Raw genomic sequence first — 57,671 nt, forward strand, 5'->3', positions numbered from 1 at the left:
AAGAGAAGACGAAAATCATCGAGTTTGGCCGGTATGCGGAGGAGCGAAGCAGAAGAGAAGGGAAAGGGAAGCCGAGAACCTTTGATTTTCTGGGATTCACGCATTACTGCTCGAAAAGCCAAAAAGGAGCTTACCGAGTGAAACGGGAAACGAGCGGGAAGAAATTCAGACAGAAGGTCAAGAAGATGAAGCAATGGATCCGGACGAATCGGCATCTAAGGCAAGAGGAGTTTCTGAAGGCGATCCGGTCAAAACTGTTGGGACATTACCGGTACTACGGAATAACGGACAACTACGACAGGATGAAGGCCTATCAAACGGAGACGACGAAGCTGATGGAGAAATGGCTGAATCGAAGAAGTCAGCGCAAGAGTTTTACGCGGGAGCGGTTCAGCGAAGTGATAAAGAAATGGCAGCTCCCGAAGCCAAGAATCTACGTCGATATCTACAAATAACCATTCTGTGAAAGATGCGTCGAAGAGCCGTATGCGGGAATTCCGCACGTACGGATCTGTGAGGGGGACGGGCACAATCCTCGAAAGGAGAGGCCCTACCTACTCGACCATTGGCGGTGCTCGATAACGGGTGTTCTGCCCGATTTTATGCGAAAAATGGCATTCATGAAGAAAATTCCGGCCCGAGTTGCCGCATATATGCGAAAAACCGTATAAAACGCCGAAATTGCCACCCGTCCAAGCCGACGAATGTGAAAAATCACATAAAATCGCCAAAGCCATCGGATCAGACGGGACGAATCGTGCGGGAGTTTGGATAAGCGCACATTTATTCCGTTCATCCAATCTCCTCATGGACACCTCTCATACGCTGATATCAGCCTTGCGAGCGCAAGCGGAGGGAGGTTGAGAATCGAATGGATATGTACAACTTCTGCGTGAGCAATGTGAATCGCAGGGTCCGCGTCCATACGCACCAAGGGGTGTACGAAGGAACGATTGTGAACGTGGACCGCGAGAACCTGTACCTGAAGCCTGCCAAGGGCGAGCTGACGCTGTCCGCCTGGGGACCGGGCTATGGCGGCTATGGCTATGGCTGGGGAGGCGGCATTCTCGCGCTGTCGTTATTCACATTGCTTGCGATTGCGCTGATCTGATCGTAGCAGGCAGGGCTGCGGGCGGGGGTTATTTGAAAAGTCCGACTTTTCCCCTCGCCCTTTACTTTTGCTCCGGAACCACCTATACTACATAAGTGTCCTTCGGAGGAACGGCGGCTGCGGCAGTCAGTTACTCGGATCGACAATATGCGGTCGTGGCGGAATGGCAGACGCACCAGCTTGAGGGGCTGGCGGGAGCAATCTCGTGGAGGTTCGAGTCCTCTCGACCGCACCATAACTTATGAAGCCGAAATCCCTTGGTATGTCAGGGGATTTTATTTTTTTCTACAGCGCTGAAGAAAGCGGCAATCCACACAGGAACGCCTAAACGGAGTGTGTGCGAGAGCTAGTGACATTTATGAAGAACCGCCAGGACACCTTCCCTGACGGTTCTTCTTTATTCGGTGGCTAGCTCTTAAGAAGCCGATTCAACATAACATGATGCCTTCGGACTTGCTCGATCTCGTCTTCTTCATAAGGACAATTCTGACCGTGATAAGCGCGTTGACCTTCAAACTCCGATGAGATATAGCCGTCCCAACCGGCTTCTTTAAGAATGCGGATCGGGTCTTTGTAGTTAATGGTCAATTCCTCGCTGCAATCTTCCTTCATATAAGTAAATTTTCCATGAAAATGCATAATGACATCAAGCAAATCCTTTAGCAGATCGGGGTTGTTGTACCGGTTCATAAAGGCGGATCTCTCCACGGCAATAACCGTAGCTTCCTTCGCCCCCATCTGCCTGAGCTGTGCCGCTATCTCCTTGTGGGAGAAGTCGGCCTTGAAGGAGACTTCAATAAAGTCAACGATGTCTGGATTCTCCCCCATGATCTTCATAAGGTTCAGCTGTGAGCCGGGCAACCCCTTAGAGAATATCCCGAAGTCCGGGATCAAGCCGACATACTTCGAATTTCTCCTCCGTGAGATCTCCGCCACATTAAGCATCCATTCGTCATTGAGTGCGAATCGGGGGTGAACCTCCTGCCCCATGCGGACGCCATAGTATTCGGCAGCGGGAAGGGCACCTTCGAGCACCTCGGGCGGCACAAGAGCGAGCACGCGAATGCAAGGGAAGCCGAGCTGGGAAGCCAGCTTGAGGTCTTGCTCCATCATCTGAATCTGTTCTTGCACGGTGGAGATCCGGCCTCTGTACAGCTTGGAATCGATAAAGGAGTCCATGCAGGTAGGTGTTGTCCCATATTTGTCCATCAACTCCTTCCAACGGGAGATGCCCTTGTCGGTGATATTCGGGTAGACGGCATCCGGATAGCGTTCCAGCGGCATCTGCTCGTAGATGAGCTCGATTCCCGTAGCTCCGGTCGTTTCGACAACCGTTCGAATGCAGCCTTCCAAGTCAAGCTGGCCGGTCAGGTAAGTCTGTTGATAGCTGTACAGCGAGACGCCAAGGCGAATGGTCATGAATCGATGCTCCTCTCTTATTGATATCGAATGGCCTTCAGTTTGCACGGATCGACGGCCACCTTCACGACAACGGGGGCAGGGAAGCGGCCGCCGTAGCTCCTTCGAATCGAACAGCCCACCTCGATGTGTTGAATGGGGGACACGTCGAGTCCACCCTGTTGAGGGACGAAGACGGTTGCTTTGGTTCCATATTCCCAACGGAAGGTGGTCACGGTCTCGATCTGCGGCCAGGTGTAGCTGAACCCGTCCACGGTGAACGTCAGTTGTTCCTTGGGATACAAGATGGCTCCGACTTTGACATAGAGCTCGTCAATCATGCTGAGGGCTGCACCTCTGTAGTAAGGAATGATCAGCTGAAGCTCAAAGCCGATTCGGTTGCCGTCCCGAGACACCACGTTGCGGATGTCCTTGGGATCGATCATGTATTTTTGATTAATGTCCATCGGGTTGCTCCTTTCGCTCGAATTATTTTCATCATAAGGAACGGCCGGGGGATGAGCTTTTGAAATACAGACTTTTCCCTATTGGATAGTCGACTACTTGGCAGAAACGGGGGATTCTCGTTCATTTATCTTCTATAGTAAAGGCAAAAGTTGGAGCAAAATGAGGGGGAAATGGGATGAGGCACGTTAAAGCGGCGATTCTGGGTGCGGGCTTTATTGGAAGAGCACATGTTGAGGCTTTGCGAAGGCTCGGCTATGTGGACGTTGTCGCCATCGGGCAAAGCAATCAAGCGAAGGCGGAACGGTACGCCAACGAATTGGGAGTGCCGAAGGCGTACGGCAACTACATGGAACTGTTGCAGGATAACGAGATCGAGGTGATCCATAACTGTACACCCAATCATCTGCATTACGAAATCAACAGACAAGCCTTGCTCCACGGCAAGCACCTGCTTTCGGAGAAGCCGTTAACCTTGACCAGCGCAGAGGCTAAGGAGCTTTATGAGCTGGCAGCATCCGCCAGCCTGATTACGGGCTTGAATTATAATTACAGGCAGTTCCCGATGGTGCAGCATCTTAAAGGCATGGTCAAGGACGAGGACCTGGGACGGGTGAATCTGATCCGAGGCAGTTACCTTCAAGATTGGCTGCTGCATGAGACCGATTACAACTGGAGAATGGAACCGAGATACGGCGGAACGACCCGGGCGATCAGCGACATCGGGTCTCACTTGTTCGATCTTGTGCAATACATAACCGGGCTCCGGTTCTCCGAGGTGCTGGCGGATTCCTCGATTGTGTGGCCGACAAGATACCGATCATCCGTCGCGAAGGAGTCCTTCCAGAGGAGAGCGGAGGGCGAACTGGAGCCGGTCGACATCGTAACCGAAGATTATTGTTCGGTTCTCGTTAAATTCGCAGGCGGAGCGAGGGGCGTATTTACGGTGTCGCAAGTGTCCCCCGGCAACAAGAACGCGCTCGAAGTTCATATTGACGGAGGCAAGGCATCCGGCTCGTGGAAGCAGGAGGAACCGTTCCTCCTGCATCTGGGGTATCGCGACCGCGCTTCGGAACGGCTTGTTCGAGATCCCGGCCTGTTGAAGAAGGACGCCCTTCCGTTCCTGCATTACCCTGGAGGCCATGAAGAGGGCTGGACGGACAGCTTGAAGAACATGATGCATAACTTCTATCGCGCCATCGGAAGCGGGGCTCCCTTGTCCGACTCCGTGGCCACGTTCAAAGACGGTTATCAGACCATGCTCATAAACGACGCTATCGTCAGAAGCATTCAATCGGGCAGTTGGGAGAAGATCGACAACGTCTAAACGTCGACGATAAGTCGACAAATCAATAGCAAACTAGTCTGATATCGCAAAGAAGGACGCCACATTCGCTTGTAAGATTAGTAGCAGATAAGAAGGCAAGGGGGAATCGACATAAGAGCTGCCTGTGAGGTTGTCGAGATTAGGATGAGAAATCGATCGATCTAAAGGAGAGTTGCTGAATGGAGAACGCGCCGCATGTGGATGGGGCAAGACGAATCGGCATGGAGAGTGTTCTGACAAAAAGGTTGAAGAAGCTGCAACGTTATTTGCCGCTGTACATCTTGATGGTTCCCGGAATGCTTTACTTGCTCATCAACAATTACATTCCGATGGCGGGGCTGATCATCGCTTTTAAGAAGGTTAACTTTACGAAGGGAATCCTCGGAAGCGACTGGGTCGGATTCAAGAACTTCGAGTTTCTCTTCCAGACCAAAGACGCTTTTATCATCACCCGGAACACGATTCTTTATAACGGCGGTTTTATTCTGCTGGACACGCTGGTGGCGGTCGCGATTGCGATTCTGCTAAGCGAGATCAGGGGCAAGCTGAAGTTCCGGTTCTACCAGGGAACGATTCTGCTGCCGAACCTGATCTCCATGGTTGTCGTGAGCTACTTGGGGCTGGCGTTCCTGAAGATGGACACGGGGATGCTGAACAAGACCATTCTGCCACTGTTCGGCATGGATGAGGTCATGTGGTACAACGAGGCGAAGTATTGGCCGCTGATTCTCACGATCACGCACGTCTGGAAGTCTGCGGGCTTCTACAGCGTCATCTTCTTCGCGGCGGTATTGGGAATTAATCCGGCCTATTACGAAGCCGCCACCATCGATGGGGCGAACAAGTGGCGACAGGTCGTCTCCATTACGATTCCGTTGATTCGGCCGGTCATTATTCTGATGACGATGCTTGGCATCGGCCGGATTTTCTATTCGGACTTCGGCTTGTTCTATAACGTGCCTCTGAACTCCGGTCTGATCTACAGGACGACCGACGTTATCGATACGTATGTGTTCCGAGGGTTAATGCAGCTTGGCGATATCGGAATGGCATCGGCCGCCGGGTTGTATCAATCGCTGGTCGGCTTCACTCTGGTTATCGTCTCGAACTATCTGGTTCGCAAATTCAGCAGAGACGATGCCTTATTCTAGGAGGGGAACATGATGGACAATAAGCTTTGGCGTTGGGGAGCGAATGTGTTTCTTTCCTTGTTTGCGGCATCGGTGATCTTCCCGTTCCTCGTGTTGTTCATGTCATCGATCTCAAGCGATTCCAGCATTTATCAGCATGGCTACTCCATCATCCCGCGTGACTTGAGCATCGAAGCCTACAAGTATTTGACACACAACTCTGCGAAAATCATGCATGCATTTGGGGTAACGGTACTGGTGACGGTGGCGGGAACGTTAATGAGCCTGATGATCACCTCGATGCTGGCCTATCCGTTGTCGCGTGCCGATCTGCCGTATCGGAACACCTTCGGGTTCGCCGTCTTCTTCACCATGCTGTTCAACGGAGGTCTGGTTCCGACTTACTTGATGTACACGCAATACTTCAGCATCAAGAACTCGATCTGGGCGCTGATCATTCCGATGCTGCTGATGAACGGCTACAGCATTCTTATTATGAGAACGTTCTTCGCCCAGACGATTCCTCCCGAGGTGTACGAGTCCGCACGGATCGACGGCGGCGGAGAGTTCCGGATCTTCCGTTCGATCGTGCTTCCGCTGTCGATGCCAATCTTGGCGACAATCGGGCTGTTCCAGACGATCGCTTACTGGAACGACTGGATGAACGGGCTTATTTATTTGACGGATGAGAAGCTGTACAACATGCAGAACCTGCTGAATCAGATTCTTCTCAACATCGACGCGATCGCCAGCCTCGATTCGACGATCTCGGCAACCGCAGCCGACATTCCCGGGCTGACGATCCGGATGGCCATCGCGTTCGTAAGCGTTGTTCCGATTATGCTGTCGTACCCTTTTTTCCAACGTTACTTCGTAAGAGGCATTACCATTGGATCGGTTAAAGGGTGAACGTGCGGTTCCCGAACCGGATCAGGTCGGCTTTGCAATAATTTTAAGTCGATTATCACAAAGTCGCCGCCCGGCGCGAGTCCTATAATTTAAGTAGCAAGGCAAGCATGACAAGCAGCAAGGCACATTATGACTGGGAGGGACTGCAATGTACGATAATCACATTCTGACCGATGTAGGATGCAGGAATGTCTGGGAGAACGGGAAGAAGGTCGGCTACGGCGTCAATCTGAAAATCAATTATTATAGAGGGCTCCCTCTGTGCTGTGTGGATGAGATTGCACTCGAAGTCGATGGCGAGAAGGTAGATCCGGCCGACATGGTCGTTCAGCACCGCGGCCGCGAATACCCGTATCTGGAGATTCTCAAGGATGACTTCCCGACCGACTTCTACTGGGTATTCGGCGAGATGCTGCGGGTTGTGATCAAGAAGGAGAACGGCATCGCGCAAGGCCGTCACCAGGTGAAGCTGAAGCTGGCCACGCGCCGTTCCTACACACCGACGATGAGCGCGACTTGCGAGAAGACATTAACTTTTGCCTAAGAGAGGTGGAGCATACGATGAAGACCAATCGCGATATTAAACTCGGAGTTTCTCTGTACAGCTACCAGGATAATTATTACTTCCACAAGCACGATCTGGAAGGCTGCATCGCGGCGGCCGCCGGCTCCGGCGCCGAAGGCATCGAGGTGTTCGCCGATTCGATGATCGCGGAATGGCCGTATATTACGGATGCATTCGTCGACAAGTGGAACGGCCTGATGGCCAGGTACGGCGTGGAGCAAGTGTGTCTGGATCACTTCGCCGATCGGGCGATGTGGAAGAACAAGCAATTGTCGGACGATCAACTGTTCGAGAGGAGCTCCATGTACATCAAGGCGGCCAGGAAGCTTGGCTGCTCGACGGTACGAATTCTTCATAATGAGCATATCGGCACGGGCTTCAGCCCGGTTCGCCTGACCGATGTGAAGGAAGTCGAGCGGCTGCTGCCGCTGTGCGCTGAACTGGGCGTGATGATGGCGCTCGAGTGCCACGCGCCGACGACGATCGATGATTCGATCCACGAGCCCTATCTGGAAGTGGCGGAGAAGCTCGGCATGCCGTTCGTGGGGCTGCAAGCGGACTTCAGCAGCTACGAGTACTGCTTCAGCAAGGCCGGCATCGGGATGATGGTTCGCCAGGGCGCAACGGAGGAGATTCTGCACTTCGTCCGCAACAGCCAGCGCGAAGCGTACTTTAACGGCGTGCCGTTCGTGTACGACGAGATCAAGCATCTGGTCGAGAAGATGAACCCGAATGAAGTGGACCGGAAGATTCTCCCCCGGATCGCGAAGAAGTCGCCGGCGTCCTACGAAACGCTGAAGAAGTATGCTTCCAAGCTCGTCTACGTACATGGGAAGTTCTTCGACTTCGACGAGAACGGCCAGGTCGACAACATCGACTATCCGAAGGTGCTTCAAGCGCTGCAAGAAGGCGGATACAAGGGCTACATCAGCAGTGAGTTCGAAGGCAACCGCAGCATGAACGACATCGGCTGGGTGGACGAGATCGAATACGTTCGCAAACATCAGGCTCTGATGAGAGATTGCCTGGGGTACAACGGCTAAACGAATCGGAATATTCCGAATTCTATTATTCCAATTATATGAGGTGGAGAGCAATGGCGAAATTAAGAGCGGGCATTATCGGTTGCGGAGGAATCGCGCAGCAGAAGCACATGGGAGCATTGGCGACGGTAGCCGACAAGGTGGAGATCGTGGCGTTCTGCGATATTATCGAGGAACGGGCGGCAGCGCTGGCGTCCAAGCACGGAGCGGAAGGCGCGAAGGTATACGTCGACTATCGGAACCTGCTGGAAGACCAGTCGATCGACGTCGTCTACGTTCTGACGCCGAACGTCTCGCACGCGCAGATTACGATCGATGCGCTAGAAGCCGGCAAGCATGTCATGTGCGAGAAGCCGATGGCGATTAATTCGGCGGAAGCCCGGCAGATGGTCGAAGCGGCCGAGCGCACGGGCAAGAAGCTGACGATCGGGTATCAGAACCGATTCCGGAAGGATTCCCAGACGCTGTTCGCCGCTTGCCATAACGGCGACCTGGGCGATATCTACTTCGCCAAGGCGCATGCGGTTCGTCGTCGCGCCGTGCCGACATGGGGCGTGTTCCAGGACAAGGAGAAGCAAGGCGGCGGGCCGCTGATCGACATCGGCACGCACGCGCTGGATCTGGCGCTCTGGACCATGAACAACTACAAGCCGAAGCAAGTGAGCGGAACCGTATTCCATAAGCTGAAGGACAAGTTCGAAGGCAATCAGTTCGGGCCGTGGGACCCGGCTACGTTCAACGTAGAAGATTCCGCCTTCGGGTTCATCAAGATGGAGAACGGGGCGACGATTTACCTGGAAGCGGCCTGGGCCCTGAACATGATCAACACCAAGGAAGCCCAACTGACGCTGTGCGGCACGGAGGCGGGGGCGGAGATGCTCGGCAACGCCTACACCGGAAGCGGTTATGTCGCGTTCAACTCCGTGCAGCTCGGCCAGCAGGTGCAGACCGAGCCGTCCAAGGCCGGCGAGATCGCCTACTTTCAACGCGCCGGAACGGACCCGGGCGCTCTGGAAGCGAAGCAATGGATCGAGGCGATTCTGGAGGACAAGGAGCCGCTGGTCAAGCCGGAGCAGGCGCTTGTCGTTACGCAGATTCTCGAAGCGATATACCTCTCTGCGGAGACGGGGAAGACAATCGAACTGTAAGATGAAGGGAACGGCCCACAAGCCGTTTCCTTTTGGTATATTGATAGTAACGGCGAATATTGTCGAATGATTTGGGAGACGGAGAGAGGGTTCATACGACATGTTGCGAACAGAGAGATTCGGTACTCTCCGAGTAAAATTATTTCTCGTATTGCTGTTATTGGTGCTCCCCTTGATTGTTCTGTTGATCTATATAAGCAATTACTCGATTACGGTCGTACGCGACCAAGTGGCCAATTCGAACCATAATCTGCTGCAGATGTATATGAAGCAAGTCGATCAATCGCTGCGATCGATCGACAACTATATTCTCGAGAGCAGCTCTTCCGATAACGATTACTTCCTGCTCCAATCCGACAACGACAATACGTATATTCCTGCAGAGGTTCGCATCTCGAACAAGCTGACGGATGATTTCCGCTTGTATAACCAAACGATTGACGCCCTCTTCGTTTATACGGAGCACAGGGACAGCCTGATTGAAGCGTTCGCGTTGAAGGAAGACTACCGCGTGAGAACACAGATCCGCCAATACCTTCGCTCGATTCTGACGGCTGCCGATCACACCAACGGCTTCACAAGCGAGGGCTGGTATGCCGCCGAGATCGGCGGGAGGTATTACTTCTTCCACATCTTCAAGAGCGGGGATGTGTACTTCGGGGCCTGGGCCAGCGTCGACAGCTTAACGACCCCGTTCGAAGCCATCGACCTGGGCGAGAAGGGAAGGCTGCTGTTTACCGACGAGAAGGGAATACCGCTTACCTCGGAGCAAGGCTCGGCTGCGACGGTTCAAGCCTCGGACAACTACTCGATTAAACAGATCGGCCACAGCGATTATTTGATCGTAGGCAGCGAGTCCTCGGTCGGCAACTTCAAGCTGGCCGCGCTGATTCCCGAATCCAATATTCTGGACCAGTTGCCTTCCTTCCGGATTCTGGTCGCGATCATTGCTCTAAGCATTCTGCCGCTCATTCCGCTCTCGATCTATCTGCTGAGGAGGACGGTTCTGAAGCCGCTGGACCGCATCTTGTTCGCGTTGAAGCGCACGGGCGACGGGAACCTGGGCTACCGGATTCCGCCGTTTAAATCCTCCATCGAATTCCAGATTCTCAATACGGCGTACAACAAGATGATGACGCAAATTCAGGAGCTTAAAATAAACGTCTACGAGGAGAAGCTGAGCCTGCAGAAAGCGCATTTTACGCATCTGCAATTGCAGCTAAACCCGCATTTTCTCATGAATTCGTTAAACGTTATTCACGGCTTGGCCTTCACGAAGAAGAATGAGATCATCCAGGAGATGTCGATCTGCCTGGTTGAATACTTCCGCTACATTCTCCGGAGCGACAGCATGATCGTCCCGTTAAAGGAAGAGATCAAGCATGTGCGCAATTACCTGAGAATCCAGCAGCTCAGATATCGCAACCGCTTCACCTATGAGATCGACGTTCCCGATGAATTGTGGGAGACATCCGTTCTCCCGTTAATGTTGCAAACGTTTACTGAGAACACGCTAAAGCACGGCATCTCGTTCGAGGAGCAATTGTCCGTTCTGATCCGAGTGGAACGGCTTGAAGAGGACCCGGCGAAGCTGAAGATCGCGATCGTCGACTCGGGAAGCGGCTTCGATGCCGAAGTGCTGCCCAAGCTGAACCTCGGCGAGCGCATTACGACCTCCCTCGAAGGCGGAATCGGGATCTGGAACCTGCATCAGAGGCTTCGGTTTGTGTACCGGGATCAATTCCGGCTGCTCTTCTCCAACCGCGAAGCAGGAGGAGCCGTCGTGGAGATCGTCGTTCCGCTGCAGCATGAGATCAATCTGGGTGAGGATGGTGGGAAGGATGGCGTACCGGATATTAATCGTGGATGACGAAGAGCATGCCGTGGAAGCGATCCAATGCGCACTCGATTGGGAGGCGCTGGGCATCGGAGAGGTGTATACGGCATTCAACGGCAAGCTGGCGAAGGATATCTTCTTGACGCATTCGATCGATATGATGCTGTGCGATATTGAGATGCCCGGCGGCAACGGAATCGAGCTGATGGAATGGGTAAGCGTTCATTCCCCGCACACGGTGTCCATCTGCCTGACTTGTCATGCCGAATTCTTCTATGCGCAGAAGATTCTCCAGCTTGGCGGAGCCGCTTATATCTTGAAGCCGATCCCGTACGACGAACTGACCCTCGCGATCAGGAAGGGCATGGATAAGCTGAAGAGAGAGTCCGAGAGCCGGGAGAATTCGCATTACCGCAGCCTGTGGGATCAACACCATGACGCCATTATCGAGAAATTCTGGGTGGATCTTCTCGATCAGGCCATCCCCTCCAACCCGGACGCGATTGCGGAAGAGGCGAAGAGCCGGGGAATGCCCTTCTCTCCCGGCCTGGAGTTTATGCCGATTCTGGTCGAGGTCCAACGCTGGAAGAAGAAGCTCAGCTCCCGGGAACTGAAGATCATGGAGTATGCGCTGAGGAATGCCATCGAGGAGATGATCTTGTCGAAGGCGGGAAGATCAAGCCATCTGGTCAAGCGGCCGGAGGGCTTGATCGCCATGCTGGTTCTGGACGACGAGACGGACATTGCGCAGATCAAAGCCGACTGCGAGTCGTACATCGCGTCGGTCAGCCATTATTTCTTCTGCGATCTCTCCTGTTATATCGGAATTAAGGGGAAGGCGCACGAGCTTGTCCATGTAATTTGCACCTTGCAGGAGACAAGCCGGAATAATGTATCAAGCGTCAACAAGGTGTTCTCTCCTGCGTTTAACTCCGCTGCCGCTCAACGGGGCCATATCTCCTTCCCGGACATGAAGTCGATGTCCATTCTGCTGCAGAACGGGGACAAGCCAAGGCTTCTCCATGAGCTGGTCAAGTTCCTCGACGGTCTCGTCAAATCCATTCTGGTCGGAACGAACGAGCTGAGGCAGTTCCAGTATGACTTCTTGCAGATGATTCATGCCTACCTGCAGACGCAGGGCATTCAAGCCCATCGTCTGTTTATGGACGAGATGTCGACCGAGCTGATCGGGCGTTCGACCAAGTCGATCGCGGACATGAAGGAGTGGGTCGAGCACGTCATCGACAAGTCGGTGAACCACAGCGACCTGATCAAAGAGAAGACGGATATCGTGAAGAGAGTGAAGGAGTATGTTGCGAGGAACATCGACGGAGATCTGTCGCGCAAGTCGATCTCCAATCAAATCTTTCTCAATTCGGATTATATGAATCGGATATTCAAAGTTGAATCCGGCATGACCATTACGGAGTATATCACGCAAGAGAGAATCAAGCTGGCCAAGGAGTTGCTGCTCAAGTCGGCGATGCCGATCAGCCTGATCGCATCGTCGGTCGGGTATAACAACTTCTCCAATTTTACGCAAATGTTCAAAAAAAACGTCGGAATCAGTCCGCTGGATTACCGGAAAGAAGCAGGGCGATAAGGTCGATTATTCAATAGAAAATAGTCCAGTATTCAAAAGCTCCCCGGCGGTATTTCTTTTAAGATGAAGTTGTCATCAAAGATGATGCATGCGTTGCAATCTAATACGGGGGGGACAAAAATGAAAAGCTGGAAAAGTTTCGCTTGCTTAAGTTTGACGTTGCTTTTGATTGTTTTGTCGGCATGCAGCAACGGAAACAAGGAAGAGGAATCGCATGGTTCGCAGGAAACGCAATCAGGAAGCAGCAGTCAAGAGCCGGCTACCGAGTTGAACATGGCTTATTACATTTTTACAGGCACACCCAAAGATCTCGATCTGGTTCAAGATGCCGTGAACGAGCATCTGAAGGAGAAGCTGAACGTGAAGCTTAAGCTTATCCCGATCGCGTTCGGCGAATACGAGCAGAAGATGAATCTGATGCTCACCAGCAACGAGAAGCTCGATCTCGTCGTCAGTTCCTCGCACTTCGGCTTCGATTCCAAGGTGGCCAAGGGGCAGTTCCAGCCGCTGGACGAGTTGATCGAGAAGTATGGCCAGCACATTACGGAAGTGGTCGATCCGGACGTGTTGGACGCCTCCAAGGTGAACGGCGAACGATACGGCGTTCCGACGATGCGGGACCAGGCCTCGTGGCTGACGGGTCTGCTGAGAACCGACCTGATCGAGAAGTACAGCCTGGACACAAGCAACATCAAGCAACTTGCCGATCTGGAGCCGCTGCTCAAGACGGTCAAGGACAACGAAGGCTATGCACCGTTCATCGGCTCCGCCCGCGGCGCCCTGATGTTCGATGCGCTCGGCGACGTGAACTTCATCGGCGTTCTTCCGAACTACGACAACGACCTTAAGGTCGTCAACGCCTATGATCTGCCGGAATACGAAGCTGTCCTCAAGATGATGAGAAAGTGGTACCAGGACGGCCTGATTCCGAAGGATGCCGCAACGTCCAAGGATACGGCGCAGGACCTGGCCAAGGCGAACCGGGCCTTCGCGTGGACGTGGCCCGGCAAGCCGGGGATTGCCCAGCAGGAATCGCTTAAGGCAAGCAGAGAGGTCGTCTCGTTCCCGCTTAATGAGTATCCGGCGATCACGACCGCATCCGCCCAATCCGTCATGTGGTCGATTCCACAGCAATCCGAGCATCCCGACAAGGCGATGCAGGTTCTCGATCTGCTGTACACGGACAAGGAACTGATCGACCTGCTCAACTGGGGCATTGAGGGGAAGCACTACGTCAAGGCAACGGATCTGGGGGATAACATGATCCGGTTCCCGGACGGCGTCGACGCGACGAACAGCGGCTACAATATCAACGTCGGCTACTTCTGGGGCAATCAATTTATCTCGTATGTGTTCGAAGGCGACGATCCGAAGCTATGGGAAGAGATGGACAACTTCAACAAGAGCGCGCTGAAGTCGAAGGCGCTCGGGTTCGTCTTCGATGTGACGCCGGTCACGACCGAATATGCAGCCGTATCGAGCGTTGTCGGCCAGTATCGCAATGCGTTGGAGGTAGGCGCCGTCGATCCGGAGGTTGTGCTCCCGGAGTTCCGTTCTCGGCTTAAGGAAGCGGGTGTTGACAAGATCATCGCAGAGAAGCAGAAGCAGCTCGATGCCTGGGCTCAAGCGAATAAATAAACGGGTGGAATCGCAACGAGGGACGTAACAAGGAACGCAACGAGGAACGTAACAAGGAGCCATTCCCGGAAGGAAGCTGCGGCTGTCGTATCCTTCCGGGAATGACAAGCGAGGGTGAGAGACAATGGAGAGAGCCATATATGTCGGCATCGATCTCGGCGGCACCGCGATTAAAGCCGGGATATGCGATGCGGATGGAAGATTGATTCATACTGCCGAATGCCCCACGCCTGTTAAAGAAGGTGCGGAAGCGGTCGTTCAGCGTATTGCGGAGCTCGCCCGGCAGCTTGTCGAGGCAAGCCCGTACCATTGGGACCAAGTTGCGGGTGTCGGAGCCGGCATTCCCGGGTTCTTGGATATGGAAGAGGGGCATGTGAAGCATTCCGTCAATCTCGGGTGGGAAGATGTTCCCGTGAAGCAGTGGCTGGAGGCCAATCTTGGCAAGAGCGTCAAGATCGATAACGATGCCAATGCAGCCGCACTCGGGGAAGCTTGGGGCGGAGCCGGAGCGGGAATTCCCAATGTGGTCTGTTATACGTTGGGAACGGGAGTCGGCGGAGGCATTATTGTGAAGCGGAGGCTGATTCAGGGCTTCAGCGGAATGGCGGGCGAGATTGGCCATATTCCCGTTGTGCCCGACGATCATGCGATCCGCTGCGGTTGCGGCAAGTACGGTTGCCTGGAGACGGTATCCTCCGCGACGGGCATGGTGCACATGGCGGAAGCCGCGCTTAAGGTCGGGTTGTCGTCGTCTCTATCGGTATTAGCGAATATAACGGCTAAGGATGTCGTCGAGCACGCGGTTGCCGGCGATCCGATTGCCTTGAATATCGTCTCCATCGCGGCCGGTTATATCGGGAAATCCATGGCGATTCTGTCCGTTGTTGTCAACCCGCAGCGATTCATCATCGGGGGTGGGGTCGCCCAGGCAGGTGAGTTCCTGCTCAACCTGATCGATCGGCATTACCGGGAGAACGCATTGCACACGGCTCAGGACGGAGTGGAGATTGTGCCGGCGAGCTTGGGCAACAATGCCGGCGTTGTCGGGGCGGCAGGTCTGCATTTATTCGGATAAACGGAAGCTACAATGCCAACGGAGAGGAACCTGCAGCGATGAGACTGGGTATGATCGCGAAGGCGGAGGAGACCAGCTTCCGCATGGCGCAGAAGTACGGACTTGATTTTGTGGAATTCTGCGTTAATGAAGGCGACGATGTGGAGGAATTCTGCCGACAGGCGTCCCGGTACGGCGAATGGAGTCGGGAGTACGGCATCTCCATCGGGTCTATCGGACGGTGGAAGAGTCTGCGGCTCCATGAAGACGGGAGCATCATTCAGGAAGAATTGGAGCGTTGTCGTCACTTGATCGATGCGGCTTCCATGCTCGGTTGTCCGAACATGGTCGTCGGCTGCAATTATGTCGAGAAGCTGTCGCTGTACGCGAACTGCACATCGGCGATCGCCTTCTTCGAGAAGCTGCTGGATTATGCCGCCAATCGTAACGTGAGCCTGTCCTCGTACAATTGTCGGAAGGTTAATTATGTGAATAATCCGACAATGTGGAGCATCATTCATGAGCACCTCCCGGAATTGGGCATCAAATACGATCCATCCCATGCCCGCTTCTTCGAAGGGGATTACTTGCAAGAGACGCTTAATTGGGGCCATCGGTTTAAGCATGTTCATCTCAAAGGCTCCTTGGTCGTCGGCGGACGCAAGATCGACGAGCCTCCGGCCGGGCTTGACCAGACGGATTGGCGGAGCTTCCTCGGGCTTCTGCGCGCTTGCGGATACGAAGGGGGCTTAAGCATCGAGCCGCGCAAGTCCGCGCTGCCGGATGAGCTGGCGGCCAGAGGAATCGAATATTCGGCAGCTTATTTCAGAAGGCTGCTGCTTCAACAGGAGGATCATCGAAGTTGACCAAGAGGTTAAGGTACGGAATTATCGGAGCGGGGAGCAACGCGGAGAAGAAGCATGTTCAGGGGTACAAGAATTTGCCGGAAGTCGAATTCGCGGCAGTCTGCGACTCCAATGCCGAGCGGGCGGCCGAGATGGCGAAGCGGCACTGCATTCCGGGTATATATACCAACTACAAAGAAATGATCGAGCGGGAGAAGCTGGACCTCGTGAGCGTTGTCACCCCGAACTTCCTGCATGCCGAGATCGTCGAATACGCACTCCTGCATGGCGTCCACGTGCACTGCGAGAAGCCGCTGTGTACGACTGTCGAAGAAGCCGAGAGGATTCTCTCCGCGAAGGAGAGATCGGGCAAGAGAGTGATGATCGGATTAAACAATCGCTTTACGAATGAAGCCGTTTACCTTAAACAATGGATCGATGCGGGCCATCTCGGGACGATTTACAGCGCCAAGGCAGGCTGGGTTCGGCGAAGCGGCATTCCCGGGCGGGGGACGTGGTTCACCAATCGGAAGCTCTCGGGCGGCGGTGTGATGATCGACCTGGGCACTCATTATCTGGATTTATGTCTGTACATGATGGGGATGCCGGAGCCGAGTTACATGGCCGGAGCCGCTTACCGCAATTTTGTCGATTCGACCTCCCGCAACCGCAATGGCTACAAGGGAGACGAGCAAGGCGTCTTCGACGTGGAGGATACGGCGGAAGGCTATCTTCGTCTGGCGAATGGAGCCTCGGTAATGTTCGAATTCAGTTGGGCCTCGAATATCGAGCAGGATCAGCATTATATCGAATTGCGCGGAACCAAGGGAGGCGCAAGCCTCAAGAACGGGGAACTGCGAATCTTCGGGGAACACGAGGGCGTCTGCGTGGATCTGCAGCCGAAGCTTTATGCAGACGTTAAACGGCAAGACGAGTTCCGGCACTTTATCGATTGTCTTCTTGACGAGGGACGCGAGCTCATGGCTCCGCCCGAAGACGGCCTGATCTTGGCGAAGCTGGCCGAAGCGTTCTATGCGAGCGCGGAGACCAAGCAGCCCGTCGTGCTCCGGACATAGAAGGATATAGAAGGCCATAGAAGAAGGGAGGGACTTCCATGAAGCTGGGCGTATTTACGGTTCTTCTGGCGGATAAGCCGTTGGAAGAGGCATTGGACTATATTGCGGCTCAAGGTCTTGAAGCCGTCGAGATCGGGACGGGAGGTTATCCCGGGAAGTCGCACTGTCGCCCTGAGGAACTGCTTGCCGACAAGGGCAAGCTGAATGCCTTCAAGAAGGCTGTCGAGGCCAGAGGATTGACCATTAGCGCGTTAAGCTGCCATGGCAATCCCCTGCATCCTCGGCAAGAGGTCGCGAAGTCGTACCATGAGGATTTTATGCATACGCTCGATCTGGCCGAGCGGCTGGAAGTGCCGGTTGTGAACGGCTTCTCCGGATGCCCGGGCGACTCCGACGATGCCAAGTACCCGAATTGGCCGGTGGTGCCTTGGCCGAACGAATATCGGGAATTGCTCGATTGGCAATGGAGCGAGAAGGTTATTCCCTATTGGCAAGAGATAGGCCGAATCGCCTCGCAGAAGGGCATTTTGATCGGATTGGAGCTGCACGGGGGCTTCTCCGTTCATTCCCCGGGCACGCTGCTGCGATTGCGCGAAGCCGCAGGGGAAGCGATCGGGGCGAATGTGGACCCGAGCCACCTATGGTGGCAAGGCATCGATCCCGTTCAGGCAATCCGTCTGCTGGGACAATCGAGCGCCATCCATCATTTTCACGCCAAGGATATCGCCATTGACCCTGTGAATGTGAATAAACACGGCGTCACGGATATGCAGCCGTATACGGAGATATTGGGCCGGGCCTGGCAGTTCCGTTCTGTCGGCTGCGGCCATGACGGCAAGGTGTGGGGCGATATCGTCAGCGCCTTGCGGATGGCGGGCTACGACCATGCGATAAGCATCGAACACGAGGATGCGATCATGTCCGTGAACGAAGGCTTCACCAAGGCCGTTCACCAGCTTAAGCAAGTCATCATGAGAGAGCCGATGGGGACCATGTGGTGGGTCTGAAAGGGTCTGAATCCGAAGGAGGGATTGGCATGAACGGAGAAACGATCAGAAGGCACGAGGCGTTGGACTGGACCGCAACGGTCTTGTCGGTTAAACGGCTCATGCCGAATTTGAACGGGGAGCACGCGTACGACATTATCGCCAAGATTCAAGGCACGGCATCGTTCTCGACGGACGATGTCAAGCCGCTCATGCTGGAGTGGGGACAGTACCTGCTGGCCCGGACGGCGGAGCACTTGAACACCGGCATTAAAGAGAGCTACCACGACTTTATGGCCGCAGCGAACTTCAACCTCGGGCTGCGTCTGGTCGCGGTGTTCGAGGACGGGGCGAAGGTGGTGCTCGAGAGCCATAATTGCAGGTCCACACACGTCAACCCGTATTATCTCGGGGGCATCCAGGCGCTAGGCTACAACTGGGAGATCAGAGGCGTTCTGTTCAGCGCGAAGCCATACCAATACGAATAAGAGCATAACTCGAGAAGGTGATTCCAACTATATGACAACTGCAGTAGACAATGCTAATCCCGATATCAAGAAGACGCCGATTCTGGTTGTACTGCTGATCGGCTCGTTCGTTGCCATTCTGAATCAAACGCTGCTTGCTACCGCACTCCCTCCCATCATGAACGACTTCAAGATCGGCTTGAGCACGGCGCAATGGCTGACCACCGCATTCATGCTCGTTAACGGCATTATGGTTCCGATAACGGCGTTCCTGATCGGGAGATTCTCGACCCGGCAGCTCTTTATCTCCGCGATGACGCTCTTCGCCATAGGGACGTTGACTGCGACGTTATCGCCCAACTTCACCGTATTGCTGATCGGCCGAATTGTGCAGGCGCTGGGCGCCGGCGTCATGATGCCGCTTAATCAGGTCGTGACGCTCTCTCTGTTCCCGGTGAGAAAAAGAGGTGCGGCGATGGGGCTCGTCGGTCTCGTTATCGGATTGGGACCGGCGATTGGACCGACGCTTGCGGGCGTTATGATCGAACACTTCCACTGGCGCTCGTTATTCCTGATCGTCCTTCCGATCGTCATTGCCGATATTGCTCTGGCTTTCTTTATCATGAAGAACGTGACGCGCAGGACGTCGCCGAAGATGGACACAACGTCGATCCTGCTCTCTACGATCGGATTCGGCTGTTTGTTGTACGGCTTCAGCTCGGCGGGGACCAGCGGCTGGTCCAGTGCGGAAGTGCTTGCCACGTTGGGGATCGGGCTTGTCGGGCTGCTATTCTTTATCGTCCGGCAATTCAAGCTGGAGCAGCCGATTCTGGAGTTTCGCGTCTTTAAGGACCCGATCTTCACGATTACGACCGTGCTGGGGATTGTCACCTTCACGTCGATGATCGGCGCGGAGATTCTTATTCCTACTTTCATGCAGAACATGTTAGGCTATACGGCGCTCGAATCCGGGCTGGCGCTGCTGCCCGGTGCGATCCTGATGGGGGTCATGATGCCGATCACGGGCAAGCTGTTCGACAAGTTCGGCGTTCGGTGGTTGGCCATCGTCGGCTTCGCGCTAATTACCGCAACCGGACTGTTGTTTACACGCTTTGAGACAACGACGACGCTCAGCTACGTCCTCGCCGTCTATATGGCGAGAATGGTCGGCGTATCTCTTGTCATGATGCCGCTGATGACCGCGGGCATCAACCGGCTTCAGCATCACTTGATCCCGCATGGCACGGCCATGGTCAACACGATGCGGCAGGTGGGCGGATCGATCGGAACGGCGGCGCTCGTTACGGTCATGTCCATCACGATCGCGAATGCTAACGCTCCCGGCTTGGCCACGATGATCGACGGCATCAATGCCGCCTTCCTGGCCGCTACGTTGATCTCGCTGGTCGGCGTTGTGTTGTCGTTCTTTGTCAAGGGTACGCGGGCGAGAATGGGCGAGGCTGCCGCGATTCGCGGGCAAGGGACAAGCGTTGGCGAATAGAGCTTGCTCAGGTGCAAGCTCAGGTTCAGGAAGAATCTCATCCAATATAACAAAGGTGGAATGGAGCATGGCGGAACGAACCTCGACGACGGCGACCGAATATCCGGTCGCGAACGCGATCCGCGAGCGTCGAACCATTAAGAAATTCAAAGCGGAGCCGATTGCGGCCGCGCTTCTGACAGAACTGCTGGACATTGCGGTCTGGGCGCCGAACCATCGCTTGCGGGAGCCGTGGCGCTTCATCGCCTTCCTGGAAGCGGGCAAGGTTCGCTTGGCGGAGGCGATAACGAATATGCCGACCCGCGGCCGCAAGCCGAGGGTGGAACCGGAAGCGATGCGCGACTACTTGACGTCGATTCCGTGCCACCTGCTCGTCGTGATGCCGGAGGACCCGCGAGCGAGGGAACGGGAGGAGGATTATGCTGCCGTTAGCGCACTCATCCAGAATCTGCAGCTTGCTGCCTGGGAGAGAGGAATCGGCGTGATCTGGAAGACGGACGATTACATCGCGGCGCCGGAATTCCGCACGGCGGTCGGCGTGGCCGCCGGAGAGAAGGTCGTCGGACTGCTGCATCTCGGCTACCCGGACTTCGTGCCCGAAGCGGCTCCGCGAACGTCTGCGGCGAACAAGCTGACGCTGGTGGATCGTTCGGATGTCGCTATGTAATTGTCTTGAGTGGATGGCGGTTGCCATTGATTTAATTTTGCTGCCGCCAGGGAGATATTCCCTGACGGTATTTTTTTGTTGTTCCAGCCCTGGCCAAAAAAACAGCTTAGGTCAGTTAATACCCGTATAGTCGATTGTGGTTGCGGCAGCAAGAGACTACAATGGTCATGAGATGCGGAGCGGCAAGGATCGGGGAGAATCGGCAAGGACCGGCCGACATTGTTCATGGAACCGCTTTCTTGAGCAGAGGGGGAAGAGATGATGGCAAGCCGGATGCTTCAGCCCAGCCTGATGAGGCAAATCGTGTTCCTGATCTCGCTGATGCTCGTGACGCTGCTGGCCGCGTTCGTCGTCACGGACCGGGTCGCCAAACAGATCATCGAGCGCAAGGTGACGGATACCGTCGACAAAATTTTTCTCCAGGTGCAGGAGAAGATGAGCAGCTTCCATTCGGATATGCAGGGAATTTCGACGTTTCTCTTCTATAGCCCGACCGTGCAGAACTACATCAATTCGGAGGACAGCCTCTCCAGAGTGCTGATGAACGGGGAATTGCTCTCCATGTTCGCCAATACAAGCTCGATGAAAGCGAACATTCGCGGGATCGAATTGTTCGACCAGTCGGGCAAGCTGCTCGCCCGCGTGGGAGAAGGGGAGGACGAGTGGACGGATTCGGTTCCGAAGCTTGCGTATTCGGGACGGATCGATCTCAAGAATCGGCCGACCGAACGCTTCTACAAGATCGCGACCCCCGTCTATGGATTGGACAGCAACCACATCGCGACCGAATTCAAAGGCACGGGCGTTTATGTGATGGACGCGAACAATTTTATCCCGATTTTGCGCAGTGCCAAGATAACCTCGGGCTCGCGGGTTATGCTGCTGGACGGCGAGGACCGGACGATTGCCAGCGAGGGCGTGGTCTCCGACGAGGATGTCATCCGGGTCGAGACGTGGAAGAACGATCCGAGGTACATCGTGCAATCCGTTACGCTTCCCGATTCCGGCTGGAAGCTGATCAGCGTTATCCCCAAGGGGGAATTGCTGGCGGAGCTGGATTCCATGCAGCGCATCAATGTCGCCACCTACGTCACGATGTTCGTGCTTCTGTGTCTGTTCCTGCTCATCTTCTTCACCCGAATTCTGCGCCCCATACGGTCGCTGATGGAATTTATCCGGTCCTATCCGAAGAACGGCGAAGACAGCCGCTACGAGGTTATCCATCGCAACGAGATTGGCGTTCTGGGCGCCAAGCTGAACAAGATGCTGGATGACATCGGGGCGCTCAGCTCCGAGGTGCAGTCGACGCAGACGAGAATGTACGAGATGGAGCTGGCCAAGAAGCAGATGGAGATCTCCGCGTTCCGCAACCAGATCAACCCGCACTTCCTCTACAACACGCTCGAGAGCATCCGGGCGATGGCCCTTTATTACAACGTGCAAGACATCGCGGATTTATCCGAATCGCTGTCCCGGATGTTCCGCTACGCGGTCAAGGGGAGCAACTTCGTCGCGGTAGCGGACGAGCTCTCGCATGTGAGGGAGTACGCCAGAATCATCGACTTCCGCTTCCGGGGACGATTCCGAATTCTGATCGATTGCGAGCCGGAGCTGCTGGAAGCGACAATGTTGAAAATGCTGCTGCAGCCGCTCGTCGAGAATGCAGTCTTCCATGGTCTTGAGCGGAAGCTTGGCAACGGTCGGGTCGCTATCGACATTCGCCGCGCTCCAAGCGGAGATATCCAGCTAAGCATAGAAGACGACGGCCGCGGCATGAGCGGGGAGCGGCTGGAGGAGTTGCTTCGCCAATTGGACAACTTCGAAGAGAAGGAAGATCAGTCGGGCGCCTCCCGGGGCATCGGCGTGCTGAATATTTACCGGCGCATTCGGCTGTTCTACGGCACGGAGGCGCAGATGGGAATCGAGAGCCTCCCCGATCAAGGCACCCTGGTGAGGATAACCTGGCCGGCTCGGCCTATGGCCCAGAAGGAGGAGATGGACGATGTACAAAGTGCTGATCGCCGATGACGAGCCTTGGGTTGCCTACGGCATCTCCCGGCTGATCGATTGGACAAGCGAAGGCTTCGAGGTCATCGGGGAAGTTTACGACGGAGCCTCTGCGCTTGCGCAGGTCCGCGAAGCGCGGCCGGACGTTGTCATCTCGGATATTCGCATGCCCGGGCTGGACGGCATTGAATTGCTCGAGGAGATTCGGAAGCTCGGCTCAGGCACGCAGGTCGTTCTTGTCAGCGGATACTCCGAATTCGAGTACGCGCAGCGCGCCCTGCGTCTCGGCGCCTTCGATTACTTGCTCAAGCAGATCGATAAGGAACAGTTGAGGGAGACCATGGCGCGTCTGCGCGAACGGTTGGACGACAAGCGTCAAGCAAGCAGTTGGGTCGACCAGCAGCTCGGCGAGCTGTTCGAGCTGCTCAATTCCGACTCCGATACGGAGATCGGCCGGTTCTACGCCTGCCGGGAGACGAGCGAGTATCCGAACTATCGCGTCGTAAGCGTCCATTATGAACAACCGGCCGACATCGGGGACATGAAGGAGATTCGGGGCATGGGGAGCTTAAGCGGGTTCGCCATGCGCACCGGACAGCAGCGATGGACCCTATTGCTCAATTATGACGAGACGGAACCGGCCGACCTGCTGGAGCTTATCGAGAAGCGGCTCGGGAGCGCGTCCCATATCGGCATCAGCACGCTTGGTCGGGCGTCCGATTCGCTCTCGCGGTTGTACCGCGAAGCCGACACGGCCTTGTTCACCTCGCTGCTCTATCCGGGGCTTCGGGTCGCGAGATACCGGGCGAACGAACCGCTCGCCGGAGCGTCCGCCCATCTGCTTCGTCTCGAGCTGGCGATCAGGGAGCAGGCGACGGACCGAATCAAAGAGATCGTGCGCGAGATCGAGCAGGAGTGCTTGCGGCAGCAGCCGAACGCGGAGCAGGTAACAAGCGTCTATAACCAGATCGTTGCGCTTCTTCATAAATACTACGGTCAAGACGAGGCGTTCCCCGATCCGGAATTTATGTCCTACTCGCAATTGGGCAGGCTCGGAGACCCTGCGGATTCGATATTCGAGCGGGTGCGAACGGCATTCGACCGGCAAGCGGAGCCGGACTTCCCGATTGTGCGCGAGCAGGTCAAGAGCGTCATGTCGTTTATCGACATCCACTTTACGGACGACCTGTCTCTCGGCGTCATAGCGAAGCGGCTTAACCTGAGTCTGGGATACTTAAGCTTCCTCATCAAGAAGGAGACGGGAAGAACCTACTCCGAATATGTCTCGTTTAAGCGAATTGCGCTCGCCAAGGAGCTGCTGGCGAACGAAGCCTTGTCCATCCACGAGATCGTCGAGAGAGTCGGGTACAAGGATTATTTCCACTTCAACAAGCTGTTCAAAAAACATGTCGGCGTGACCCCGAGCAAGTACCGCAAGCTGTAAGCGCCCGCTTGTTCGACGCCCGCCATTGTGCGGGCGGCTTGCGAAAATAAACACCAAAATAAAAAAACGGAGCCATATGGCGAAGCAGCGATACTCGTTACGATAAGGATGCAAGTATCAATCTAAACAGGAGTGATCGTTGCGTATGACATGGACGCTAAGAGCGGGGGCAGTTGCGCTGATCGCCGGCGCGATGGCGTTGTCGGGGTGCAGCTCGAATTCGTCGAACGGCAATGCAAGCGGTAACGCGGGGGCGTCTGCCGGAGCCTCCGGGAGCGGAGACCAAGGGACGACAGAGACAGCCAAGCTGACCTGGTTCTCGGATGTAAGCGGCTGGAATCCTCCTTCTCCGTGGAATTCGGACCCGGCTTCCGTTGAAGGGACGATTACAAGCAAGACGGGACTCTCCTTCGAATTCAACATACCGGCCCAGGATGCGGGCACCAAGCTGAGCCTTATGCTCGTCTCCTCGGACAAGCTGCCCGATGTGATCTCGATCTCGGACGGCACTCTGATCAAGAAGCTGATCCAGGCCGACAAGGTGTGGAAGCTGGACGAATTCCTGCAGAAGTACGACCCGGATTCCCCTCTGTTGAGCAAGTTCCCGGAAGACATCAAGCAAGCGCTGATCGAGCGGGACGGAGGCTGGTACGCGTACCCGAGCCATATGGACTCGACCGACGCTCGCGAGCTGTACCCGCCGTCGAGCGACTTCTACAACGATTTCGCGAAGTTCCGGTCGAACGGAGCAATTATGTTCAATGAGCAGATCATGGAGCAGGCGGGCATCGCCGCCGACGAGCTGACGACGGAGGCCGGCGTCCTCGCCGCGCTCGAGAAGGTGAAGGGGATGACGTTCAACGGCTCCCCGGTCATCCCGCTGCAGATCGACGGCAAGGAATATGCAGGCATGTCGGTCGGAGGTCTCGGGCACGGAGGAACGCTGGGCGTGCTGGAATCGATGTTCGGAGCGATGCCCGTCGACAAGGACGGGAATTACCGCGACATCATTCTGGCTCCGGAGACCAAGAATGCGATTGATTTCTTGTACGAAGCGGCGAAGCTGGGCGCCTTCGACCCGAGCCAGATGACAACCGACGATACCGCGACCAAGGCGGCGGTCAAGAGCGGACGCGTCTTCGCCTTCATCGGCAATACGGCGGACACGGGCTTTACCGACGAAGATGCCGCCACCACTTGGACGACGCCGGGACCCGTCCAATCCAGCCAGAATGCGAAGCCGGTATTCGGCAAGTCGCTGAAGGCCGGAACGGGCTGGCTCAGCACCTTCATCTCCAAGTCGGCTCCGCATCCCGAGCTCATTGCCAAGTGGCTGGACTTCATGACAAGCGACGAGGGGCTGCTGCTTAACTACTATGGATTCGAAGGCACGGATTATGCGCTGGAGGACGGACTTGCCGTCCAAACCGATCAAGGGCTGAAGGATGCCGCCAACTATTCGACGACGGGCGTGTTCGCGTTCTGGCCGTTCCATAACATCGCCTGGCACGACCATGCGACCAAGGAACCGACGATCGCCAAGGGAGCGGACGGCTTGATGGCCCGGACCGTCCAGACGACAATCGGCAAGGCGTCCGAGGTGTACGATACGACGCCGCTGCAGATGCCGAGCGACTTTATCGAAGCCGGCAGCAAGATGGCGAACAATCAGATGCAGATCAAGACCTACCTGGAAGCTCAGGTGTCGAAGATGGTTCTGGCCAAGGACGAGGCATCCCGAGACCAAACCTACGAAGAGACGATAGCGAAGATAAAGCAGATGGGGCTGGACGAGATCAACGCCAAAATAAACGAGCAGTTCCATAAGCAGGAACAGTCGCTTGGCGTGACGGTCATAGGCATCAATTCGTAACATGAGCCGGAGAAACCGGAGTGCCGGGGCGACCTTCGCCGGCACTTCCGGCTTCCATGTGGAGGGACCGCAGAATGAAGCTTGCGAAGGAGAAGCCTGCCGGCACGCTGGCCGGGCGACGCAAAGGATACGCGCTGCAGCGCGATTGGCGAACGCAGGCGGAACTGTTGATCATGCTGTGGCCGGCAGTGGCGCTCATCGTCGTATTCAACTTTTTCCCCCTGTTCGGGCTGCTGATGGCATTCAAGGACTACGATCCGATCAGCGGAATCGAAGGGATCTTCACGAGTCCTTGGAATCGATTTGAGAACTTCACGATGATCTTCCACGACTTCCAGTTCTGGCCGATGGTGCGCAACACGCTCGGCATCAACCTGCTCGGTTCTCTGGTCGGCATTCCCGTCACCCTCGGATTCGCCCTTCTTCTGAACGAGATCGTGAGCGCGAAGTTTAAATCGCTTATTCAGACCGTAACATATTTGCCGCACTTTCTCTCCTGGGTTATATACGGGGGCTTGTTTATTACGCTGCTGAACCCGCAAGGCGGCATCGTCAACTATGTTCTGACCGAGCTTCATCTTGTCGATAAACCGATTCAGTTCCTGGCCGATCCGCATTACTTCTGGGGACTGGCGATCACGACCAACCTGCTCAAGGACATCGGCTGGGGAGCCATCCTGTACTTGGCCGCCATGTCGGGCATCGAACAGTCGCTCTACGAAGCGGCCGCCATCGATGGGGCCGGGCGCTTTAAACGGATGCGTCATATTACGATTCCGGGCATTTTGCCGACGCTGATGATTTTGATTATTTTTGCCGTGAGCGGCATGCTGAACAACAATTTTACGCAGATCTACGTTCTGCAGAATTCGCTTAATATGCAGGCCAGCCAAGTCATCGACACCTATGTGTATCAGATAGGCTTGCTGCAATTCCAATTCGACGCGGCCACGGCTATCGGTCTTATGAAGTCGGTGCTTGCGCTCGTGCTGCTCGTCGGAGCGAACTACGCTTCGAACAAGCTGACCAAATCAGGGCTGTTCTAAGGAGGCATCTGGGAGTATGGTGGGAGGAAAGTCTCCGGGCGAACGATTATTTTACCTCTTGAATGCCGCGATCATGGTTGTCATCATGGTCGTGACCGTATATCCGTTCTGGTACGCGCTGATCAGCTCGCTGAACCACGGGGCGGACCTGCAGCATGGTCCCGTCTTCGCCTGGCCCCGCAGCTTCACATGGGCCAGCTGGCGAACCGTGCTGGCCGATCCCGGCTTGCTGCAAGCGGCCTGGATCACGATCTCGCGGACCGTCATCGTCACCGTCGTCTCCATCCTGTACACGGCGATGTTCGCCTACGCGTTCTCGCGCCCTTATCTGAAGGGACGCCGATGGTACATGGCGATCGGGTTCACGAGCATGTACTTCAGCGGCGGGCTGATTCCGTCGTTTATGCTGATGAACTGGCTGCATCTTTACGATTCGTATTGGGTCTACATCCTGCCCTCCTTGTTCAGCGGCTTCTGGAACGTTATTATCTTCAACGCCAATTACAAAGCGATTCCGGACGCCCTGTTCGAGTCGGCCAAGCTGGACGGCGCGAGCGAATTCGCGATCTTCTTCCGCATTGTCCTGCCGCTCTCCAAGCCGGTGCTGGCGGCCCTGTCCATCTTCACGGCGGTCGGCATCTGGAACGATTACGGGACGACGCTCTACTTCACGCAATCCGAGCATCTGCAGACGCTGCAATACATGATTCTGAAGCTGCTGCAGACGAGCTCGGCCGTCGAGCAGTTGTCCAGCTCGGCGGCGCTGTCGAATCCGTCCATCTCCCAGCTGCTGGCGCTGGCGCAAGGCAACGGCGAGATTACATCGCAGACGATCGAACTGGCCTCTATGGTTATCGCTTCGATCCCGATGATTATTATGTATCCTTTCGCGCAGAGGTTCTTTATCAAGGGGGTTCTCCTTGGCTCCGTTAAGGGATAATATTCGACGTGGAAAAGAAAGGGGAGGTGCTGTTTATGCAAACGCCTTTGTATCGCGACCCTATTCATGACGGCGCGACCGATCCGACGCTTATTTACAACAGGCAAGAGCGGCAGTGGTGGATGGTGTATACGAGCAGGAGGGCGTCGGCGGAAGGGCCGGGCGTCGCCTGGGTTCACGGCTCGGATCTCGGCGTCGCTTCCTCTCCGGACGGAGGGCGCACCTGGACGTATCGGGGCACGCTGTCCGGGCTCGAGTTCGAATGGGGGCGCAATACGTTCTGGGCGCCGGAGATCGTCTATCGGGAAGGCGTCTATCATATGTATGTCAGCTATATTCAGGGCGTCCCCACCGCTTGGGTCGGCTCCCGAACGATCCTCCATTATTCCAGCCCGGACCTTCTGGCCTGGAAGCTGGAAGGGCCGCTGAAGCTGAGCTCCGACCGGGTTATCGATGCGTGCATCTTCGAGAAGCCGGCCGGCGGATTCCGGATGTGGTACAAGGATGAAGCGAACAATTCGTTCACTTACGCGGCGGACAGCGACGATTTATACGAGTGGAAGCCGATCGGCCCGGCGCTGACGCATCGCGCGCACGAGGGGCCCAATGTGTTCCGCTTCCACGACAGCTATTGGATGATCGTCGACGAATGGAGCGGCCAGGGCGTCTTCCGGTCCGACGATCTGGAGCATTGGACGCCGGCCGGGCACATCCTGGCAGCCTCGGGCAAGCGGGAGGATGACGCGGGCTTCGGCCACCATGCGGATGTCGTCGTGGTCGGAGACGAAGCGTACATCTTCTACTTCACGCATCCGGGGCGAGCCGCACGCGGCGGCGCAGGGCAAGACGGCCGCGAGCAGCGGCGCTCTTCGGTTCAAGCCGCGCGTCTGCGCGTCAGGGACGGCGAGCTGATCTGCGACCGCGACGAGGAGTTTGAAGTGCGGTTGCCGTGAGGAAGAACGCGTGCAAGCAAGCGTTAATGAGCAGGAACAACCAATAGCGGAAGAGGGATGAACTCCCTCTTCCGCTATTGGTCAATATGATTATCCGGTTGAACTGCGCGAATAATCAGCTTGTTTGCGCATCGCATTTTTTTCGACTACTCTCCAATATTTTTCGATGTTTTGTCGCGTCCTCCTCCTTTACAATCGATAGTATGGAAACGCATTCAGCAGGAGGTTGAGGGCTTCATGATCCGATCGATTCGTATCAAGGATGTCGGAAGCATCGAGAAGGTTAATGCGATCGTCTCGAGGTATCCGTTCGACATCTGGATTCACAGCAAGAGCGGGTTGGCCGACGCCAAATCTATTCTTGGCTTGTATGCGCTGAAGCTTAATGAGCCGATGTTCCTTGTCGTTCCGGACGGAACGGACAGCAAGCGGCTGTTTGAAGAGCTCGAGCCATACGTAGAACTGGGCTGACGCAGAACATTGGAAATTCCGAGAGCCCAAGCCGGGCAAGATCCCGCTGCCATAGGCGGCGGGGTCCAAGGAGGCATGAAGGATGAATCAATGGAAGCGGGTCAGAGAATCGATCGGTCGAACGGCCGATCATCGGCTTCTAAGATTCGGAACCGTCCAGACGAGATTGACCGTATTCTTCGCGGTCTTGCTGGCGATCACGATCGGAATAACGGGGATTGTCAGCTACCGACATTCGAGTGCAGCGATCAGCGGGAAAATTAAGCTTTATTCCGGACAGATTATCGAGCAGATCGGCGCCAAGATCGATCTGGATATCGGTCATATTCAATATGCGATCGAGGATATCGCATCCAGTGACAACATTCAGAGCGGACTAGCGGACATCAACGACACGAACACGAGCAACACGCGTCGAGACAGCCTGATCAATAAGGAGATCGCCCACAAGCTGTCCCTGCTCAATTACGTGTCGAGCATTGTGCTGGACGTGAACGGACTGGAGACGCTTGGGACGTACAACACCTTGAATAAACAGAAGCTTAAACGAATCGTTCAATCTACGGAAGAGACAAGCGGCTATCGTTATTCCCTCATCGAGGACAGCACGAGCGGGAAGTTCTCCATCGCCATTAGCAAGAGAATCAAATCAGCCATAAACGGGCACAAGCTTGGCACGATTATTATAACGATTGAGGAGAAGCACTTGATGGAGATCTATGATAGAATCGAGCTGGGTCCCGGAGCCGAGTTGTTTATCATGGACGAACAAGAGCAGGTCGTGTCCAGCCGCAACAAAGACAGGCTGCCGCTCGCCGGCGGTCCGGAGGATGCGGGCCTGACGGAAGCGGTTATGCACAAGGTCCTGAACGGGTCGGTGTCCGCCTTCGGACAATCGTTCGGCGAACGCTCGCTGATCTCCACGGCTCCTGTCGCCTCTACCGGATGGACAGTCGTGTCCATCATTCCGGACTCGTTCCTGCGCATGGAGCTTGTGAGGCTTGAGCAGAGGATGCTGCTGATCGGAGCCGTGTGCCTGATCGTCGCGGCACTGGTCGCTTACTTCGTCTCGCTCGGCGTATCCGTGCCGAGCAGGAGGCTGATGGCGGCTATTCAGAGGGTAAGCGAAGGAGATCTGTCGGAGGTGCTGCGCGACCCGAATCGTGACGAGATGGGGACAATCTCCGCACGATTTAACGATATGGTCGCAGCGATCGGCAATTTGGTTCGGAGAACGCGCGAATCCTCGGACCGGATGCTCGTCCAATCCCGCGGCACTGCGGCGATGGCCGAGCAATTCCGCGGAGATCTCGGCGAGTTCGCCGCCTCGATGGGGCAGATCAGCGAAGGCTCCGTCAGGCAGGCGGCAGCGGCATCCGAAGGCTCGAACACAATGGTTGAACTGGCGGACAGAATTGACCGAATCGGCGACAGCATAGAAGGGATTCAGACGGCCGCAGCGGGAATCGGAATTGCATGCGGACAATCGCACGACACGCTGTCGGTATTGAGCGACAAGACGGCCGCGGCGAACGCCGTGTTCGGCGAAGTCCATTCGCATATCGGAAGATGGAGCCGCGACTTGGCCGACGTCGGCCAAGTCGCGAGGACGATTCGGGGCATCGCCCGCCAGACGAATATTCTCGCCGTCAACGCGAGGATTGAAGCCAGTCGAGCCGGTGCGGCTGGCAGAGCCTTCGCAGTAGTAGCGGCAGAAGTAAGGCGATTGGCCGACGAGACGAAGGCCGCCGCCGAGAGCATTGCAAGCACGGTGGACGAGGTCGGTCACCGTGCCCGCGACGTTGTCGAGAGCGCTTCGCTGGCCGCACGTCTCTTCGGCGAGCAGGAGAAGGCGGTGAGAAGAACCGGCGAGACATTCGGACAAATCTCGAACGAAGCGGATATCGTTATCGAATTCGTGAATCGGATCGGCTGCGCTGCCGACGAGATGCTTCTGTCCAAGTCGCATACGCTTCAGGCGATGGAACAGATTGCGTCGGTCGCGGGCGAGACGGCCCATGTTACGGCGACTGTCTATGCCACGACGGAAGCGCATCTGCGCGAGACCGACAAGCTGACCGCAATGGCCCAAGCGATCAAGGAGGAATCAGTCGGAATGTCGGAAGCGATCTCCGGTTGGGGGGACAGCGGGGCGGACGATAGGCTGGGCAGGAGGCGCGGAGATGTATAAATTGATAATAGTGGATGACGAGATTCTGGTTCGGGATGCGATCAAGAGCCAGATGAACTGGACGGAGTACGGCTTCGAATGCATCGGCGATTGCGAAGACGGCATTGAGGCGCTCGAGTTCATGGAACGAGAACAAGCGGATGTTGTGTTAACCGATATCGGGATGCCGTTCATGGACGGGCTGGAGCTTACCCGTGAATTGGCAGAACGACATCCGGATGCGAAGGTCGTCATTCTGACCGGTTATGACGACTTTGATTATGCTCAGAGGGCTGTGAAGCTTCAAGCGGTCGATTATTTGTTGAAGCCGATAACGTCAGTCGAGCTCGGCACCGTGCTGGCTCGATTGCGCCAGGATCTGGATTCGCAACGGAACAAAGAGCAGGATTATGAGCAATTGAGGCGCCAGCTCGCGGAGAACATGCCGCTCCTTCGAGAGCGCTTCCTCGAGCAGATGATGACCTCGCCTATGACGGACAGACAGAAGCGGGAAGGATTGAGCTACTTCCAGATCGGCGCGAACGGAAGCCAGTGGATCGAACTGGCGATGGACGTGGATGAGTTCACCTGGGAGTATTCGTCCTCGATAGCCGATCAGCAATTGATTCGATTCGCCGTCTATAATGTAGTGACGGAATTGATCGGCAGCCGCCAAGATTCCTCGGTGTATCGCGATTGCGAGAACCGAGTCTTCGCGCTCGTAGCCGGGGACGACCCTCGGAAGCTCATGGAGACGGCGCTTCAACTGGCGGAGGAGAGCCACGAAGCAATCGTCTCGATTCTTCCCGTTAAGCTGTCCATTGGAGTCGGCCTTCCTGCGAGGCTCAGGGAGGACGTCACCTGCGCGCATCGAACAGCGTTGGCGGCGCTCGAATATCGGTTCGTCATCGGCCTCGGAACGATCATCCCTCTCTCGGACGTCGAAGCGCGCGAGCGGCCGGAGGTTTTATCCGTCGTTGCATGGGAGAGCGAGCTTGTCACGAAGCTGAAGACCGGAACTCCGGATGAATTGGACGAATGGGTCGATAAGTTGTTCAAGGCGATCCGGGAACACCTCTTCCCGTTGCCGTTATGCCAATTGTACTTGCAGCGGATTGTCTTGACGCTGATGCATACGCTGTATGAGCTTGATCACCAGGCGGCGAGGCCGCCTGGACCGAGAAGCGATCCGATGGAGGAGCTTGCTCTTCTCGGTACGCTGGACGAAGCTCAGGCATGGCTTGGGGAGCTGTGCAAGCAAGCCGTCGCGAAGATACGCGGCTTAAGGGACAGCCAGAGCGATCTTCAAGTGAACAAGGCGCTTGAGTTCGTTAAGCACCATTATAAAGACCCGGATCTCTCGCTTATCTCCGTATGCAAGCACATCTCCATGAGTCCGAGCTACTTTAGCGTGATGTTCAAGCAGCATATCGGCAAGACTTTCGTGGAGCACGTGACGGATATACGAATGGAGAAGGCCAGGGAGCTATTGGCATTGACGTCCATGAAGAGTTATGAAATCGCTTACGAAGTAGGATACAGCGATCCTCACTACTTCAGCGGAGCGTTCAAGAAGCACCAAGGAGATACGCCTACCGAATACCGCCAGAAATCGACGATGAAGAAGGCGTGATGACCGTTGAAGCCGCCGTTTAAGCTTCGAAGCTTCCAGACGAATATCGTATTTGCCTTCGCGCTGGTCATCTTGATGACCATTCTTATTATGGGGGTAACATCGTATTACGTATCCCGTGAGTCGGTTCAATCGAATACCCAGACCTATACGACCGAACTTGTGAAGCAGGTGAACAAGAACATCAGGTCGTACATCAATGGCATGATGTATATGTCGGATCTGGCGGCAGGCAACCGGACGATTCAGGAATACTTCTCGGCCACGTCGTTCAAGAGCCTGGAAGAAGAGAAGAAGCTGAAGGAGAGCATCGTCGACTTCCTGGGATCGATGCTTGTCTCCCGCACCGATATTGCTTCCGTGAATATCTTCGCTACAAGCGGGGGGAGATTTGTGACGGGAAGGGCCGAACTGGAACGCAATCCGTATATCGACATCGAAGAGATGAGCTGGTACAAAGACGCTCTTGCCGCTCATGGAGAGAATGTCATCTCTTCCAGCCATGTTCAGCCGATCTTCAAGGGCAGCTATCCTTGGGTCGTATCGCTCAGCCGCGAGTTGATCGGTCGCGACGGGCGGAGTCTTGGCGTATTCCTTGTTGACCTCAACTTCAGCGTCATGAACGATATCCTGAAGGATATCAAGCTGGGGAAGCGGGGGTATCTGTTCATCGTGGATCAGAACGGCAAGCTCGTCTATCATCCGCAGCAGCAGCTCATCTACAGCAAGCTCAAGACAGAGATGATCGACCGGGTGCTTGTTACGCAGAGCGGTACCTTCACGAGCGACGAAGGCAAGGACAGCCGCATGTACACCGTAGAGGATGCGGGCTTCGGGTGGAGAATCGTCGGTGTCTCCTATGTGAACGAACTGGCTGCCAATCAGAACAATTTGCGTCTGTCGTTCATTTTCCTCGGACTTGTCTGCATCGTAATTGCGATCCTGATCTCCTTCTATCTGTCCCAGCGTGTAAGCCGTCCGATACGTCAACTGGAATCGCACATGAAGGAAGTCGAGCGCGGCAACTTCGACCTGCATGTTCCGGTGCCGAAGACGATCGAGATCGGTCGTCTTGCGCGGGCATTCAATATTATGGTCGGACGAATCAAGGAGCTTATGAACCAGACGATCTCTGACCAGGAGCAGAAACGCAAGAGTGAGCTGAGTGCTCTGCAGGCACAGATCAACCCGCACTTTCTGTACAATACGTTGGATTCGATCATCTGGATGGCAGAGAGCAACCGTTCGCAGGAGGTGATCCTCATGACGTCCGCACTGGCGAAGCTGTTCCGCGCATCGATCGGCAAGGGGGAAGAGCTTGTGCCGATCCGCAACGAGATTGAGCACATCACGAATTATCTGAAGATACAGAAGATGCGTTACAGCAACAAGCTCGACTACCGGATTGATATCGATGGCTCGATCGAGCACATCTTGACGATCAAGGTCATCTTGCAGCCGATCGTGGAGAATGCAATCTATCACGGAATCAAGAAGAAGCGCGGGGCAGGGAGCGTAGTCGTCAAGTCGCAGATGACGGATACCGATATTTTGCTGATCGTTGAAGACAACGGCTGCGGCATGGATGAGGAGACGGTGCGCACTCTTCTGTTGCCGATAGCGAAGCGGCCGGAAGGGCGGGGTGTCGGCGTTCGGAACGTTCACGAGCGACTTCAGTTGTACTTCGGGCCTCAGTATGGGCTAAGCTATGCCAGCTCGCCGGGAGAAGGTACGACGGCAACGATTCGTTTCCCGAAAAAAACGGCGGTTCCGCCCGTTGGAGAGTGAAGTATGTTCGCGTACCGGTTACGACGCCCGGCTTGGATCGTCGGGCTGATTGTCATGATGCTGTCGCTCGCCTGGTTTGCCTTCGCAAGCTGGCCTGATCGGGCGCCGATTCGCATCGAGATTATTATTAAATCGACGGACGATTCCATCGAGTTCTGGAAAGTGCTGAAGGACGGCGCCAACGTCGCCGCTGAAGAATTCGGTGCGGAGGTCAAGGTGACGGGCGCGCGTTCGGATGCCGATGTCGATGGACAAATCTCGCGTGTCGAGGAAGCGATCTCCCGCAAGCCGGATGCGATCATTTTGTCGGCCAACGACTTCAATCGGCTTGTCCCCGTGGCGAAGAAGGTTGCGGCCGGCAAGATTCGCTTTTTTATTGTCGATTCGGGAATCAATGCCGACATCGCGAGGAGCGCTGTTGCAACAGATAATGTCAAGGCGGGCAAGGAAGCGGGCCAAGCGCTTCTGGACACTCTCGAAGGACCTGCGGATGTGGCGATTATCAATTACGGATCGGCCGGCGCTTCCCTGATTGACAGGGAGAAGGGCGTGCGTTCGGTGCTGGACGAACAGTCGGGAATTCGGCTGCTTGCTACATACGATGCACAAGGTCAGGAGGATAATGCCTACTTGTATACCAAACGCGCGATCGCCGAGCACCCCGAGCTGCGCGGCATCGTCGGCTTGAACGAACCGACGAGCGTAGGGGCGGGAAGAGCCATCCGCGAGCTCGGGATGAGCGATCGCATCCGGCTGATCGGCTTCGATAGTTCGATTAACGAGGTCAAGCTGCTCGAAGAAGGAATCATGCAGGCTACGATAATCCAGAATCCGTTCCAGATGGGCTATCTGAGCGTCAAGACGGCAGTCGATTCGGTTCGCGGGAAGGAAGTGCCGAAGCGGATCGACACGGGCTCGCTAACCATTACCAGAGACAATATGTACGAGGAAGAGAATCAGAAGCTTCTCTTCCCATTCTACGAATAAGAACGGGCCGCTGGCCCGTTTTTCTGTTTATGTCCGATTATGTCCGAATATTTTTCGACTCTTCCCGGAAGAAATCACATTCAGGCCAAAGATTGAAAGCGTTATATTTAAAAGCAACAACGGAATGGAAGCAAGGAGGGGCAGGCAATGAACGAGGCGCTCGTAACCATGACCGGAATCGAAAAGCATTTTGCCGGCGTCCATGCGCTGAAGGGCTGCCGGTTCGAGCTGCGATCCGGCGAGGTCCATGCGCTGGTCGGAGAGAACGGCGCGGGCAAATCGACGATGATGAAGATTCTGACGGGGGTTTATCAGAAGGACGAAGGAGAGATTGCATACAAGGGCGGCCCTGTCCAGATTGCGGATACCAAAGCGGCACAGAAGCTCGGAATCACGATGATTCATCAGGAGCTGAATCTGGCTCCGGACCTCACCGTCGCTCAGAACATCTTCATCGGGCGCGAACCGCGAAGCTTCGGGGGGCTGTTCCTTAACGACAAAGAGATGAACAGGCAAACCTCCAAGCTGCTGGCCCAGATGAATCTGGATATCGAGCCGACTGCGCTCGTGTCCGATCTCACCGTTGCCAAGCAGCAGATGGTCGAGATCGTTAAGGCAATCTCGTACGAGTCCCAGGCGCTCATCATGGACGAGCCGACTGCGGCGCTCAGCGACAACGAGATCGAGGAGCTGTTCGCGACGATCGAGAAGCTTAGAGCCGAAGGTGTCGGCATTGTCTACATCTCCCACCGGATGGCCGAGCTGCAGCGCATCAGCGACCGGATTACGGTCATGCGGGACGGAGCTTACATCGATACGGTGCTAACGAGAGAGACAACGGTCGAGCGAATTATCTCGATGATGGTCGGCCGGGAGCTGTACCATGTCGAAGGGCCTCAGCTCGCAGATTCCTACGGAGAAGTCGTACTCGAAGCGCGGGGGCTGAACCGGGGACGGACGATCAAGGATGTCAGCTTCAAATTGCGCAAGGGCGAGATTCTGGGCATGGCCGGGCTGATCGGCGCGGGACGCACGGAGGTGGCAAGAGCGATCTTCGGTGCGGATTCGCTTGATTCCGGCGAGATTCTCATTCGAGGGAAGAGAGTAAGAATAGGCGCTCCGCACGATGCCGTCCGCGAAGGAATCGGATATTTGTCGGAGGACCGCAAGAGGTACGGCTGCCTGGTCGATATGGACGTTAAGACGAATGTCGCGATTGCTTCGCTTGGTCGGTTCGCCCGATTCTCATGGATGTCCGGCTCGCGAATCGAGCGGGTATCGGAGGATGTCGTCGAGCGGCTTAAGGTGAAGACGCCGAGCGTTCATCAGCGCCTGAAGAACTTGTCGGGCGGCAATCAGCAGAAGGTGATTATCGGGAAGTGGCTGACCAGGGACTGCGATATCCTGATTTTCGACGAACCGACACGGGGGATCGATATTGGAGCCAAGAGCGAGATTTACAAGCTGCTGGACAGTCTGGCTGCACAGGGCAAGTCGATCATCATGATCAGTTCGGAGCTGCCGGAGGTGCTGCGGCTCAGCCATCGGGTTCTCGTTATGTGCGAGGGCAGGGTTACGGCCGATCTGATGAACGACGGATTGACTCAGGAGACGATCATGCATTACGCCACGCAGAGAGAAGAAGCGCTTCACGCATAATTCGGAGGGGATTGGGATGAAGAAAACATCGCTAGCGTTGGGGGCGGCTCCGACGAGGCAATTGTCTATTTTCAAGCCGGGGTGGCTGCAGCAGTTTCTTGCGTTCGGCAGTTTGATCGCTTTGGTCGTTATCTTTTCGTTCGCCTCGGAAAATTTCTTTAAATTCTCCAACATCGTCGGCATTCTGCTCTCCACGGCGGTGACCGGAGTTCTGGCGCTTGGCGCTACCTTCGTCATCATCACCGGGGGAATCGATCTGTCGGTTGGTACGGTGATGACCTTGAGTGCGGTCATGACGGGAGTAAGCATCTCCTTCTGGGGAACTCCGATTTGGGTCGGCCTGCTGGTCGGCGTCATGACCGGCGCGCTCTGCGGACTGGTGTCGGGTTACGCCGTGTCAAAGCTGAATATACCGCCTTTTATCGCAACACTGGCGATGATGATGATTGCGAAGGGGCTTGCTCTCGTCATCTCGGGAACGAAGCCGGTCTACTTTACGGATGCCAAAGGATTCACCGATATAGCGTTGGGTTCGCTGCTTGGCGACATCATTCCCGGCTTCACGATTCCGAATGCGGTGCTGATCTTCTTCGCCGCCGCCATTATCGGAAGTATCGTGCTGACTCGAACGCTGGTCGGCCGATATAACTTCGCGATCGGCAGCAACGAGGAGGCGGCCCGTCTCTCGGGCGTCAACGTGAACTTCTGGAAGATTGTCATCTACACGATCGCCGGCGTCTTCACCGGCATCGCCGGCATCCTTATCGCTTCGCGGCTTAATTCCGCTCAGCCGGCGCTTGGACAAGGATATGAGCTTGAAGCGATCGCCGCGGTCGTCATCGGCGGCACCTCGCTGAGCGGCGGCAAGGGCACGATCATCGGTACGGTGATCGGCGCGCTTATCATGAGTGTTCTGACGAACGGCTTGCGCATTCTGTCCGTTCCCCAGGAGTGGCAGACGGTCGTCGTCGGCTTCGTTATCTTCCTGGCTGTCTATGCCGACATTCTTCGCCGCAAGAAGGGCGCTTAATTGTGTGTATGGTCTTCGCCCGCCAGCCAATTGCACAAGGAGAGTCTGCGGGCGAAGGTTATATAAATCATTACATTATTCATAGTCGAAGGGGAGAGTACGAATGAAGAGGAATGTGAAGAAGTGGACGGCTGCTTCGATGCTGCTGGCCGGAATTCTGCTGGTGTCCGCTTGCGGATCGAACAATGGAGGCAACTCGTCGCCGGCGGCTGCGCCAAGCTCATCCGTTGCCGCATCCGGCACGACGGATGCGGGAGCCAAGCTGTACATCCCCATCATCTCGAAGGGGTTCCAGCATCAATTCTGGCAAGCGGTCAAGATCGGCGCAGAGAAGGCCGCAGCCGAGTACAACGTGGAGATCACCTTCGAAGGACCGGAGACCGAAGAACAAGTCGACAAGCAGCTTGAGATGCTGCAGGTCGCCCTCGACAAGAAGCCAAGCGCGATCGGCTTCGCTGCTCTGGACAGCCAAGCTTCGTTGCCATTGCTTCAGAAGGCGGAGGATGCGAACATTCCGATTATTGCGTTCGACTCGGGTGTCGACAGCGACATTCCGATCGCGACGGCGGCGACCGACAACAAGGCCGCTGCCGCGCTTGCAGCCGACAAGATGGCCGAATTGATTGGCGGCAAGGGAGAGATTGCGGTCATCGCGCACGACCAGACGAGCCGAACGGGAGTCGATCGTCGCGACGGCTTCGTCAATCAGATCAAGGATAAATATCCGGATATCAAGATTGTCGACATTCAGTATAGCGGCGATCATCTCAAGGCGACCGACCTGACGAAGGCGATCCTTCAGGCTCATCCGGACATCAAGGGCGTATTCGGCACGAACGAAGGCGCGGCGATCGGAGTATTGAACGGCGTTACCGAATCGAACATGGCCGGCAAGGTTATCATTATCGGCTTCGACTCGGGCAAGGCGCAGATAGATGCCATCAAGAGCGGCAAGATGGCCGGAGCCATTACGCAGAATCCGATCGGCATCGGGTACGAAACAGTTAAGGCCGCCGTGGCGGCAATCAACGGCGAGACCGTCGAGAAGAACATCGATACCGGCTTCTACTGGTATGACAAGGATAATATCGACAGTGAAGAGATCAAGGCAGTTCTGTACGAATAAAGAATCGATGTCTTGCAGGCGGGAAGAGGAGTATCGCGCTCTTGCCGCCTTCGGGCGGTGCGCTCGTTCCGGGCTGGAAGTATTCATGAAGGATATTCATGAGGAGGGTAATCCATGTTTAGAAAGTCAGTAAGCTCGACGCTGGCGCTTACACTTGCGATCACGAATATTGGAATCGTGTCTGCGCTGGCGGATACCGGCGTTGGCAGCACCGGCGATCAGAAAGTTCCGCTTAAGACGTGGTATACGGAGGAGGCAACCAGTTGGGAATCGGAAGCGCTTCCGCTCGGCAACGGCTTCATGGGCGCGATGGTATTCGGAGGTGTCGACAAGGATCGGATTCTTGTCAATGAGAAGACATTGTGGTCGGGCGGTCCCGGCGCGAATGCCGAGTACGATGGCGGTCATAAGGATACGGCGGAGGAGAAGCACGACATTCTGCAGCAAGTGCGAACCCAGATCCAGGACGCAATGACGGCCTTCTCGCAAGGCACACAGGCCTACGTGGACAGCAATGGCAAGGTTGTCGCGCCGAGCTACAATGTGCCAAGCAGCTTGAACACGCTTATCAACGGCAATGGCTCGACGGGCGGTCTGATCGGAACGAAGACGAACTTCGGTTCGTATCAGGAGCTTGGCTCGATCTGGATGGAAGATTTGAATGCGGTTACGCCTTCCGTCGTTCGAGTGTATACGGACAAAGACAACACGAAGACTGCCGGCGAAACAGTCGCCAAGCTGTTCGACGGCGACATCAATACGAAGTTCTTCGCGGATGGCAATGCGAACAGCGCACCATATGTCATCGATTGGGACTACAACAAGCCAATCGCGACCAACTCATACTCGATCACGACGGGCAACGATTCGACGGGGCGCGATCCGAAGGACTGGACGCTGTCCGGCTCCACGGACGGTACGAACTTTACCGTGATCGACACAGTCACGAGCTTCTCGCTCGATGATCGCAAGGCAACCCAGATCTTCAGTCTCGATACGCCGGGAACGTATCAATATTTCAAACTGACTGTAAGCGCTTTAAGGAGTTCCGGTTCCGCTCTTCAGATGTCCGAAGTGAAAATCATTCAGGACGAGAGCGCATCTCCTGCGAAGCCGACGATCAGCGACTATACGCGCTCGCTTGATCTGGACAACGGCAAAGCAGAGGTGGAATATAAGCAGAACGATCTTGAGCTGAAGCGGGAATACTTCGTCAACTATCCCGACAACGTGCTGGCGATTCGTCTCACTGCCGCTGACACCGGCAAACTGAGCCGCTTCATCAGCGTTACAAGCGAACAGCAGCGCAAGACGGTAACGGCGAACGGAGATACGATCACGATGACAGGCTGGCCGAACGATCATAACAAGACGAATGCGGCAACCGACTTCGAAGGAACGCTGCACTTCGCCCAGCAGATCAAGGTTATCCCGACCGGAGGTACGATGAGCACGCAATCCGGCGGCATCAAGGTCGAGAACGCCGACTCTATCGTCATTCTGATGACGGCGGGGACGAATTATCAGCAATCGATGGATGATTCGTTCGATTACTTCACCGGCGTCGATCCGCTTATCGCCGTTCAAGAGCGGCTGGCCTCGGCTGCGGCGAAGGGCTTCGACACGCTGTACGACAGGCATATTGCGGATTATAAGAATCTGTTCGATCGCGTAAGTCTCAACCTGATGGGGGCAACGCTCCCGAGCAAGCCGACCGATGAATTATTGGCGGGCTACGCTCGCACGAATACGGTTCTCGAGGATCGGTACCTGGAGCAATTGTATTACCAGTTCGGGAGATACCTGCTTATCGCTTCATCGCGGGAAGGATCGCTTCCGGCCAATCTCCAAGGCATATGGGCGAACGGGACCTCTCCGCCATGGCAGTCGGATTATCATGCCAACATCAATCTGCAGATGAACTACTGGCTTGCCGAGCAGACGAATCTGTCCGAGACGCATATGCCGAATATCGAATACATCCAGAGTCTCGTCCCGCGGGGCACACTCAGTGCGCAGCACGGTTATGTAACTCCCGATGGCGATCCGGTTCGCGGATGGACGACCCATCATGAGAACAACATCTGGGGCAATACGGCACCTGCAACGAGCAGTGCGTTCTTCTCTCCGGAAGACGGCGCATGGTTGGCCCAGGACATCTGGGAGCACTACCAGTTCACAATGGACAAGGACTTCCTTGAGGAGAATTACGACCTGCTGCTGCAAGCGGCGCTGTTCTGGGTCGATACGCTCTGGACGGACACTCGGGACGGAACGCTGGTTGCGAATCCATCCTACTCGCCGGAGCATGGTCCTTATTCGCTTGGCGCCACAGAAGTGCAAAGCGTCGTGTGGGGCATCTTCGACGAGGTGATTCAAGCAAGCGACATCCTCGGCATGGACTCCTCCGAATTGGATGAGATCGTGACGGCGAAGTCGAAGCTGGCCGGACCGAAGATCGGGCTCGGCGGCCAGTTCATGGAATGGAAGGACGAGGTCGCCATGGACTTGACCGGCGACAACGGCCATCGGCATACGAACCATCTGTTCGCTCTTCATCCCGGCAATCAGGTCGTAGCGGGAAGAAGCGAGCAGGACGACAAGTACGTCGAAGCGATGAAGGTAACGCTGAATACGCGCGGCGATGGCGGCACGGGCTGGAGCAAGGCGTGGAAGATCAACTTCTGGGCGCGCTTGCGAGACGGGGATCGGGCGCAGAAGCTCGTCAAGGAGCTGCTCTACGAGTCGACGCTAAGCAATCTGTTCGACACGCATCCGCCGTTCCAGATCGACGGCAACTTCGGCGCAACCGCCGGGATGACGGAGATGCTGCTGCAGAGCCAGGGCGGCGCGGTTGAGCTTCTGCCTGCACTTCCTTCCAAGTGGAACACCGGCAGCGTATCCGGACTGAAGGCCAGAGGCAACGTCGAGGTCGACATGGCTTGGGAGCAATCCAGCCTCAAGTCGGCGAAGCTGAAGACGAACGTCGACGGCGAAGTGACGGTCAAGGGCACGAATATCGGTACGGCGACGATTACGGGGGCTCATGCTTCCGATGTAACAGTCGTTGACGCCAATACGATTATCATCGACGGGACTGCAGGAGCGACATATTCGTTCAGCAATATCCAAGAAGCCGTCGTCACCCATGACGCTTATGCGAAGATCGCGGGCGTCGACGCCGACGAACTTTACGGCAACATCACGAAGAGCGCTACGGCGCTGCAGGAAGCTTCGGCAACGGATTATGCGCGGTTCCGCAACGTACAATTCGGCGAAGACGGAGCGAATAAAGTCAGGCTTGAAGTCGCTTCCGCCCAGACCACGATTGAGGAGCTTGGCCGTATTGAGCTTCGGCTCGACAGCCCGAGCGGGCCGACGGTCGCCAGCGTGCTTGCGGACAACACGGGGGATACGAGCCAATATCGAACGCTTACGGCCGACCTGGCGTCAACCGTAACCGGAACGCACGATGTATACATCTCCTTCACGAAGCCGAGCAATCTTCGCTCCTTGCAATTCGTGCAAGGAACGAGTGAGGACAGCGTTGCTTCCGTCCTACTGACGGGGCCGACAATCGTCTCGTTGCCGCAGGATGCCGGCACGCAAGTGAAGTATGCGGCGTCTGTCGTCTTCACGGACGGCGCGGTTCAGACGGACAGCAACGACGTAAGATGGAGCCTTGAGGGCGTCTATTCCGGCGTCAAGCTGGGGATGGACGGTACGCTGGACGTCAGCGCGAACGTCGCCACGCAGACGCTTGAAGTTGTCGCGACCTCAATGAGCAACCCGGCTGCAAACGGCAAGCTGTCCGTTCAACTCGTCGCCGGCGCCATCAGCGATGTGAAGCTAATGGGAATCAACAACAGCGCCAAGTCGGGAGGCACGAACAACGGAGCGCTTGTCATCGGCTCCACTTGGGTTGAATATACGGGGGACAACGGCTGGTTGAAGTTCAGCAACGTTGACCTGAAGAACGGCCTGTCGTATGCATGGCTCGGCTATGCAACACCGAATACGAAGACGAGGCAATTCCAGGTGCGCGTCGCCGAGCCGGGCGTCGGCACGGTGGACACCGCGACGCCGATCGCCGTGTTCGACGACAGCAATTCGACGGGAAGCTGGACGACTCTGAAGGAGATTGCAGCTTCGAGCATCGAAGACGTAAGCGGAGTCAAGGACGTTTATCTGTACTGGCCTCAGGGCGATATCAATATCGCGCATGTAAGGCTGGGCGTGCTGGCCGCGAATACAGGCACTGCCGCTTATCATAACGTCTCGTTCGAGGCGGCAGAAGGCATTTCGATCGTAGTGACCGACGCGGACGGCTATGCTTATGCGCCGGAAGCGGATGGCCGGACCTTCCGATTGCCGGAAGGACGCGACTATGCGTACTCTGCGACTCGCGACGGGTACATTCCGAAGAGCGGTGCATTCTCGGCCGTGGAGGGCGGAACGATTGTCGTCGAGCTGGAGATGGATACGGTTGCGCCAACCTGGCCGGAGGAGAGTGTTCTGGAAGCAACCGATATCGGTCAGGATCATGCGACCTTGAGCTGGTCGCAAGCCGAGGATAACGTCGGTGTGACCGGCTATCGGATCTTGAAGGACGGACAGGTTATCGACTCCGTAGCCTCAGGCGTCTATACCTACGAAGCGACCGGGCTTGCGGCGGCTACGACCTATACATTCAAAGTCGAAGCCGGGGACGCGCTCGGCAACTGGAGCACGGACGGTCCTTCCCGCGAGGCAACGACGCTTCCGGACGATACGGTTCCTGTCGATCTCGAAGCTCCGACCTGGCCGGCGAGCAGTTCATTGATCGCATCGAACATTGGCTATACCGGGCTCACATTGACCTGGACGGCGGCGGCGGACAATGTTGCGGTTACCGATTATCGCATCTACCGGGGCGCCGATCTGATCGGCTCGGTGGAAGGCGGCGTGCTCAGCTTCAACATCACGGGGCTGGCAGCAGGTGCGGGCTATACGTTCAAGATCGAAGCCGGAGATGCGGCGGGCAACTGGAGTACGAATGGTCCGACGCAATCGGCGACGACCAACGTTTATAGCTCGAACCCGGACAGCAGCAGCAATTCCGGTACCGGAAGCGGCACCGCAACCACGCCGATCGCAATCGGACCGGGAACGATCTCCTTGCCTGCAGCGAAGCCGGACGCATCCGGCGTATCCGGGGTTATCGTTGATGCAGATACGTTAGCTAAAGCGGTGAAGGATGCCGATCGCGTATCCATTCGGATGACAGAGGCGGAAGGAGCAACATCGTACTCCGTCACTTGGCCGGCGGTTGCCGGAACTGCTGTCAAGACCGTGGCGATCGTTACGCCTCTTGGCACGGTAAGTTTGCCGGCTGATGCGATTCGAGCGGCAACTGGCAATGCGGAGGATCAAATAACGCTTATAATCGAAGAGGCGGTTCGTGACGGGGCTCCCTCAACCGTCGGACAGCGACCGGTCGTCGAGATCATCCTGAAGGTGAACGGCGTGGCCCTTCCATGGAGCAATCCCGAAACGCCGCTTACCATCTCCATCCCGTATACACCGACGGCGCAGGAAGCGGCGGAAGCCGACCATCTCGTCGCCTTGTATATCGACGGAGCAGGGCAAGCGACCTCGATTCCGACCAGCCGTTACGACGAAGAAGCAGGCGCAGTCGTCTTCAAGACAACGCACCTGAGCAAGTATGCCGTCGCTTTCGTCAAGAAGACGTTCGGCGATATCGCGAAGTATGAATGGGCGAAGAAAGCAATCGAGACGCTCGCCTCGAAGGGGGTTGTGAACGGAACGTCGGCAACGACCTTCACACCTGGCGCGGCCGTCCAGAGAGCGGACTTCATCGTCCTCCTTGTCGGCGCTCTCGGTCTGGATGCCACCGTCGACGACAACTTCTCGGATGTCGATTCCGGCGCTTACTACGCTCACGCGCTTGCCGTCGCCAAGAAGCTTGGCATCGCGAACGGAACGGGCGACGGCAAGTTCAATCCGAACTCGCCGATTACCCGGCAGGAGCTGATGGTGCTGATCGATCGTGCGCTTGCCGCGGCGAATCGCGAGCTTCCTGCAGGCGATCCGTCCGACCTGGCAGGCTTCACGGACCAAGCGAAGGTGGCCGAATTCGCAAGAGCGAGCATCGCCGCTCTCGTGAAGAGCGGGCTCGTCGCCGGCAACGGATCGGAGATCCGTCCGCAAGGTCAGGCGACAAGGGCCGAGACGGCCGTGCTTATTTACCGGATTTACACGCTCTCTTAAATAGAAATAAAGAAGGTGCCGTTCCCGGAGAGGGGACGGTACCTTCTTTATGATGTAAGCTCCGCAAGTTATCCGTATTCCGACGGATAGCTTCCCGTAATCTTCTTGAAGATCTTGTAGAAGTAATCCGGATTGGAATAGCCGACTTTGATCGCCACCTCTTTGGCCTTTAACGGGCTTGACTGCAGCAGCTCTATTGCTTTGGCGATACGGTACTCGTTCAGGTAGGTGCTGAATAGCTTGCCGGTCTCCTTCTTGAATTGTTGGCCCAAGTAGGCCGCGTTAATGTGAAAAACCGACGATAAGTGCTGCAGCGACAGTTCGGCGGCATAGTGGGCATTGACGTAGGCAAGCACCTCGTCGATGCGCGAGTCGCGCGCCGCCGACTGGGCGAGCAGATCGTCGGCCGCTTCGGCAATTGCGTCTGCGATGTCGCCGAGCGTGCGGCGGCCCAGCACGCCGGCGAGGAAGCCGTTGCGTCCGAGCGGGCTGGCCGCCGCGCTGCGGGGCGACAGGTTCGTCGCGTGAACGATGCGATACAGCAGCTCGACCGTCACATTGTGTACGAGGCCGGGGGTGGTGCCCTCCTGCCCGTCGAGCTTGGCGAACACCGCGCGGATATGCCGCGCGACGACATCGCGATCCCCGGCGAGCAGCGCCTGCTGCAGCTCGTCGAAGTCGATCTGCAGCGGGTTGCCGGGACCGACCTGCTGCGCCTTCGCTTCGCGCGACGTGAGCACGCCCCGATCTGCCAGAACAAGCGAGTAGTCGGCCAGATCCTTCGCCTCGCGGTAGCTTGCGGCCAATGCGAACTTGTTCTCCACCGGCGGTCCGAGCGAGACGAACACCTCCTGCTTCAAGTATTGGACGCAGTGGGAAGCAAGCTCGTGCAGCAGCCGGACAACCGACTTCTCGTCCGCGAGCGCTCCGGCGAGCAGCAGGACGATGTCCTCGTCGTTGTCGTCGACGGCGTAGCCGCCGATGCCTTCGCCGGTCGCGGCGGCGGCCAGCACGTCGTTGCAGATATTGCGGATGGCGAAGGCGATAAGCTGCGGATCGCTGCGGTCGCCGCCGGTCAGATTGTCCTTCACCCGCCGAATGATCGCAACCGCGCAGGCGGGGCCGTCCAGCCCGATCCGCAGAAAGGCGCTTTTCTCAGCGAACTCGTGAATGCCGATCGTGCCCGTCGCCATCCGCAGCAGCACATTGTCACGGAGCACGTCGATCGCCTCGCGCACGTATACCTGCTGAACCGCCTGGCGCCGCGCCTGCTCGAGCTTCCCGGCGGCGTTGACGAGCGTCGAGGACAGCTCCTCCTTGTTGACCGGCTTGATGAGGTAGTTCTCGATGCCGAGCGTGGCTGCCTTGCGCACGAGCTCGAAGTCGTTGTAGCCGCTCAGAATGACGAACTTCATGCCGGGGCGCCGCTCCCGGACCCGCTCGATCAGCTCCAGTCCGGACAGGCCCGGCATACGAATGTCGGTGACGAGCAGATCAACGGCTCCCCGCTCGATCAGATCGAGCGCTTCGGCGGCGCTCTCCGCCATGCCGGCGAGCTCGAAGCCGTGCTCCTCCCAATCGACAATATAACGCAGTCCCTCCAGAATAAGCGGTTCGTCGTCCACCAACAGTGCGTTAAACATGGTCCATCTCCTCCAGTCGCCGCGCGGGCCATCGAATTCGAACCGTCGTGCCGGCTTCGCCGCTGTCTACCTCCAGCCCATATCGCTCCCCGAATTGCAGCTTCAAGCGCTCGTGCACGTTCAGCAGCCCGATGCCGGAATGCCCTGCACGATCGGACGAAGCCGGCTCTGCCGCGCCTTCATCGTCCGCCGGCTCCGGAGTTCCCGCCAATCGGGCCCGAAGGCGTGCCAGCTCTTCCGGCTTGATGCCGCTGCCGTTGTCCGTTATCTCGATGACGGCGTCGTCGCCGCGCCGCCTCCCCGTAATGCGAATCGTATTTTTCCCCTGCTTGAAGTTAACGCCGTGCTGCACGCTGTTCTCGACGATCGGCTGCAGCGTCAGCTTGCCGATCGCCATCGGCTCCAGCTCGGGATCGACGTCGATCTCGATCCGCAGCTTGTCCGGGTAACGCAACGTGAACAGCTGCAGGTACAGCTCGCAATAGGAGATCTCTTCGCGAACGCTTACCCACGGCTGCTGCTTCAGGCTGGTGCGGAGCAGGAAGGACAGGATATAGATCATCTCGCCTACATCCTCGTTGCCTTCGCGCACCGCCTTCATTCGGATCGCTTCGAGCGTGTTCGACAGGAAGTGCGGGTTGATCTGCGCCTGCAACGCCGCGAGCGCCGCATTCTTGTAGCGGATGTCGGCGATGTACACCTCGTTGACGTAATCCGTCAGCTTGTCCTGCAGCACGTTGAAGCGGAAGGCGAGCTGGCCGATCTCGTCGTCCGACACCTCGAGCCGCGTTCGCTGGGTCAGGAAGCCTTCGGGCGGGTGGGCGATCGCCCGGATGATCCGCCTGACCTTCTGGGTGAACACGCTCATGGCTGCGCCGTTCAGCGCGATTGTCAATCCGGCGCAGGCAAGCCCGAGCAGGAACAAATACCGCTTCAGCTCGTTCACCTCGCGGAACATCTCCGCCTTCTCGATGAGGCCGACGACATAGACGCCGTCGCCTGTCGGAAGCACATTGACGATGCGCGAGCCGACCGTCGTCGACACGGTGCCGGCGGAGCCGTCTCCCGATCCGGCGTCCGTGATCCGCTGTCGAAGCGGCTCGTCAACCGGAGCGTAGACGCCCTTGGAATCGTAGATCGGCTGGCCGTCGGCGCTTACGATCAGAATGTTGCCTTTGACCCGGTTTTTGTACGGCAAATACGCGTTCTCGATCGAAGCCGCATCGAAGTTGACGAGCAGCACGCCGGTATTGGCGGTAATGTCCTGCGACTTCAGATTGGAGCCGATCGTATAGATCCACCGCTGCTCGCCCGGCGTCAGATTGTCGACGTAGGCCGGCGTCAGCCGCAGGCCGTACAGCTCGTTGTTGAAGTCCTTGAACCAGTCGAGCGTCTTGAAGTATTTCTCGTCCCGGATGCGCCACAGATTGGTCGAGATCAGGAATGCTTCGTCATTGAGCTTGGAATAGATGGCGATATTGGTAATGTCCTTGTCGCGGGTAAAGTTCGAATTCAGGTACGTCTCCAGCTTGACCCGGTTGGTCCGATATTCGTAGCTCTCCGTATCCGGCTGCTCCATCAGTGCGAAGATATACCCGTACGACGCGGGATCGTAATAGATCTGCTCGATCATCTGGCGGACGACGTCAAGCTTCTGCTCGTAATACTTGCTTACGCTTTCGAGAATTTGCGTGTTGAAGCTAAGCTCCTTCTCCGAATTCTGGTCGGCGACGCTGCGTGTGATGAGGGTGACCAGTATCGCCATCATAAGCAGAACAATCGCCGTATTGAGCAGCAGCAGGCGGGCGAAGAAGCGGGATTTGATGTATTTGACATAGCCTTTTCTCAGCATGCGGACGCGCACCTCCCCCGTTGCTTCTCAGTATAGTCAACGCGCGCGAGGTCGAACAGACCCGAATCGGCCGACAGGCCAAAGTCCTATAATTTGAACCGTAAAAGTAAAATTCGTTCCGTTGTCGACTGCAACCGTTTCCTTATACGATTAAGACGCAACGATTTACGGAATGGAGAGAAGCGACATGACGACAACACGCACCAGAACGGACGGATGGCTTCTATGGCTCATGACGCTGCCGTTTTTCCTGCTTGTCATTCTGTTTAATTACGTCCCGCTCGCCGGGTGGTCGATGGCCTTCGTGAGGTACATTCCGGGCCTGTCGATCTTCAAGAGCGAATATGTCGGCTTCGACTACTTCCAGCAGCTGTTCGGCACGGGCGGCGAGCTGCCGAAGGCGATTACGAACACGCTTGCGCTCGGCTTCCTCGGCATTCTGGCTTCGCCGCTGTCGATGATTCTGGCGATCCTGATTACCGAAGTCGGACAACGGCGGCTGCGCAAATTCATTCAGGTGGCGCTCTCGCTGCCGAACTTCATCTCGTTCATCATCGTGTACGCGATCTTCTTCACCTTCTTCTCGGTCGACGGGGGGCTCGTCAACGCGCTGCTGTTGAAGCTGCATCTTATATCGGAGCCGACGAACCTGCTGGGGAACGAGAGCGCCACGTGGCTGTTCCAGACCTTCGTTGTTGTGTGGAAAACAATCGGCTGGTCGGCGATCATCTACATCGGGGCAATCACCTCGATCGATCTCGAACTGTACGATGCAGCGAGCGTAGACGGGGCCGGACGGTTCAAGAAGGCTCTTCATGTCACGATTCCCGGTCTCATGCCCACCTTTACCGTGCTGCTGCTGTTGTCGGTCGGCAATCTGCTCGGCTCGAACTTCGAGCAGATCTTTGTTTTCCACAATGCGCTTAATCATGATCGTATCGTTACGCTGGACTATTATTCGTACCAGGCCGGCCTCGTCAACTTCGACTTCTCGCTCGGCACCGCGATCGGCGTGTTCAAGAGCGTCACGAGCCTCGTTATTCTGTTCGCGGCGAACGGTGTCATCAAGCGCATCTCGGGCAACTCGATCATCTAAACCTCATACCGGGAAGGAGGCGCAGCCCGCATGGTCAGCCGCCAAGCACTATCCAGCCGCCTGTTCGGCACCTTCAACATCCTGCTTCTGCTGCTGCTCGTCGTGCTCTGCATTTATCCGTTCTACTATATCTTTATCTATTCGGTCAGCGTGCCCGACCAGGTGTCCCATCGCCAGATCTACCTGTGGCCGAGCGGGTTTACGCTCATCAATTACAGGCAGATCTTCGGGCTCGATGAGCTTGCCCGGGCGGCCTTCATCAGCGCAGCCCGCACCATCGCGGGCACGGCCGTCACCGTCTTCTGCACGTCGATGTATGCCTACGCGCTGACGAAGCCGCAGCTTCGGTTCCGCAAGACGATGTACCGGATTACGCTCGCGACGATGTACGTCAGCGCCGGCATCATTCCGTGGTACATCACGATGAAGGCGTACGGGCTGAAGGACAACTTCCTGCTGTATGTGCTGCCGACTGCAATCATCGCCTTCTATCTGGTGCTCATCAAGACGTACTTCGAGCAGCTTCCGGCTGCGATGGAGGAGTCGGCGATGATCGACGGGGCGAACGTCATGACGATTTTCCTGCGCATCGTGCTGCCGCTCAGTCTGCCGGTGCTTGCGGTCGCGGCGATCTTCTCCGCGGTCAACCAGTGGAACACATGGACGGACAACTTCTTCCTTGCGCCGAACCTGCCGACGATGCAACTCGTGCTGCTTAACTTCCTGACCGACCAGACGTCGAACCTGATGGCGCTGAAGACGAATATGGCGACGGTCAGCTCGTCCGACATTCAGCAGGTGACGCCGACATCCATCCGCATGACGATCACGATGATCGCGACGCTTCCTATTGTTTTTGTCTATCCGTTCTTCCAGCGCTACTTTATCTCCGGAATCATGATCGGCGCCGTCAAGGGCTGATCGTTCCGGACCCGGCAATCGGTGTCCCATCCGGCGACGGATCGCACATATAGCATTCGCATCATCCGCAATTCATCCATTCGATGCAGAGGGGATAACGACATGGACAACATCAGACAGCTTGACAGCATTAGCCAGCCTGGAAACATCATCCAGCCCGGCAACAAGAGACAGCGCAAAATCAAAGCATCGGTCAGCCTGCTGACGGCGGCTGCGATGCTGACGCTCGCCGGCTGCGGCGGCAACGGCAACGGCGCGGCTTCGCCGTCGGCATCGGGAGGCGCTTCTTCGCCTGCGGCTTCCGGGGCCGAAGCCTCCGCTTCGGCTTCGCCGAGCGAGACGCCGAGCGGCCCGCCGGTCGAGATCACGATGTCGGCTCCGGCGTTCGAGAAGAGCTTCCCGGCCGGCTTCCAGGACGACCCGGTCATGAAGGAGATCGAGAAGCGGCTCAATATCAAGGTGAACATCACTCCGGGCAACGCCGTTGGCGATATCAGCGCCAAGTTCGCAGCCCAGCTCGCAAGCGGCGACCTGCCGGACATCGCGTTCGTGCCGACGCCGGATCTGCTGCCGAAGGTCGTCTCCGCCGGCGCGGCGCTGACGCTCGACGACCTGCTGGACGAATTCGCGCCGGACATCGTAAGCAATACGCCGCAGCGGATCGACTATTCCCGCAAGTTCCTGAGCAAGGATGTGAACGGCAGCACCGACAACAAGGTTCGCTTCATCAATCTGGTCGGCGACTATGCGGACGATCCGCTGCAGGCGCAGGTGGCTCCGTATCTCCGCTACGACCTGTGGAAGCAGCTCGGCTACCCGAAGCTCGAATCGCTCGACGATTACTTGAACGTGCTGGCCCAGATGCAGCAGTTGGAGCCGAAGAACGCGAACGGCGAGAAGAACTACGGCGTCTCCGCTTGGTTCGGCGATTCGCCCGGCTGGGCGCAATGGTCGCTTGACGTGCCGTTCTCGATGTTCAAGGGCGTCTCCAACAACATGATCTACGATCTCGATATGGTCACTTACGAGGTCATGCCGCGTCTGACCGACCCGAATTCGACGTTCTTCGAAGGGGTTGAATTCTACCGCAAGGCGAACAAGATGGGGCTGCTCGATCCCGACGCCTTCACGATGAAGTTCGCGGACTTCCTGAACAAGGTGTCGGCGAACCGTATCTTCCTCGGCTGGTCGCCTTGGTCGGTCGATAACGGCAACGTCGAGTTCACGAAGGAAGGCCAGACAGACAAGGGCTACTTCCAGATGCCCGCGCCGAACGATCTCGATCAATACATGCTGTCGTTCGACCAGCCGCAGGGCGGCTCCACGTTCTTCATTCCGAAGAACTCGAAGCATCCGAAGGAGGCGCTGGAGCTGCTGAACTTCCTCATCTCCTACGAGGGCGCCGAGCTTATCTTCAACGGCGTCAAGGGCGAGACATGGGACGAGGTCGACGGCCAGCCGCAGCTCAAGGCGGAGACGATCGAAGGGCTGAAGAGCGATCCGGACTACAGGCTGAAGACGGGCGTGTACAAGTATCACAATATCTCCGGCCGCGGCTTGTCGGCGGTCGATCCGAAGTATGACACTCCGGTCTACTTCAGCTACTTGCCGGATGTCGTCAAGGAGCGTCTGACTCCGCTGCAGAAGGAAGGGGCCGAGCACTTCGGCGTCGAGCTGCCGGGCGATCTGTATACGAAGCAGAAGAAGTACACGTCGTACGACACGTCGATCGTCGCCAGCCTCCCGGCGATGCCGAACGACCTGACCGCAACGCTGACGAAGATTACGACTTACGTCCAGACGAATCAGATCAAGCTTATCATCAACAAGGACGACGCCGAGTATGAAGCCGCGAAGGCGAAGTTCATCAAGGATGTGCAGGATCTCGGCGCCGACAAGCTGCTCGACTGGTACAAGACGGAGATCGGCGCAATCGTAGCCGAACGCGGATAATGCGGAACAGGCTGATCTTGAATTACCCGGCCTCTATCTGGTCGGCACGCTGGAAGGACGCGCTGCCGGCCGGCAACGGCTCGATCGGCGCGGCCGTCTACGGCGGCTGCTGCGAGGAGACCGTCATGCTGACGCACGAGAATCTGTGGTGGCAGGGAACGGACGACCCGGTGCCCGACGTCAGCGGCAGGCTGCCCGAGGTGCGGCGTCTGCTGGCGGAGCGGCGGGCGCCGGAAGCAGACAAGGTGCTGGCGGACGCTCTTAAGGAGCGGGGCTACAACCCGCGCGTCGCCTGTCCGCTGCCGCTCGGCGACCTGAAGTGGATCGTGCGGGCGGAGCGCGCATTCGCCGACTACAGCCGCACGCTCGATATGGAGACGGGGCTGGTGACGGTTGCCTGGGCGGATGGCGATACGCGGCTGAAGCGGGAGCTGTTCGTCTCGCGGGCGGACGACGCCGTCGTCTGTCGGCTGACGGCGGACGGTCCGCTGCGGCTTGGCGGAGTTGTCTGGCTCGACCTGCACGATATCGCCGACGCACGGATGCCGTTCGGCGGCGTGTCGGCGCTGCCGACGGACGCGGAGAGCTTCGGCGAAGGCGCGTTCGTCTACTACGCCGCGCGCAAGGACGACGGCACCGACTTCGGCGCGGTCGCTCTGGTTAGGGCGGAGGGCGGCGAGCTGTCGCCGCGCGAGAAGGGGCTCGCCTACGAGGGCGCTGCCTCGATCCAAGTCGTTGCGAAGGTGTTCTACGACGGCGATCGGAGTGAAGCGTGGCCGCGGCTTGCGGCCGAGCTTGCCGACGAAGCGTCGGCGCAGCTTGGGTTCTCGGCGCTGCTGGAGAGGCACGCCGCGCTGCATGCGCCGATCTTCAACCGCATGACGCTCGACCTTCATGCGGACGAAGCGGAGCGCAGCCTGTCCAACGAAGAGCTGCTGCTGCGCGCCTACAAGGGGCAGGCGCCTGTCGCCATGCTCGAGAAGATGTGGGCGTACGGCCGCTATCTGCTGGTCTCCAGCTCGCGCGAGGGCGGCAATCCGTCGCCGCTGATGGGGCTGTGGAGCGGCGAGTACACCGGGTTCTGGGCGTTCAACATGATCAACGAGAACCTGCAGATGAATTACTGGCAGGCGCTGTCCGGCAACATGCCGGAGACGCTGCTCGCCGTGTTCGACTACTTCGAGCGGCTGCTGGACGACTTCCGCGAGAACGCCGCCAGGCTGTACGGATGCCGCGGCATCTACATTCCGGCTCCGACATCGCCGCAGAGCGGCCGGATCGGCATTATTTACCCCCATATCATCCACTGGACGGGCGGGGCGGGCTGGATCGCGCAGCATTATTACGATTATTACTTGCATACGGGCGATATCAGCTTCCTGCGCGAACGGGCGCTGCCCTTCCTCATGGAGACGGCGACGTTCTATCGGGACTTCTTCACGATCGGAGAGGACGGCTTCTATGTCAGCTCGCCTTCGAATTCGCCGGAGAACACGCCGGGCAATTACTGGTCGAAGCTCGCCACCGGCTGCGAGGAGACAACGATGGAGACGACGATCAATGCGACGATGGACTTCGCCATCGCGAAGGAGGTCCTCACGCATCTGGCGGAGGGCATGCGCATCGCGGGAGGATACGACGAAGCCGAGATCGCCGGCTGGGAGGCGATGCTCGCCCGCATTCCGCCGTACCAGATCAATGCGGACGGGGCCGTGCGCGAGTGGATGCACCCCGACTTCGACGACAACTACGAGCACCGGCATCAGTCGCATGTCTACCCGCTGTTCCCCGGCACGGAGGTGACGAAGGAGCGCGAGCCGGCGCTGTTCGAGGCGTTCGTGACGGCGATCCGCAAGCGGCTCGTCATCGGGCTCAAGCAGCAGTCCGGCTGGTCGCTCGCCCACATGGCGAACAGCTACGCCCGAACGGGCGAAGGCGATCTGGCGCTCGAGAGCCTCGATATTCTTGCCCGCTCGTGCGTGCTGAGCAACTTCTTCACCGTGCACAACGACTGGCGCGGCATGGGCATCGGCGTCGATCTGGAATGGGCGCCGTTCCAGATCGATGCGAACATGGGCTGGACGGCGGCGCTGCAGGAGATGCTGCTGTTCGGCGTGCCGGGCCGGCTGTCGCTGCTGCCCGCACTGCCGACGCGGCTGTCGCGCGGAGCGGCCGGACCGCTGCTGGCGCGCGGCGCCATCGAGGCGAGCCTCGAATGGGACGCGGAGGCGGGGCGGCTTCGTGCGAAGTTGACGGCGAAGGCGGCGGACGCGGACGTTGCGGTAACGGTGCCGGCCCGCTTCGTTCCGGCGGGAGCGCCGACGGAGTACCGGATAACGCTGCAGCGCGGACAGCCGATAACGCTTGCTTTTACAGCTTCGGAAGGAGTGTTGGCGGAATGAACGGGTTCAACGGATTGGGGATGCACCCCGGCAATCTGTGGCGGCTGTCGGACGCCCGGACGCGCAGCATCAGCGCGGAGAATCCGACGGGAGAGAAGGGCGGCGGGGCGAGGAGCGAAGCGCACCCGAACAGCCCGGCGAGAGAGCTTGGGAAGGGGTGGAAGTGCAGTCCGTGCGTCATGGCGGAGCCCGGGACGACGCTGACGATCGCGGACATCGAGGGGCCGGGCGCGATCCAGAGCATGTGGTTCGCCGGCTATGTCGGGCGCGACTTCATTCTTCGCATCTATTGGGACGACCAAGAGACGCCGTCGGTGGAGACGCCGCTGCCGGACTTCTTCGGCCTGCCGTGGGTGACGGGCGACATGTTCGCGACGAAGGGGCCGTACGTGCATCTGAATTCGCTTATGGTCGCGGTCAATCCGAACAAGGCGCTCAACTGCTTCTGGGAGATGCCGTTCCGCGGACGCTGCCGGATCACGATCGAGAACCGGATGCCCGTCGGGAGCGCGTCGCAGATGTGTTTTTACCAGATCAACTACACCTTGACCGACGTGCCGGACGACGCGGCGTACTTCCACGCGCAATACCGCCGTACGAATCCGGTTCCCTGCAAGGTGCCGTATACGATACTCGACGGCGTGCGCGGCCGGGGCCAGTACGTCGGCACGTCGATGGGCTGGGGAATCAATAACAGCGGCTGGTGGGGCGAAGGCGAGATCAAATTCTACCTCGACGGCGACGGCGAATACCCGACCATCTGCGGGACCGGCACCGAGGACTACTTCGGCGGCGCCTTCAACTGGGAGGTGGACGGCAGCTACCGCGAGTATTCGACCGCGTATGCGGGCATGCACCAGGTGCTGCGGCCGGACGGGCTGTACCAGTCGCAGCACCGCCATGCGATGTACCGCTGGCACGTCGTCGATCCGATCCGCTTCGAGTCGGATCTGACGGTGACGATTCAGGCGCTCGGCTGGCGGGGCGAGGGGCGGTACTACCCCGGGCAGCACGACATCTGCTCGGTGGCGTACTGGTATCAGACGCTGCCCGCCGCGCCGTTCCCGCCGCTGCCCGGGCGAGACGAGCTTGAAGTCGTGTAGCGCGGGCACGGAGACGGCGGGCGGACGGGCGCGGAAGGAATTCAAGGAATTCGTTCGAGAACGGAGGAATTCCTTCCGCCGGCCGTTCCGCGAGGCTGGCCGGGGACGGGGTCCGGCGAATGGAGCTCTTGCATAGCTCGCCAACGGCTGCAGCAAGTCGGGGCAAGGATCGGGCGCATGGATCGGCTAAAGAAAAGCGACGATTTTACCCTAATGAGAAAGCGCTTACAAAGTTAGGGGGACATCCATTAAAAAGAGTTATTTAAAGTTGAACCGGGGAACGCAACGAGCTCACTCGTTTCGATGCTCCACGCAATGTGGACGCGTTTTGGAAGTGGGCTGCGAAATAAAGTCGAAAATTCATGCTTATTCGCTCGTTTTGGACGCGGGTCGCGGAATGAAGTCGAAAATTCATGCTTATTCGCTCGTTTTGGGACGCGGGCCGCGAAATGAAGTCGAAAATTCATGCTTATTCGCTCGTTTTGGACGCAGGCTGCGAAATAAAGTCGAAAATTCATGCTTATTCGCTCGTTT

General features: G+C 57.0%; 42 protein-coding genes and 1 tRNA gene. 39 read left to right on the forward strand and 4 right to left on the reverse strand.

Annotated features, from left to right (window positions below):
- Positions 1-185 precede the first annotated feature (185 nt).
- The 3 genes from E6C55_RS34845 (at position 186) to E6C55_RS22370 (ending at position 1,346) form a co-directional block, all read left to right on the forward strand.
- Positions 186-455, forward strand: a complete 270-nt coding sequence (locus E6C55_RS34845) for a hypothetical protein (protein ID WP_230986815.1) — start codon at positions 186-188, stop codon at positions 453-455.
- A gap of 416 nt (positions 456-871) precedes the next feature.
- A complete protein-coding gene (locus E6C55_RS22365) occupies positions 872-1,111 on the forward strand; it encodes a hypothetical protein (protein ID WP_136372048.1) in 240 nt (79 codons plus the stop codon).
- 149 nt (positions 1,112-1,260) lie between these two features.
- Positions 1,261-1,346, forward strand: a tRNA-Leu gene (locus E6C55_RS22370).
- A gap of 173 nt (positions 1,347-1,519) precedes the next feature.
- On the opposite strand, the gene E6C55_RS22375 is transcribed toward E6C55_RS22370, so the two are convergent.
- The gene (locus E6C55_RS22375) at positions 1,520-2,530 is read right to left on the reverse strand and encodes a sugar phosphate isomerase/epimerase family protein (protein ID WP_136372049.1); all 1,011 of its coding nucleotides are present in this window, start codon (positions 2,528-2,530) and stop codon (positions 1,520-1,522) included.
- A 17-nt stretch (positions 2,531-2,547) separates the two neighbouring features.
- Positions 2,548-2,976 carry a C-glycoside deglycosidase beta subunit domain-containing protein gene (locus E6C55_RS22380; RefSeq protein WP_136372050.1) on the reverse strand — a complete coding sequence of 143 codons (429 nt, stop codon included), beginning with the start codon at positions 2,974-2,976 and terminating at the stop codon, positions 2,548-2,550.
- A gap of 176 nt (positions 2,977-3,152) precedes the next feature.
- Here E6C55_RS22380 and E6C55_RS22385 point away from each other — a divergent pair, with 176 nt between their 5' ends.
- From E6C55_RS22385 to E6C55_RS34275, 31 genes are all read left to right on the forward strand, one after another.
- Positions 3,153-4,301 (forward strand): Gfo/Idh/MocA family protein, encoded by a 1,149-nt coding sequence (locus E6C55_RS22385; RefSeq protein WP_136372051.1) that lies wholly within the window; start codon positions 3,153-3,155, stop codon positions 4,299-4,301.
- A gap of 179 nt (positions 4,302-4,480) precedes the next feature.
- Positions 4,481-5,452, forward strand: coding sequence for an ABC transporter permease (locus E6C55_RS22390; protein WP_230986816.1), 972 nt, complete (start codon positions 4,481-4,483; stop codon positions 5,450-5,452).
- 9 nt (positions 5,453-5,461) lie between these two features.
- Positions 5,462-6,340: a carbohydrate ABC transporter permease gene (locus tag E6C55_RS22395; protein WP_136372052.1), complete on the forward strand. Its 879-nt coding sequence runs from the start codon at positions 5,462-5,464 to the stop codon at positions 6,338-6,340.
- 148 nt (positions 6,341-6,488) lie between these two features.
- Positions 6,489-6,884: a C-glycoside deglycosidase beta subunit domain-containing protein gene (locus E6C55_RS22400; RefSeq protein WP_136372053.1), complete on the forward strand. Its 396-nt coding sequence runs from the start codon at positions 6,489-6,491 to the stop codon at positions 6,882-6,884.
- Positions 6,885-6,901: 17 nt separating this feature from the next.
- Positions 6,902-7,948 carry a sugar phosphate isomerase/epimerase family protein gene (locus E6C55_RS22405; protein WP_136372054.1) on the forward strand — a complete coding sequence of 349 codons (1,047 nt, stop codon included), beginning with the start codon at positions 6,902-6,904 and terminating at the stop codon, positions 7,946-7,948.
- A gap of 53 nt (positions 7,949-8,001) precedes the next feature.
- On the forward strand, positions 8,002-9,096 hold the full coding sequence (locus E6C55_RS22410; protein WP_136372055.1) for a Gfo/Idh/MocA family protein: 1,095 nt from the start codon (positions 8,002-8,004) through the stop codon (positions 9,094-9,096).
- A gap of 172 nt (positions 9,097-9,268) precedes the next feature.
- Positions 9,269-10,966, forward strand: a complete 1,698-nt coding sequence (locus tag E6C55_RS22415; protein ID WP_168735813.1) for a sensor histidine kinase — start codon at positions 9,269-9,271, stop codon at positions 10,964-10,966.
- On the forward strand, positions 10,938-12,536 hold the full coding sequence (locus E6C55_RS22420) for a response regulator (RefSeq protein ID WP_168735814.1): 1,599 nt from the start codon (positions 10,938-10,940) through the stop codon (positions 12,534-12,536). The genes E6C55_RS22415 and E6C55_RS22420 overlap by 29 nt, the downstream gene beginning before the upstream one ends.
- A 273-nt stretch (positions 12,537-12,809) precedes the next feature.
- The gene (locus E6C55_RS22425; RefSeq protein ID WP_230986817.1) at positions 12,810-14,174 is read left to right on the forward strand and encodes an ABC transporter substrate-binding protein; all 1,365 of its coding nucleotides are present in this window, start codon (positions 12,810-12,812) and stop codon (positions 14,172-14,174) included.
- 124 nt (positions 14,175-14,298) lie between these two features.
- On the forward strand, positions 14,299-15,249 hold the full coding sequence (locus tag E6C55_RS22430) for an ROK family glucokinase (protein ID WP_136372059.1): 951 nt from the start codon (positions 14,299-14,301) through the stop codon (positions 15,247-15,249).
- A 38-nt stretch (positions 15,250-15,287) separates the two neighbouring features.
- Complete coding sequence (locus E6C55_RS22435) at positions 15,288-16,094, forward strand: sugar phosphate isomerase/epimerase family protein (protein WP_136372060.1); 807 nt, start codon at positions 15,288-15,290, stop codon at positions 16,092-16,094.
- A complete protein-coding gene (locus E6C55_RS22440; RefSeq protein ID WP_136372061.1) occupies positions 16,091-17,149 on the forward strand; it encodes a Gfo/Idh/MocA family protein in 1,059 nt (352 codons plus the stop codon). The genes E6C55_RS22435 and E6C55_RS22440 overlap by 4 nt, the downstream gene beginning before the upstream one ends.
- Positions 17,150-17,187: 38 nt before the next feature.
- Positions 17,188-18,156, forward strand: coding sequence for a sugar phosphate isomerase/epimerase family protein (locus tag E6C55_RS22445; RefSeq protein ID WP_136372062.1), 969 nt, complete (start codon positions 17,188-17,190; stop codon positions 18,154-18,156).
- 29 nt (positions 18,157-18,185) lie between these two features.
- Positions 18,186-18,623 (forward strand): hypothetical protein, encoded by a 438-nt coding sequence (locus E6C55_RS22450; RefSeq protein WP_136372063.1) that lies wholly within the window; start codon positions 18,186-18,188, stop codon positions 18,621-18,623.
- A 31-nt stretch (positions 18,624-18,654) separates the two neighbouring features.
- The gene (locus tag E6C55_RS22455) at positions 18,655-20,103 is read left to right on the forward strand and encodes an MDR family MFS transporter (protein ID WP_136372064.1); all 1,449 of its coding nucleotides are present in this window, start codon (positions 18,655-18,657) and stop codon (positions 20,101-20,103) included.
- 67 nt (positions 20,104-20,170) lie between these two features.
- The gene (locus E6C55_RS22460) at positions 20,171-20,770 is read left to right on the forward strand and encodes a nitroreductase family protein (RefSeq protein ID WP_136372065.1); all 600 of its coding nucleotides are present in this window, start codon (positions 20,171-20,173) and stop codon (positions 20,768-20,770) included.
- Positions 20,771-21,031: 261 nt separating this feature from the next.
- Positions 21,032-22,798, forward strand: coding sequence for a cache domain-containing sensor histidine kinase (locus tag E6C55_RS22465; RefSeq protein ID WP_168735815.1), 1,767 nt, complete (start codon positions 21,032-21,034; stop codon positions 22,796-22,798).
- Positions 22,773-24,221, forward strand: coding sequence for a response regulator transcription factor (locus E6C55_RS22470; protein WP_136372067.1), 1,449 nt, complete (start codon positions 22,773-22,775; stop codon positions 24,219-24,221). Before E6C55_RS22465 ends, E6C55_RS22470 begins: the two co-directional genes overlap by 26 nt.
- A gap of 145 nt (positions 24,222-24,366) precedes the next feature.
- Positions 24,367-26,094, forward strand: coding sequence for an extracellular solute-binding protein (locus tag E6C55_RS22475; protein WP_136372068.1), 1,728 nt, complete (start codon positions 24,367-24,369; stop codon positions 26,092-26,094).
- Between the two features lie 74 nt (positions 26,095-26,168).
- A complete protein-coding gene (locus E6C55_RS22480) occupies positions 26,169-27,140 on the forward strand; it encodes an ABC transporter permease (RefSeq protein WP_136372069.1) in 972 nt (323 codons plus the stop codon).
- Between the two features lie 16 nt (positions 27,141-27,156).
- Positions 27,157-28,080, forward strand: coding sequence for a carbohydrate ABC transporter permease (locus E6C55_RS22485; protein WP_136372070.1), 924 nt, complete (start codon positions 27,157-27,159; stop codon positions 28,078-28,080).
- 35 nt (positions 28,081-28,115) lie between these two features.
- Positions 28,116-29,033, forward strand: coding sequence for a glycoside hydrolase family protein (locus E6C55_RS22490; RefSeq protein ID WP_136372071.1), 918 nt, complete (start codon positions 28,116-28,118; stop codon positions 29,031-29,033).
- Between the two features lie 237 nt (positions 29,034-29,270).
- Entirely contained in the window at positions 29,271-29,504 is a 234-nt protein-coding gene (locus E6C55_RS22495) for an HPr family phosphocarrier protein (RefSeq protein ID WP_136372072.1), read from the forward strand.
- 82 nt (positions 29,505-29,586) lie between these two features.
- The gene (locus tag E6C55_RS22500) at positions 29,587-31,695 is read left to right on the forward strand and encodes a methyl-accepting chemotaxis protein (protein ID WP_136372073.1); all 2,109 of its coding nucleotides are present in this window, start codon (positions 29,587-29,589) and stop codon (positions 31,693-31,695) included.
- Positions 31,688-33,307, forward strand: coding sequence for a response regulator (locus tag E6C55_RS22505; protein WP_136372074.1), 1,620 nt, complete (start codon positions 31,688-31,690; stop codon positions 33,305-33,307). Before E6C55_RS22500 ends, E6C55_RS22505 begins: the two co-directional genes overlap by 8 nt.
- A 6-nt stretch (positions 33,308-33,313) precedes the next feature.
- The gene (locus E6C55_RS22510; RefSeq protein WP_136372075.1) at positions 33,314-35,095 is read left to right on the forward strand and encodes a sensor histidine kinase; all 1,782 of its coding nucleotides are present in this window, start codon (positions 33,314-33,316) and stop codon (positions 35,093-35,095) included.
- Positions 35,096-35,098: 3 nt separating this feature from the next.
- Complete coding sequence (locus tag E6C55_RS22515; RefSeq protein WP_136372076.1) at positions 35,099-36,082, forward strand: substrate-binding domain-containing protein; 984 nt, start codon at positions 35,099-35,101, stop codon at positions 36,080-36,082.
- A gap of 147 nt (positions 36,083-36,229) precedes the next feature.
- Complete coding sequence (locus E6C55_RS22520) at positions 36,230-37,741, forward strand: sugar ABC transporter ATP-binding protein (RefSeq protein WP_136372077.1); 1,512 nt, start codon at positions 36,230-36,232, stop codon at positions 37,739-37,741.
- Between the two features lie 16 nt (positions 37,742-37,757).
- Positions 37,758-38,771, forward strand: coding sequence for an ABC transporter permease (locus tag E6C55_RS22525; protein WP_168735816.1), 1,014 nt, complete (start codon positions 37,758-37,760; stop codon positions 38,769-38,771).
- 103 nt (positions 38,772-38,874) lie between these two features.
- On the forward strand, positions 38,875-39,897 hold the full coding sequence (locus E6C55_RS22530; protein ID WP_136372078.1) for an ABC transporter substrate-binding protein: 1,023 nt from the start codon (positions 38,875-38,877) through the stop codon (positions 39,895-39,897).
- A 114-nt stretch (positions 39,898-40,011) separates the two neighbouring features.
- Positions 40,012-46,167, forward strand: coding sequence for a glycosyl hydrolase family 95 catalytic domain-containing protein (locus E6C55_RS34275; RefSeq protein WP_211093632.1), 6,156 nt, complete (start codon positions 40,012-40,014; stop codon positions 46,165-46,167).
- A 68-nt stretch (positions 46,168-46,235) separates the two neighbouring features.
- On the opposite strand, the gene E6C55_RS22565 is transcribed toward E6C55_RS34275, so the two are convergent.
- Together E6C55_RS22565 and E6C55_RS22570 are read right to left on the reverse strand one after the other, a co-directional pair.
- A complete protein-coding gene (locus E6C55_RS22565) occupies positions 46,236-47,810 on the reverse strand; it encodes a response regulator transcription factor (protein ID WP_136372079.1) in 1,575 nt (524 codons plus the stop codon).
- The gene (locus tag E6C55_RS22570) at positions 47,803-49,662 is read right to left on the reverse strand and encodes a sensor histidine kinase (RefSeq protein WP_136372080.1); all 1,860 of its coding nucleotides are present in this window, start codon (positions 49,660-49,662) and stop codon (positions 47,803-47,805) included. The genes E6C55_RS22565 and E6C55_RS22570 overlap by 8 nt, the downstream gene beginning before the upstream one ends.
- A gap of 187 nt (positions 49,663-49,849) precedes the next feature.
- On the opposite strand from E6C55_RS22570, the gene E6C55_RS22575 reads away from it, so the two are divergent.
- The 5 genes from E6C55_RS22575 (at position 49,850) to E6C55_RS22595 (ending at position 57,137) form a co-directional block, all read left to right on the forward strand.
- Positions 49,850-50,758 carry an ABC transporter permease subunit gene (locus E6C55_RS22575; RefSeq protein WP_168735817.1) on the forward strand — a complete coding sequence of 303 codons (909 nt, stop codon included), beginning with the start codon at positions 49,850-49,852 and terminating at the stop codon, positions 50,756-50,758.
- Positions 50,759-50,788: 30 nt separating this feature from the next.
- Positions 50,789-51,679 carry a carbohydrate ABC transporter permease gene (locus tag E6C55_RS22580; RefSeq protein WP_136372082.1) on the forward strand — a complete coding sequence of 297 codons (891 nt, stop codon included), beginning with the start codon at positions 50,789-50,791 and terminating at the stop codon, positions 51,677-51,679.
- 102 nt (positions 51,680-51,781) lie between these two features.
- Positions 51,782-53,632, forward strand: coding sequence for an extracellular solute-binding protein (locus tag E6C55_RS22585; RefSeq protein ID WP_136372083.1), 1,851 nt, complete (start codon positions 51,782-51,784; stop codon positions 53,630-53,632).
- The gene (locus tag E6C55_RS22590; RefSeq protein ID WP_136372084.1) at positions 53,632-56,034 is read left to right on the forward strand and encodes a glycosyl hydrolase family 95 catalytic domain-containing protein; all 2,403 of its coding nucleotides are present in this window, start codon (positions 53,632-53,634) and stop codon (positions 56,032-56,034) included. Before E6C55_RS22585 ends, E6C55_RS22590 begins: the two co-directional genes overlap by 1 nt.
- The gene (locus tag E6C55_RS22595; protein WP_136372085.1) at positions 56,031-57,137 is read left to right on the forward strand and encodes a glycoside hydrolase family 172 protein; all 1,107 of its coding nucleotides are present in this window, start codon (positions 56,031-56,033) and stop codon (positions 57,135-57,137) included. Before E6C55_RS22590 ends, E6C55_RS22595 begins: the two co-directional genes overlap by 4 nt.
- The last annotated feature ends 534 nt before the right edge of the window (positions 57,138-57,671 follow it).

Source organism: Cohnella fermenti, from assembly GCF_004801405.1.
In the GTDB taxonomy this organism is placed as follows: Bacteria; Bacillota; Bacilli; order Paenibacillales; family Paenibacillaceae; genus Cohnella; species Cohnella fermenti.

Excerpts from the sequence above, each read along its gene's own strand:
- E6C55_RS22435 (WP_136372060.1), top strand. The coding sequence starts at position 15,288 with ATGAGACTGGGTATGATCGCGAAGGCGGAGGAGACCAGCTTCCGCATG.
- E6C55_RS22470 (WP_136372067.1), top strand. The coding sequence starts at position 22,773 with ATGTACAAAGTGCTGATCGCCGATGACGAGCCTTGGGTTGCCTACGGC.
- E6C55_RS22465 (WP_168735815.1), top strand. The coding sequence starts at position 21,032 with ATGGCAAGCCGGATGCTTCAGCCCAGCCTGATGAGGCAAATCGTGTTC.
- E6C55_RS22420 (WP_168735814.1), top strand. The coding sequence starts at position 10,938 with ATGGCGTACCGGATATTAATCGTGGATGACGAAGAGCATGCCGTGGAA.
- E6C55_RS22570 (WP_136372080.1), bottom strand. The coding sequence starts at position 49,662 with ATGCTGAGAAAAGGCTATGTCAAATACATCAAATCCCGCTTCTTCGCC.
- E6C55_RS22425 (WP_230986817.1), top strand. The coding sequence starts at position 12,810 with ATGGCTTATTACATTTTTACAGGCACACCCAAAGATCTCGATCTGGTT.
- E6C55_RS22505 (WP_136372074.1), top strand. The coding sequence starts at position 31,688 with ATGTATAAATTGATAATAGTGGATGACGAGATTCTGGTTCGGGATGCG.
- E6C55_RS22580 (WP_136372082.1), top strand. The coding sequence starts at position 50,789 with ATGGTCAGCCGCCAAGCACTATCCAGCCGCCTGTTCGGCACCTTCAAC.
- E6C55_RS22390 (WP_230986816.1), top strand. The coding sequence starts at position 4,481 with ATGGAGAACGCGCCGCATGTGGATGGGGCAAGACGAATCGGCATGGAG.
- E6C55_RS22375 (WP_136372049.1), bottom strand. The coding sequence starts at position 2,530 with ATGACCATTCGCCTTGGCGTCTCGCTGTACAGCTATCAACAGACTTAC.
- E6C55_RS22520 (WP_136372077.1), top strand. The coding sequence starts at position 36,230 with ATGAACGAGGCGCTCGTAACCATGACCGGAATCGAAAAGCATTTTGCC.
- E6C55_RS22385 (WP_136372051.1), top strand. The coding sequence starts at position 3,153 with ATGAGGCACGTTAAAGCGGCGATTCTGGGTGCGGGCTTTATTGGAAGA.
- E6C55_RS34275 (WP_211093632.1), top strand. The coding sequence starts at position 40,012 with ATGTTTAGAAAGTCAGTAAGCTCGACGCTGGCGCTTACACTTGCGATC.
- E6C55_RS22480 (WP_136372069.1), top strand. The coding sequence starts at position 26,169 with ATGAAGCTTGCGAAGGAGAAGCCTGCCGGCACGCTGGCCGGGCGACGC.
- E6C55_RS22395 (WP_136372052.1), top strand. The coding sequence starts at position 5,462 with ATGATGGACAATAAGCTTTGGCGTTGGGGAGCGAATGTGTTTCTTTCC.
- E6C55_RS22575 (WP_168735817.1), top strand. The coding sequence starts at position 49,850 with ATGACGACAACACGCACCAGAACGGACGGATGGCTTCTATGGCTCATG.
- E6C55_RS22405 (WP_136372054.1), top strand. The coding sequence starts at position 6,902 with ATGAAGACCAATCGCGATATTAAACTCGGAGTTTCTCTGTACAGCTAC.
- E6C55_RS22595 (WP_136372085.1), top strand. The coding sequence starts at position 56,031 with ATGAACGGGTTCAACGGATTGGGGATGCACCCCGGCAATCTGTGGCGG.
- E6C55_RS22490 (WP_136372071.1), top strand. The coding sequence starts at position 28,116 with ATGCAAACGCCTTTGTATCGCGACCCTATTCATGACGGCGCGACCGAT.
- E6C55_RS22565 (WP_136372079.1), bottom strand. The coding sequence starts at position 47,810 with ATGTTTAACGCACTGTTGGTGGACGACGAACCGCTTATTCTGGAGGGA.
- E6C55_RS22410 (WP_136372055.1), top strand. The coding sequence starts at position 8,002 with ATGGCGAAATTAAGAGCGGGCATTATCGGTTGCGGAGGAATCGCGCAG.
- E6C55_RS22500 (WP_136372073.1), top strand. The coding sequence starts at position 29,587 with ATGAATCAATGGAAGCGGGTCAGAGAATCGATCGGTCGAACGGCCGAT.
- E6C55_RS22530 (WP_136372078.1), top strand. The coding sequence starts at position 38,875 with ATGAAGAGGAATGTGAAGAAGTGGACGGCTGCTTCGATGCTGCTGGCC.
- E6C55_RS22430 (WP_136372059.1), top strand. The coding sequence starts at position 14,299 with ATGGAGAGAGCCATATATGTCGGCATCGATCTCGGCGGCACCGCGATT.
- E6C55_RS22485 (WP_136372070.1), top strand. The coding sequence starts at position 27,157 with ATGGTGGGAGGAAAGTCTCCGGGCGAACGATTATTTTACCTCTTGAAT.
- E6C55_RS22365 (WP_136372048.1), top strand. The coding sequence starts at position 872 with ATGGATATGTACAACTTCTGCGTGAGCAATGTGAATCGCAGGGTCCGC.
- E6C55_RS22515 (WP_136372076.1), top strand. The coding sequence starts at position 35,099 with ATGTTCGCGTACCGGTTACGACGCCCGGCTTGGATCGTCGGGCTGATT.
- E6C55_RS22590 (WP_136372084.1), top strand. The coding sequence starts at position 53,632 with ATGCGGAACAGGCTGATCTTGAATTACCCGGCCTCTATCTGGTCGGCA.
- E6C55_RS22460 (WP_136372065.1), top strand. The coding sequence starts at position 20,171 with ATGGCGGAACGAACCTCGACGACGGCGACCGAATATCCGGTCGCGAAC.
- E6C55_RS22380 (WP_136372050.1), bottom strand. The coding sequence starts at position 2,976 with ATGGACATTAATCAAAAATACATGATCGATCCCAAGGACATCCGCAAC.
- E6C55_RS34845 (WP_230986815.1), top strand. The coding sequence starts at position 186 with ATGAAGCAATGGATCCGGACGAATCGGCATCTAAGGCAAGAGGAGTTT.
- E6C55_RS22400 (WP_136372053.1), top strand. The coding sequence starts at position 6,489 with ATGTACGATAATCACATTCTGACCGATGTAGGATGCAGGAATGTCTGG.
- E6C55_RS22495 (WP_136372072.1), top strand. The coding sequence starts at position 29,271 with ATGATCCGATCGATTCGTATCAAGGATGTCGGAAGCATCGAGAAGGTT.
- E6C55_RS22585 (WP_136372083.1), top strand. The coding sequence starts at position 51,782 with ATGGACAACATCAGACAGCTTGACAGCATTAGCCAGCCTGGAAACATC.
- E6C55_RS22445 (WP_136372062.1), top strand. The coding sequence starts at position 17,188 with ATGAAGCTGGGCGTATTTACGGTTCTTCTGGCGGATAAGCCGTTGGAA.
- E6C55_RS22475 (WP_136372068.1), top strand. The coding sequence starts at position 24,367 with ATGACATGGACGCTAAGAGCGGGGGCAGTTGCGCTGATCGCCGGCGCG.
- E6C55_RS22450 (WP_136372063.1), top strand. The coding sequence starts at position 18,186 with ATGAACGGAGAAACGATCAGAAGGCACGAGGCGTTGGACTGGACCGCA.
- E6C55_RS22525 (WP_168735816.1), top strand. The coding sequence starts at position 37,758 with ATGAAGAAAACATCGCTAGCGTTGGGGGCGGCTCCGACGAGGCAATTG.
- E6C55_RS22455 (WP_136372064.1), top strand. The coding sequence starts at position 18,655 with ATGACAACTGCAGTAGACAATGCTAATCCCGATATCAAGAAGACGCCG.